The sequence below is a fragment of the Pacificoceanicola algae genome, from assembly GCF_049341065.1.
In the GTDB taxonomy this organism is placed as follows: Bacteria; Pseudomonadota; Alphaproteobacteria; order Rhodobacterales; family Rhodobacteraceae; genus Pacificoceanicola.
Genome location: NZ_JBMPIX010000009.1, coordinates 1 through 57156 on the forward strand (window position 1 = coordinate 1; position 57156 = coordinate 57156).

Consider the following 57156-nt stretch of genomic DNA (forward strand, 5'->3'; position numbering starts at 1 on the left):
AGGAGGTCCACTGCCTGTCTCGCCGGGATCTAAGCGGCGTTTAGTTTTTCTGTTTCCTTGCTTTCGGGATCCAGCTTTGCAGCCTGAACTGACAGATCGTGTCCGGTCTTGTGACAGCTTGTGGCGAGTTTCCGAGTTCCAGCAAAGCTGTTCTGGAACTCGCCGACGATTGTGGATGCCTGCTGCACGGCTTCCGTTTGGCGGTTGGAGGAGTGGCCAACCTTGTCCAGATGGTCTTCCAAGCTCGCAATCGCGGTACAGATCAACTCAAATTGCCGTTTCGCACTATCCACCGACTCCCGTCCTGATCGAATGTAGGTGTTGGTCGCAGCCATGAGATCCGCAATGCTGGAGGCCGCCCCCGCTGTGCGCTGAGAAAGATCACGTACCTCGTGGGCGACGATAGAGAACCCCTTGCCCGCCTCTCCGGCGCGCGCGGCTTCGACGGCAGCGTTCAGTGCCAGAAGGTTCGTTTGAAACGAAATCTCTTCGATCGTGGTGACATAGCCTGCCACCTCCTGCCCGCTTTGCGTGATCTTCTCCACCTCTTCCACGAGGCGGCTCACAAGATCATTGCCTTCCTGAATCAGGCCTGTGGCCTGTTTGACGATGGAAATTGCGTCACGCACCACTTGCGTATTGTCCATGGCAGAACATTTGACGCCGTCTATGAGCTGAACGATGTCGTGCAAAAGATCTGCCTGTTGCTCTTGTCGTTCCGACAATTGCCTTGATATTTCAATTAACTGGACGGATTTCTCCCCGACCAACTGACCTACTTCCGCCAGATGTGCATTGGCTTCGGCGCTGTGGCGCGCCGCTTTTTCCGCCTTTTCCCCTTGGGCTTCTGCGCGCGCCATGGCCTGACGCGCCTCTTCCTCGAGCTTCTGTTGCTGAAGTAGGACCTGCTGAAACGTCCCAATGGCCGCTTTCAATCGCCCAAGTTCATCCTGGGTAGTCCATTCAGGCAGGGCTGCCTCAAACTCGCCCTCGGATACCCGCTCGATGATGCTCGTCAATTCCGTGACACGCGCGATGACACGTTTGGACAAGAGGCGGTACGCAACACCGCACAGCCCCAATAAGACCACGGCGGCGAAAGCGAAGACGAGACTGCCGAGCCATCTCAGCCGATCCATATTTGCCAACTCGGCGGCAATGAAAGACTGAACCATGCTTTCAGCCTCGTCGGCTTTCTCAAGAAAAGCGTCAAAAGCCGCATCATAGGTGGCGTCCCCTTCCGCAGCGGCCTTTGCTCGTGCCAACGTGCGTTCATATCGTGTTACGGCCAGCGACGACAGATCATCAATCCGTGCGATGATGCCATCGAACAGATCGTCCTGGTTCAGGGCGACAAGAGCGGAACCAGCCGCTTTGAAACTGTCAGTAACTTCGGCGAAATCCTCACCGAAATCACCGCCGAGTATTTCCGCGGTGATCAGGTGCCCGTGTGCCAATCGGTATCGTGCTTCTCCGACAGCCACTTGCAGGTCGATATCCCCGGCGCGCCCGGGGGCGCGGGCAATCCGGGCCAGATCGGCAACGATGGCGTCATACAGCGCATCAAAGCGCTCGTCAGCGTCGCTATCGACGCCCTGCTGATCGGCGAGCGACGCAAAACGCTCCTCCGTCAGCGTCCAGACGGTTTCGAACTGGGTCAGCGCTTCGGTGATGCGGGCCCGCACCTCGGGCGAATCCGACGGATAGAACACGCCCTCCGGCGTTTCGCCGCCTTCGAGCAATGTCATGGCAAATTCCCGTGCGGCTTCAAGGTGGTGCCAAACGTCGTCTGTCGACTCAGCTCCGTCACCGCCCATGATCTCTTCGGTCAGTACATGGGCATGCAAGGCTTCCAGCTTGATTTCCATGGCCGCATCGACCTGTGGTGCAAGTTCGACACCAAGGCGTTTGGTATCCGCCCCAAGCCGAACCAAGAGAACAACGGCCAGAACCAGAACGGCAAGTGTCAGGCCTCCTATTCCGAGGACACCAATGAATACCTGACGGGCAACCGAACGTTCAGACATTGCAGCACCTTTTAAGAAGGACGCCTTCAGAAAGTCTGTTGCGCACTAACATTCAATGAAAGGTCAAAAACCGAAAGCTTGGCCTTTTCGACAACTTGTGCACAGTTGCGCCGGTGGGCATCACGCATGTTTCCCATTGATCAGCCGATGATTGTGCAGTTGTCTCAGGCGACCCAGACCGGGAAGGCAACCCATCATGCGCAGCTTCATGGCACCGAAAGGCAGACGTCTTTTTCAGCCCGGGCAGGATTGCCCGGGGTTTCTGCTACTTGCGCGCGGCAGTATTCGAGTAACCTTGACGGGGCAGACCGGCCGCACCGTAGTGCTCTATCGCGTCGCGCCGGGGGATGTCTGCCTCCAGACTTTTTCTTGTCTGGTCAACGATACGCCATATGGTGCCGAAGGGATTGCCGAGACCGATTTGGAGGGCGAGCTGGTGCCGCCAGGCGCATTTCGCGCGCGCATGGCCCAGGATGCCGTTTTTCGTGACCGCATCATGGCCTCGGTAGCATTGCGGTTCGCCGAATATCAGCAGTTGGTCGAAGACGTTGCCCTGACCGGCTTTGATGCGCGCCTGGCCAAGGCCTTGTTGCGCCTGCGCGACGATGCAGGTCTCGTCACTGCAACCCACAACGATCTGGCCACCGAAACGGCGTCTGGCCGAGCCTATGTCAGTCGCCGACTGGCAGAATTCGCGCGTCGGGGTCTGGTTCGGCAAGATGCTCACGGCGTGCAAGTCCTGAACCTACGTGGCCTTGAGGAGATTTCCAGCGACATGCGGTGACTCTGTCACCGTCAAGACAGCGCCACCGGGGTATCTTCGGCACAGGATATCAAATCGGAGGATAATCCCATGTCGAAGAATGAAGGAACCCTGGATCGTATCTTGCGCGTGATCGTCGGGCTTGGATTGCTGGCGATGGTGTTTGTCGGGCCGCAGACAGCCTGGGGCTGGATCGGTCTTGTACCATTATTGACCGGGCTCGTGGGCTATTGCCCCCTGTATGCGGTCCTTGGAATCAAGACCTGCCCGCTAAAGCCCTGACCCCGGGCTGGGGCATATGCCCCATCAGCCGCGTTCGAGCCAGTCGATTGATCGGTCCTTGCGGGGCAATCCTTGTCCGACCACAGAAAAGGACAAGACAAGGTGACCGACGCCGCATCACCCGGACATATCGGCTTTTTCGCGTCAGCGCGGTCCGGGCTGGGGCATCTGCAGCGTGTTGGCAACATCGCCTCGGCGCTGCGGCGCCAAGGCTTTGCCGGGCGTTTGAGCCTGTTGTGCAACGCCGATGTACAAGGATTGTCGACCATCGCAGCGCGCGCATTGGACAATATCCTCGTTCTGGAACGCGATGACATGGCAACCGAGGCGCGTCGCATCTGCGTCTCGCTGGCCGTTTCCGACATGATGGTGGTGCCGGGGCTTGCCAAGGTCGGGTCGCGGCAAGTCCTGATCCTGCGGGAAACGCCTGACGACCGGCTTGGAGCATTCGCACTGGGACCTGCGGCGTGGGACATGGTTCTGGTTCCGAACCCCGCCAGCCATTGGGCGCCTGACCTGCCAGCCGACTTTGCGAAAGAGGTCGTGCGAGTCGGCTGGATCGTGCGGCAGACAGGCCGCCGCGGCCCGCTGGACAAATCGGCAGGGATCATCCTTGCGACGGGCGGAGGAGGCACCCGGGACACGCGTGATCGGCTCTATCCGGTACTCTCGCGCATTCTGGATCGGGCGCGCAAGCAGGTCACGATGGCCGTGACACAGGCTTTGGGGCCGCGCGCGGTCGGTCAGGCTTTGTCCGAGGTCGACAGGGTGATCGACCCTGGCAGTGGATTGAATGACGTCTTTCGGTGCGCCGATATCGTGATCTCCACGGCTGGTTACAACTCGGTGCTGGAACTGGCCGGGACGGACACGCCGACACTTCTGACAGCCATCCCGCGCAGCTACGACGACCAGCAGGCCCGCGTGCGCCATTGGGGGCCGCTCTTGGGGCACGGGCTGGATCCGGAAGGCGAGGACGCGGCGGCGGACTGGCTGATCGACCAGGTCAGGCACCCGCGACGCCGGTCACCCGTCGATCTGGGGGCAGATGGCGCCGCTGGGGCAGCAGCCATTCTGGCGCGCCTCAAATGAGCAGCTTCATCAAGACCTTTGCGGATGCGGCGCAGGCGACCGAGGCAGCCCGCCGCTCCATGGACTTACGGCAGCAATCGGTCATAACGCCGCCCGCATACGCCAACGGCCAGACCGTCGTATTCGCGGGGATCGCGGGCTGTTCCGGATTGCCGCTGACGCAGCGCCCAATTGACGATTGGCTTGCACCATTGATCCCGCTGCACACCAGTGTGCTGGACGGCCTCTCCCCGTTCGATCCGATGCTGCGGATCTCGCCACGGTTAGACCTTTTGACCAATCCGTCCCTTCGCGCGGCTTTGCATCGCCTCGCACAGGCCTCGCCCCGAGGTGGCTCAGTGATCCATGGAGACTTCCACCTGGGCCAGGTCATCGCCGCCCAGGATGGCGTCGCGTGGCTGATCGACCTCGACGATCTGGCCATCGGTCCGGTCGAAGCGGATATTGGGAACCTGATCGCCAACCTGGCCACGCAAGACGATCTTCCGGGGCCATTCGCAGTCCGTTTGGAACACTGGCGGCAGGCGGTTCAAGGCGAATGGTTCCGGCTGGACCAGACCGCCAACCCAACGTGGGTCGAACATTTCGCCGCGCTGGCCCTGATCCGGCGTCATCTGAAACTACGGGAACAAGCACGTCGCGATTTCGAGGCAGACATCGCAGCGTGGATCACTCCCGATGCATGTCGAACTTCTCCATTCGGTAACGCAGCGTATCCCGACTGATCCCGAGCATCTGTGCCGCGCGCGAGACATTGCCCCCGGTGCGATGCAGCGCCTTTCGGATCGCACCCTGTTCGAGCTCGCTCAGTGTTGGCAGCGGCGTGTCTTCCAGCGCCCCCAAAGCTGAGGCGGGGCGGATATGTGCCGCGTCGATCAGGTCGTCATCGCGCATCAGCATGGCGCGTTCGACGCAGTTGACCAATTCAGCGACATTCCCAGGCCAGTCATGTTCCAGCAAGGCGGCGCGCGCATTGGCGGCAAAACGTGGGCGGGCCTGTCCAGCGGCGCGGGCAAGGCGCCGTGCGACGACCTCGGCAATAGGCAGAATGTCGGCCGTGCGCTCGATCAAGGCAGGGACGTCGATCCAGCCGACCTGCAGACGGAGCAGAAGGTCCGGCAGGAAAGCATCGCCCCCGGCAAGATGGTTTTCCGTCGTGGCGATCAGCGACGGCGGGTTCGACGAACGGTCCAGCAGGCGCAACAGGCTGGCCTGTGCCACCCCGTCAAGCTGGCAGACCCGACGCAAGAGCAAGCTGCCACCCTCGGCCTGACGGACAGCCTCGGTCAGATGCGCGGTTGCGCCATCATCCAACAGGAAACAATCCACGCGTATCATTGGGCCCGGCTCTGGCACGCTTTCGTGCAAAGCCGTGGCCACCAGCCCCTTGCCGCAGCCCCGTGGTCCGACGATCAACACACCCGGTCGGGTTGCGCCCGTGGCCGCGGCCGCCAGCCGCGTGACCTGCTTGCGCAGCGAATTGGCCGCAGAGGAGCGCCCGACGATCCGATCGACGCCCGTAGCATCCAGACCCGGTGCCATATCCGCCAACATCAGCTCTGATGCGATGGCCGCGATCGAGGCCAGCGGCGCGGGCTTTGTCAGGAAATCGCGCGCGCCCGCCTTCATTGCCTGAACCGCGACCGAAACATCGCCATGGCCCGTCATCATCACGACCTGCGCCCGGTCGCCGACCCTGCGCATCCAGCGCAGAAGATCCAGCCCGTCATCTTCGTTCAGCTTGTAATCGAGGATCACCAACCGAGGCGTCTGTCGCTCGAACATCGTCTTTGCCGAAGCCGCATCGACGGTAAAAGCGCGCGGAAAATCCACGCCGTTCCAGAAACGCGACGATGGATTTCGCCAGCACGGTTTCGTCTTCGACAACCAGAATATCGCTCATCTCTCAGGCCCTCGCTGGCAAGATCAAAGTTGCTTCGACACCGCGCTCGGCACCGTTGCGCAGATCGAGCGAGCCTCCCAGCCGCTCGGCGATGCGACGGCCAAGGGCCAAGCCGACTCCAAGCCCGGCAGCCTTGGACGTCTGGAAGGGTTTGAAAAGGGTCTGCAATTGCGCTTCGCTCAGGCCAGGACCGCTGTCGGCCACGGTCAGCGCGATGCGACGACCCGGCGCCGGCGCCCATCCGATCCGGATCGTGCCGCCTTCCGTCATCGCCTCGATGGCATTCGACAGGATCGTGTTCAGAACTTGCTCGATTTCGTTCGACCCGCCTTTGGCCACCGAGTTGCCTTCGCTGCCGACTAATTCGACGGCAATCCTGCGCTTGCGCAGTTGCGCGTCGAAATTGCGCAGGCTGCGCTGAACGATGACGTCCACATGCGCCGTGTCACCCGCCCCGCCCGGATCGGACCGTGTCCGCACGAGGAACGATCTGATCCAGGCCTCCAGCCGGTCGACCTGATCTACGATATCCTGCACCGTGTCGCGGCTGTGATCCGGCAAGTCGTCCTCGTCCATCAACTCTGCACAGGACCGGATCGCCGCCAGCGGGTTGCGCAGGCCATGGGCCACGGCAGAAGCCATCTCGCCCACCACCGCCAGACGTTCGGCCTCGACCAGCCGCGCCTCTTGCCTGCGCAGAATGCGGGTCGCATAGAGCACGACCAAAAGCAGGCCGAGAAACAGGATGATCCCCGCGACGAACGCCCCGATGCGGGCAAGCCGCACGGTCCCGTGGATCGCCGCCAGCAAGCTTACGGGAGCCTTATAGACCTCGACCGCGCCGACGACGAAACTGCCGTCGGCTGACCAGATGGGAATGTAATATTCGATGAATTCCTCTACATCGTCGGGCAAACCGACATGTTCCTCTTTTTCACCACGGTCGACCACGACGACTTCGGGATGCAATTCGCCGCGCATCGCAGCTTCGAGTTCGTGATTGTCATCGAAGGTCCGCCCCACCAGTTCCTTGTCGCTGGACCACAGCACTTCTCCATCAAAGCTATAGACATTGGCGCGGAACACATCGGGCAGGCGTGAGACATGTACGATGAGTTCCTTGGTGTCGGCGACGTTGTCGCCTTCGGCCGGTTCCCCGAGGAAATAGCCGTTGGCGTTTTCGACCCGGACGATGGAGTTCAGGAACTCCATCGAGACCTGTGCGTCGCGCAGCATCATCTGGCTGGTCATGTAGCTGGCCAGGTAGGTCGACAGGATCGCCGTCGTGGCAAAGATCGCCGTCAGGCTCGTGACCACGAACATGACGAGAACCCGAAAGTAGTGCGGGGAATCGCGAAGCGACAATGTGCCGGGCATATGGGTCTCTCATGCTAACAACTTTGCCGAGCCTATGCCGCCGGGGACCTGCGCGGCAATCCGCCTGCGCGTGGAATCGGTGGGGGATATCCCCCAAACTTGCTGCGGCAAATCCCCCAAGCTTCGCAGTCCGCCTCGTCGCCATGAATGTTGCCATGCGCCAGACTGGCAGCAACCAAGGAGGCCCCCATGCAGCGTATCCTGCTTTGCGAAGACGAGCCCGTTCTTGCGCGCAACATCGTCAAGGCGCTGGCCCGCGGCCCTGTCGAGGTGACGCATGCATCTTCGGCCCGGACGATGCGCGATGCTTTGCGGTCCCAAGCCTTCGATCTGGTCATCGCCGATATTTCACTGGGAGACGGAGACGGGCTGAGCACCCTGTCGGACGTGACGGACCATCTGCGCGACACGCCAGTCATCGTGATGACCGGACAGGACAGCGTCAAGAACCGCAGCCGCGCCGAGGGGTTGGCTGTTGCGGCCTTTCTTGCGAAGCCCTTTGCCCTGTCGCGTCTGCGCGAGTTGGTCGCGGCACTGACCCGTGGCCGGGTCGACGGTCCGCGCCCGCAGGGCTCGTCGGTGGTCATGTATTCGCATGACACCATCGGTCTGGGCCACATGCGACGCAATTCAGCCATCGCCAAGGCGCTGGTGTCGCGGATGCCCGATGCCTCGGTTTTGATGTTGGTTGGTTGTCCGGCGGGCATGGTCTTTGAAAGTGTGCCGGGGATCGACTACGTGAAGCTGCCTTCGCTGACCAAGCTGGGGCGCGGAGCCTTTGCCGCAGGCAGCCTGCGGCTGGAAACTGAGGCGATCAGGCGTCTGCGCCGGGGCGTGATCGAGGGCGTGCTGAGCAACCTTCGCCCGGATCTCTTGCTGGTAGATCACGAGCCGGGCGGGGTCATGGGCGAGCTGGAGGCAACCCTGCGCCGTATCCGGGTCGAGGGCGGCACACGCACCGTTCTTGGCCTGCGGGATATCCTCGATGCGCCCGACCGCGTGATGCAGGCTTGGGCATGCAGCGGCGCCAACCGGATCGTGCGCGACCTCTACGATCAAGTGTTGGTCTACGGTGATCCAGTCTTCTTCGACAGCATCTCCGCCTACGACCTGCCCGCCCAGACCCGGACCTGTGGCATCGTCACCGGGAAGCAGCTTGGCCCTGCCCTCGCGCGCCCGCGCAAGCGCCCGCGCCATGTGCTGGTGTCAGGCGGCGGAGGGCGCGATGCCTATCCGTTGATCGACGCTGTGATCTCAGCCTTTGCCGGCCTGCCCAAACCCAAGCGTCCAGCCATGACAATCGTCACCGGCCCTCTGATGGATGTCGAACTGCAGGCCGAAGCTGCGATCCGCGCCGCCACTCTGGGGATTGAGCTCAAGAGGCATGTCTCCGATCTCACGGAGGAGATGGCCCGGGCCGATCTGCTGATCACCATGACCGGCTACAACTCCATCAACGAGGCTCTGGCCATGGGTTGCCCGGTCGTGACCGTCCCACGCCTTGGTCCTTCCGCAGAGCAACGCCTGCGCGCGGACCGTCTGTCGGCGCTGGGGCTGGCCCGCATCCTCGACCGCGAGACGCTGACGCCAAAAACACTCGCGCGCGTGCTGACCGAGCCAGTGCCGTTTGTCCCGCCCAACGCTTTGAAGATGGACGGTGCCGAGCAAGCCGCACGCGTCCTTCAGGCCCTTATCGAGACCCAAGCCAACAAACAGGAGGCCATCCATGCCGCAGACTCCTGAAACCCCGAAAATCGCCTATGTGCTCAAACGTTTTCCGCGATTCTCCGAGACCTTCATCCTGAACGAGCTGCTCGCCCACGAGGCAGCCGGTGCCGAAGTTCATGTCTTTTCCCTGCGCCGCCCGCCAGACGAGCCACGGCATGCCCGTCTGGCCGATCTGAAGGCGCAAGTGACCTATCTCGATGGTCTCAAAGGTGCACAGGTTGCCGATCCGGGCGACAGCGCCCTATTTTCGGGGAAGACCGACGCGCAGCGGGCGCGGCTTTTGGCGCAAGCCAACGCCATTGCCGAGGCCGCACGGGGCCTTCGCGTGACGCATCTGCATGCCCATTTCGGATCCGACGCAACGACCGCTGCGCTGTTGGCCGCGCGCAAAATGTGCGGCACCTTCTCGTACACGGCCCATGCGCGTGACATCTGGCACACCTATGTCTCGCCTCAGGCAGATGCAGCCATGCGTCGCGCCAAGCTGGCCGCTGCCGCCTTTGTCGTGACGGTGTCCGACAGCAATGCGCGCCATCTGCGCCAGCTTTGCCCCCAAGCCGCCAGCCGTATCCTGAGGCTGTATAACGGTATTGATCTCACGGCCTTCCCGCCTGTGTCATGTGGCTCACAGCGCCCCGGTCACCTGCTCGCCGTTGGCCGCTTGGTCGAGAAGAAAGGCTTTGCCGACCTGATCGAGGCCTGCGCTCTGCTGCGAGATCGTGGCCAGAGTTTCAGCCTCGATATCGTCGGCGATGGCCCGTTGCGGCAACCATTGCAGGCGCAGATCGAAGGCTTGGGGTTGGAAACCCGGATCCTGCTTTGCGGGGCGATCCCGCAGGAGAAACTCGTCGCGCATATGGCACAGGCGCAGGCGGCCGTCCTACCGTGCGTGGTCACCGACACCGGCGACAGGGACGGGCTGCCGACCGTGTTGCTGGAGGCAATGGCACGCGGTCTGCCGGTCGTGACAACCACCGTCGCGGGTGGGCCTGAAATCGTCGAAGACGACGTGACCGGTTTGCTTTGTCCACCAGACAAGCCGCCGATGTTGGCAGCGGCTCTTGGTGATATCCTGTCCGACCCCGCCCGTGCGGCGCAGATGGGTGGGGCCGGACGGGCTCGGGCTGAACTGCTGTTCGACCTGACGACCAACGCGGCCCGGCTGCGCGCCTTGCTGATGCATCCCTCAACGGCCCCCCGCATCGGGGAGGCCGCGTGATGCGCATCGCCTATGTCTCGGCCGACCGGGGTATTCCGGTCTTTGGTGCCAAGGGTGCGTCGATCCACATTCAGGCGATGATCCACGCCTTCGAGGCGCTGGGGCATGATGTGGCCTGTGTCACCGCGCGCGCCGGGGGCGATGGCCCGTTGCATGTCGAAGAGATCCCCCAGACCCAGCCCGGCACGGACCGCGCCGCCAAGGAGCGCGCTGCCATGGCGCAGGCCCGCGCCATCGAGGACCGCCTCGTCGCCCTGCACGCCGAGGCGCCCTTTGACATGATCTACGAACGGTATTCGCTTTGGTCGGCGGCGGGCGTGCGCGCGGCCCGGCGTCTAGGTATTCCGGTAGCTATCGAAGTCAACGCGCCGCTGATCAACGAACAGCGCGCCTTTCGCGAGTTGACCTGTGAGGTCGAAGCACAAAAGATCGAAACCGAGGTGCTGCGAGGCGCAACCCTGCTGGCCGCCGTCTCGGATCAAGTTGGCGTCTGGCTGATGCGACAGGGCGCGCCGCGCGAGGCCGTCAAGGTCATCGGCAACGCCGTCGATACTGCGGCTTTCCATCCGGACATCAAGGCCAGCGCGCCCGTACCCGAAGGAGCTTTTTGCGTAGGATTCACCGGCTCGCTCAAGATGTGGCACGGGGTGGACTCCCTGCTGCGCGCCTTCCGCGTGCTGCGCCGCGATGTGCCCGAGGCTCATCTGCTTATTGTCGGGGACGGCCCGAAAAAGGGTTGGATCGAAGGGTTCGTCGCCGGCGCGGAATTGCAGGACGCGGTAACGCTGACCGGCTGGGTCGATCATCACGCCTTGCCGCCTCTCATCGCGCGGATGGACGTCGCCTCCGCGCCTTATCCTGCGACCGAGGATCACTATTTCTCGCCCCTGAAACTTTATGAATATCTCGCCATGGGGCGACCTGTCGTCGCCAGCGACATCGGCCAGACATCTGGCCTGCTGACCGGGTCCGACGCCGCCTGCCTGTTGCCGCCAGGCGATGCCAATGCCCTCGCGCACTGTCTCCGCGCGCTTTCCCGGGACCCGGCCCGCCTCGCCCGCATGGCCGCTGCCAGCGCAGTCGAAGGGCGGCGCCATGACTGGACGGACAATGCCCGCGCCGTGTTGCGCCACCTTGCCGCGAAAAGGGCCGCCGCATGAGCCGGGATCGGATCGAAGCCAAGACCCTGCGCCGCCTGTTCCGCCGCATGGGGCCGCATCTGCGCAAGTGGCGGGGGCGGCTGGCCCTGGCCGGTCTCGCGATGGTCGGTGTCGCGTTGGCCGAGGTCGCCCGCCCCTGGCCGCTCAAGATCGTCTTCGACGGTTTGCTGATCCCGCAGGACGACCCCGACGCCGTGACCGGATGGCTGACCGGCCTGTTCGGCTCGGGCGACGGGCTGCTGGCGGCAACCGCCATTGGCTTGCTTCTGATCGCGCTGGTCGGCGGCGCGGCAGGCTTTGTCCAAGCATACCTGATCGCCGCTGTCGGCCAAAAGGTCGTCGCTGCGATCCGGCTCGACCTCTATCGCCATATCCATCGGCTGTCGCATTCCTTCCACGATACCGCTTCGACCGGCGACATCATCGCGCGGCTCACCGGCGATGTGAGGATGATGCGGGACCTGCTGATCGATGCGGTCGTTTTCTTTGCCGCGCGTATCCTCGTGATCGGCGTGACCATCGGTGTGATGCTCTGGATGGACTGGCGTCTGACGCTGGCCGCGCTGACGATCCTGCCGCCGCTCTGGCTGCTGACGCGCCACTTCGGAACGCGCATCAAGGGCGCTGCACGCAAGCAACGCCGCAAGGAAGGCAAGATTGCCGTCGTCATGACCGAGGGCATATCGGCGATCAACGTGGTCAAGGGTTTTGCCCGCGAAGCCTTTGAGGAAGAGCGGTTTTCGCGCCAGAATGGTGCCTCGGCCGAGGCCGGCGTAAGGGCCACTCGACTGGCCGCCCATATGGACCGGATCACGCAAGTATTGCTTGCCGGTGGAACCGCGCTGGTGCTGTGGTATGGCGTCACGCGCGTGCGTGCGGGGGCAATCACGCCCGGTGATCTGCTCGTCTTTACGGCGTATTTGTCGACCCTTTACAAGCCGGTGCGCAAGATGGCCTCGATGACGGCCCGTGTCGCCAAGGCCAGCGCCAGCGGCGAACGATTGTTGGAAATCTTCGACCTCAAACCTGGTGTCGAAGACAGGCCGGGTGCCAGCACGGCCCCGCGTCTGACCGGCCAGATTGCCTTGCGTGACGTGTGCTTTGCCTATCCGGGCGACGGTGTCCCCGTCCTGAGTGATGCCGACCTGACAATACGCCCCGGCGAGACCGTCGCTCTGATCGGCGAAAGCGGTGCAGGAAAGTCGTCGGTCGCCAAGCTCTTGATGCGGTTCTACGACCCGGATCGCGGACGCGTGTCAATTGATGGACATGACATCCGAGATTTCACCTTGGAAAGCTTGCGCGGGAATATCGCGGTCGTGCTGCAAGAGGCCGTTCTGTTCGGATCGACCATCCGGGAGAACATCGCCTATGGTCGCGATGGGGCCAGCGAAGACCAGATCATAGAGGCCGCCCGTGCCGCCGGGGCCGAGCGTTTCATCGCCGCGCTGCCGCAAGGGTTTGACACCGTACTGGGCGAGCGGGGCGAGACCGTGTCCGGCGGACAACGTCAACGCATCGCCATCGCCCGCGCAATGTTGCGCGACGCCCCGATCCTGATCCTTGACGAACCGCTGACCGGCCTTGATCGGGCGACCGCGCAGGCCCTGATGGGGGAACTGCGCCGCGCCTCCGAGGGCCGCACAACCTTGCTGATCGCGCATGATCCGCTTTCGCTGCAATTGGCGGACCGGGTGGTTTGGCTGGAGAACGGCCGATTCACCGAACTGCAGTGTTCCGACATGGGAGTGCCCGCATGACCCGGCACACGAAATTCGTCAAGGACCCCGGCGCAGTGCTTGCTGCGCTACTGGCGGCCGGCCCGTCTGTCGATGCCGTGACCAAAGTCTCCGGCTTATCGGGTCGTCCACGTTTGCGGCGGGTGCTGATGTCGGATCGCCGCCCGCTTCAGTTGGTCTATGCGCAGGAGGATGCCGTGATCTTGGCTGAGCATCACGGTGCCGACTGCGAGGCAGAGGCAGAGCGCCTGCGCGCCAGTCTGGGCAAGTCGCGGCGCGGTCTGGGAGGAGCACTGGACAGTGGCTCGGTTCTGGCTGACCCGGCGTCGGGATTGGTGCTGCGGCGTCCGGGACTGGACGCACGGCTGCCGGGCTTGCGCCTGCTGCACGATCCGGCGGAGGCCCGTGCGCTGATTGCCACGATCGAAGGAAATGACCCGGGGCCCGTGACCGTGACGCTGATGGCGCACCGATTGGGCAAACGCGCCGTGCTGCGCTGCGAGGGTGCCGATGGACGCGTGCGCTATGCCCGTCTGCGCACGGACAAGAGCGGCTCGGGCACGCGCGCCTTTTCGAGGCATCAACATTTGTGGTCCGTGGTGAAGCAGGACAAGGCGCTGCGCATCCCGGAACCACTCGGGCAGATGCCCGAGATGGGAATTGCGTTGTTTGCCGAACTGCCGGGCACTGCCCCATCCTTCGAGGGCTGTGACGGGTTCCGGGCCTGCCACGCCGTTGGACGGGCGCTGAATCGCCTGCAAGACCTGCAACTGACCGAGATCCCGGAACATGGAGGCATGGCCGAGGCGGCGCTCTTGCGGGTTTGGCTCCTCCGTCTGGCCCAAGTCTTCCCCTCCCGCGCCGAAGCCATGGCCAAAGCCCTCGATGTCGTCTGCACTGCGCTTGAGACAACCTCGACACAGGCAGTGCCGTGTCATCGTGATCTGCACGAGAAACAGATCCTGCTGGACGGGCCGCGCGCGGGTTTGCTGGACTTCGACACGCTGTGTCTGGGCCATCCAGCGATGGATGCAGGCAACCTGATGGCCCACCTCTTCCTCATGGAGGTCACGGCAGGACGCCCGCGCGCCGCCTTCGAGACCGCGATAAGCAATGCCATGCGCCATGTTCCTGAGCGCGACTTGCGGCTATGGCGTCGCGCCGCGCTCCTGCGGCTGTGCATGATATACGCCTTCACGGACATGCCCATGCCCCAGCAGGGAGCCTTGCAGGCTGAGGCTCTGATCGCCCATGATTGACGACCCTGCCCTGCCCATCCTGAGCGACTTGTCGAGCGAGGCGCTGTCACAGATTACCGGTGTTCCGGACACGGGCCTGATGCGCCTGCGATACCGGCAAGGCAAGCGCGCGATCCTGCATGTCACAAGCCCGGCGGGCGAAGGCGCGCTTTGGGCCTTTGCCGGGGACAAGGGGCGGCGCATTGCGCGGCGCAATCGCGGATCGCGTCTGGATGATCGGACCGGCACGGTGTTCGACCCATTTCCGAACGATCATCGCCTTCCCGAGATCGCAGCCCTCTTGCGGTCATGGCAAGCAGTCGCCCCGGCCCTGATCGGAACAGACGCCGCAAGCGGGCTGCAGATGCTGCGCTATCGTCCGGGGCTTTCCTGCACTTTTCGAGCGAAGGGCCTTGATGGAAGCACCAGCTACATCAAGGTGATCGCCGACGAGGACGTCGAGGCGTTGGCGCTGGCCAATGCTGCATTTCGCCGGGCGCTGAACGGCACGGGCCTTGATATCGCAGGCACGCTCGGGACTCTGCCGGAACTCAAGACCATCGCCTATCAAGCCGCGCAGGGCAGCCCTCTTGACAGGTTCTTGCTGGGATCGGAACTGGAGCGTGCGATGCACGCGAGTTTGACCGCATTGGATACGCTCAATGCGCTGCCTGCTATGGCGGGGCGCCAGAAGGATGTCGATGCCCTGCTGGCGGTTGCCCATGCCGCACGAGATATGGTGGTGACGGTGTTTCCAGCCCTTGCCGATGCGTCCGAGCAAACCCTGCAGCGTTTGAGAGAGGTCCCGCATATGGACCTGCGCCAGATCCATGGTGACATGAAGCTGGAACATGTGTTTCTGAATGAAAGCCGCGTGACCCTGATCGACACCGAGACGATGTCAATCGGCCCCGCCGCCTATGACCGCGCCATGTTGGACGGACGGCTGGTGATGGCAGCGCAGGATGGCATGCCGCTTGAGGCGGTCAGGCGCGCGCGCGCGTTCGTTCTGCAATACAGGGACGCCGAGTTCGACTGGTGCCGTGCGGTGGTGGCCCTGCGGCTCGCCAAATTCCACGCCCAGCATCCCGCACCGGAGGCCGAGGCTCGGGCTGCCGAATTGCTGCGTGAGATGCCATGACATTACGGGTGGCCCATGTTCTCAACAGTCCCGGACGGGGCGGCGTACCACAGGTTGCACATGCCCTGATCCGCGCAGCGGATCGCACCCGGATCGCCCCACATCTGTTTCACCTCAAGGCTGGTGCGACCGACACCAGCCTCGATTGCTCTTGTGCCAGTGCCTCCGACCAAGGGGGCAAGACAGGGGCCATGACGGATTTGCTGGGCTGGCTGAGCGACAACCGCATTGACATCCTGCATTGCCACTCTTTCCGCCCAAACCTCTATGCCCGTCTGGCCGGGGCGGTCCTGCGCCCAAGGCTGAAGATCGTCGCGCATTACCACAACATCTATGACGACAAATGGCGTGATCCGCAGACCTTGGCGCTCGAACGGCAGCTGCGGTTTGCCCTCTATGCCAGTGTCATCGGCAACATCTTCAGCTGCGTCGTCCTGATGGCCCTGGCCGAGCCGCTGGCGCGGTTCGCGCTGGATTTCGGCCCGGCGGAGATAGCGATGCTGATGCTGTTTGCGTTGCTGGTGATCGTGCTGTTCGGCGGCGGATCGAAGCTCGACGCGCTGATCATGGTGCTGGTCGGGGCCTGCGCGGGCATCGTCGGTCTCGACCCGATCAGCGGCACGCCACGTTTCACTTTCGGCTCCTTCGCCTTTGAGAACGGGTTCCAGTTGATCCCGGTGCTGATCGGACTCTTCGCAATGTCCGACGTCCTTTTGCAGGCCTTTGACCGCGAACCGCTGGTGGGCGATGTCGGCGTGCCACCGCTGAAAAGCTCTGTCGTGCGGTAGATCGAACTTTGGCGGATGCGAGTAACGTTGCTCTTGTCCTCGGTCATCGGCACCTTCGTCGGCATTCTGCCGGGGATCGGGTCCACCGTGCCCGCCTTCATGAGCTACAACCTCGCGCGCTCGCGCTCCGCCGACGCAAGCCAGTTCGGCAAGGGCGCGCCCGAGGGCGTCGCAGCACCCGAGGCTGCCAACAACGCGGTCACCGGCGGCGCGCTGGTTCCGACGCTGGCGCTGGGGATTCCCGGCGATGCGGTGACGGCGATGATACTGGGCGCCTTCATGCTGCACGGGCTGGCGCCGGGGCCGTTTCTGTTCCGCGACCACGGGCTGGAGGTCTATGCCATCTTCGAGGCGCTTTTGCTGTCGTCGATCCCGACGGTGATCCTTGGCCTGCTGTTCTTCCGCATAGCAATCCACGTCACCCGCATCCAGCCGCGCCATCTGCTGCCCGCAATCGCGATCCTCGCCATCTTCGGTGCGTTTTCCGTGAACAACAGCCTGTTCGACGTCTGGGTGATGCTGGGCGCGGGCGTGCTGGGCTTTCTGTTCCGCCGCGCCAATTACCCCGTGCCGCCGCTGCTGATCGGCCTGATCCTCGGCGCGCCGTTCGAACAGAGCCTGAGGCAAGCGTTGCTGACCTCGGGCGGCGGCTATGGCATCTTCGTCGGATCCCCCATCACCATTGGCCTTTTGGCGCTTATCGGCCTTTCCCTGGCGATCAGCCTCGCCCTGAGCCTGCGAAAGGCGCGGACATGATCACCGACTGCCATCTGCATTCCTTCGCCAAGGACGCCGCACCGCAAACCGGAGCCTACGTCCCGCCCGCCCGCGATATCCGCGACTTCATGGCAGAGGCAGCGCCCTTGGGCGTGCGCCGCGCGGTGGTGGTGCAGGCTTCGGTCGACGGCACGGACAACACTCGATTGGTCGAGGTGCTGGGGGTCGAATGTCCCGTCGCCCTGCGCGGCGTCGCCGTGATCGACGTCCAGGCCGATCTGCGTGCGCTGCATGCGGCAGGGGTACGCGCGACCCGCATTCAGGACCGCGTAAGGCTCGGCGACAGCGCGCTCGGGCAGTTGGCGTAGCGCCACGCGCAAAGAGCTGTTCCAGCTTCTCGAGCTTGGCGCGGATGTCTTCGGATCGTTCCATGGTGCTCCCCAACTTTGCCTACCGACCTGCCGCGGGGCGCGGGTCGCGTCAAGGCCGCAGCCTCCAATCGGCGCGACAGGTTCCTTCTCGCGGAACAGATGGCGCCGCCCAGGCGTCTGTGGCAGCATCCGGCCATGATCGAATTTCGCACGCTCGCCGATGACCATCCCGACCTCGCGCAGTCGCCACTTCTGCGGGGCGCGCTTCTGACGCTTCAATACACGCGGGAACATGGCGCCATCGGCCTCACAAAGACCAAGGCGTTCAAGCGCGTCTTCGTCCATTGGGCCGTCGAGCATTTCGAATGGCCCGGCAAGTCCGCCGAGGAGATGTTCCGCTACCAAAAGGTCATCAACGAATATGAGTTTCCGCCACTGGAGCTTCTGCATTTCCTCCTGATCTCCCTGCGCTTGGGGCGCCATTACAAAGGGGAATTTCGGCTGACCAAGCGCGGTGCCGAGCTGGCCGACAGCCCCGGCCGCCTGTTTGCTGAGATGATCCCATTTTTCGTGCTGCAGATCGATCATCCGTCCTACGCGCGCTTCGACAACCGCCCGTTCGGCAGTTGGGATATCTGGATGAACGTGATCAACGTCGAGGCCGACCACGGCACGACCGAGGCCGCTTTGTTCGAGACCTTCTATGGCGAGGCCCAAGACTGGCACACGGCAGCCTGGCGCGAGATGGCCGCGTTTTCGTCCTGCGTGCTGAGACCGCTCGCATGGGCGGGGTTGATCAGCGAGATACATGAAGGCGACCTTGGCAGCCGGGTCTGCCACGTTTTCAAGACCCCGCTCTGGCGCAGTGCGATCCGCTTGGAGACGGACGCCCAGCTTGCTCCCATTAGCGTTCAATAGGCCGGACTTTCCTCAAAGTGAGCCGGTTCCGGTGATCCCCGGATTCATCATTGGTCCGCAGGAATGGAGCACTTTGATATCCATCCCCATGGCGGGTCCGCGCCCCAGCGGCCCTGTCTATTCCTGCAAAACAGTCCCTGACCCGTTCGACGAAGCGCTGGCATGGCGCCAGTAAAAAAACTTGAAAAAAGTGCTTCGTCGTTTTTGAAACCAGCCAATCTCCTCTTTGCCAAGGCGCTGTTGGGCACCGCGCCGAGGTCTTGATGTCGGTCAGAAAGTTGCCGGCCAAAACCCCAGGCAATAGAGGAGTCTGCCGCCATGCCCAAAGACGTTTTCTTTCCGTCCCCGTCTGCGGAATTCATAGTTGCTCATTGCAACGCACTCGACTGCGCCACACTTTTGCTCGGCGGCGCAGCGGCGCAAAAGCGCTTTCGCCGTCTGCTCGATGACGTGACGACCTCTCCGATGACGACGCGCCGCCAGGAGCGAGAACTGGACGCGCTCGAAGATCTTCTGTCCCTCCGCCACGTGCATGACGACGAGCGGATCGAGGCGGAATGCTTTGCCGCAATCGACCCAGCCAGCCCTATCGTTGAAGAAATCTGCGCCTTGCTCGACGGACTGCAAGCCGCGCGCGCACAGGAAATCCTGCTGGCCTGAAGATCTCACCGGTGTTCACCGCACCAAGAATTCCCAACCACACTTGTCCAGGAGACTGAAATGAAAAACCGTTTCAACATCGAAGACGCGGCCCTGAAAGCGTGCTGCGAATTGTCATACCTTCGGGATCTTGTTTCCGAGGCGCGCGGACGCATGACCGTTTCGCTGGGTTCCAGCTTCGATCGGATGCTGAAAGAGGCCCATTCGTCAGGCTTCTTCGAAAAACCCGTTCTGGAACATGCTCAAGAGCTGCGCCAACGGGTTCTGCGCGACCTCCCCAGCCTGGGCGGCGCGCCGATCCCCGCACGCAGCGATGAAGGCGATCTCATCTGGCTGGGCGGCACGGATGAAAGCCGCGAAATGTCGGAGATCGAGCGCAGCCTTGGGCGCTTCATCACGAATGCGAACTGGGTGAACTGGGCACTGGAAACAGAAGCCGCGCTTGATCGCCGTAGGGCGCAACTGGCGACCGGCTGAAGCACGTTTCTTCTGGCGATGAGGCTGCGAGTTGGCAGCCGCCGCAGAAATTCGTGAAACCTTTTTTGGGGGCTGCCGGTGGCGGCCCCTTTTTCTTGCCAACCACTTGCTCGGGTGCGTCGGAATTTATCACGCCATTTTTTACTGATGGCAGAATTTCGCCACTTCGCGCCCAGTATCGCCAAGGTCAGCCCGGACAGAAAACACCTACGGCATTGACTGGATTTTTTTGGGCACTGCGTCGGCGTCGATCATCCATTGATTCACGCTCGGCCAACATCCGAGCAGGAATTTTGCCCATGTCTGCACATGCACCGACATCCCTCACCCAGACATCTCCGCATCCTTTCACAACTTCGATATAGGTCGGGCAATTTCCCGTAAATCTGCCGAGTTCGAAAAGGAAAATGGGCTGCCCCCAGCAGGGAGCAGCCCGTTCACATGTCTTCTTTCCTTGGGCGCCAACGGGGAGCCCTGCGCCTTGAGCGATGATGGCCACGTTCGTGCGCCATCAACACCCAAAATCACGCTCGAAAAATCCGCCACATTTTCAGGCCCTTACAACCTTTGGCCAATTTAGCGCCAACTTTTGGCCGGCGATTTCCCGGATTTTGGCCTAACTACGCCAGTGCAGACATCTGGCTATTAGAACAGCCCACTCAACCGCATTTGCTATGGCCGCATGAGGCGCAAGTCATGCAGCCTTCGACCATGCGTAGGTCGTATTGGCCGCAGGACGGGCAAGCTTTGCCACGCGGGGCGTCGATATTCACGACCCGGGCGGTCGGGTCGGATTTCAGGCCCATTCCCTCACCCTCCAGAAAGCCTGTCGCGATCATGTGTTTCTCGATCACACCACCGATCGCCGCGAGGATCGAGGGGATGTATTTGCCCTGCACCCAAGCCCCACCGCGCGGGTCGAACACGGCCTTGAGCTCTTCGACCACAAAGGAAACATCCCCGCCGCGCCGGAACACTGCCGAGATCATCCGCGTCAGCGCCACAGTCCAGGCAAAGTGCTCCATGTTCTTGGAGTTTATGAAGACCTCGAAGGGGCGCCGGTGCCCGCCAACGACAATATCGTTGATGGTCAGGTAGATCGCGTGCTCGCTGTCAGGCCAGCGCAGTTTGTAGGTCGCGCCTTCAAGCTCCTGCGGGCGGTCCAGCGGTTCAGACATGTAGATGACGTCGCCGCCTGCGGCCTCGACGGCCAGTTCGGGCGTTTCGGCCGGGGTCTTTTCATCCTTTTCAGACACACTCAGGACGGATCCCGTCACATCGTTTGGACGGTAGGTAGTGCAGCCTTTGCACCCGGTTTCAAAAGCCTCCATGTAGACGTCTTTGAAGTCCTCAAAGGAGATATCTTCGGGGCAGTTGATCGTCTTGGAGATCGACGAATCCACCCATTTCTGCGCCGCCGCCTGCATCCTCACATGATCCAAGGGCGCCAGTGTCTGGGCATTCACGAAATACTCGGGCAGTTCGGCCTCTTCGCCGTAAATGTCTCGATACATCTGCACGGCGTAGTCCACGACTTCCTCTTCGGTGCGGGTGCCGTCCTTCTGCAGGACTTTGCGGGTGTAGGCATAGGCAAAGACGGGCTCGATCCCCGAGGAGACGTTCCCGGCATAAAGGGAGATCGTCCCGGTGGGCGCGATCGAGGTGACCAGAGCGTTACGGATGCCATGCTTGCGCACGGCCTCGCGCACGTCCTCGTCCATCTGCATCATGTTGCCCGAGGCAAGGTATTTGTCCGCGTCGAACAGCGGGAAGGCGCCCTTTTCCTTGGCCAGATCGACCGAGGCCAGATAGGCCGCCCGCGCGATCCGTTTAAGCCATTTCTCGGTCTGCTCCGCCGCCTCGGGCGAGCCATAGCGCAGCCCCTTCATTAACAGGGCATCGGCAAGACCGGTGACGCCAAGACCAATGCGCCGCTTGTTCTGAGCTTCAACGCGCTGCGCCTCAAGCGGGAAGCGCGAGGCATCGACCACGTTGTCCATCATGCGCACGGCATTGGCGACCAGCTCATCAAGGTGGCCGTCGTCGATATGGGCCGCTTCGGTAAATGGCATCGAGACCAACCGCGCCATGTTGATCGACCCAAGCAGGCAGGCGCCATAGGGCGGCAGGGGTTGTTCACCGCAGGGGTTGGTGGCGGCAATCGTTTCGATATAATTCAGGTTGTTGGCCTGATTGATCCGGTCGATGAAGATCACGCCAGGCTCGGCGTAATCATAGGTCGCCTTCATGATCTTGTTCCACAGATCGCGCGCCTGAAGCGTGTGATAGACTACACCGTCGAATTGCAGCTGCCATGGACCGTCGGCCTTGACCGCTTCCATAAAGTCGTCGGTGACCAGAACCGACAGGTTGAACATGCGCAGACGGGCGCTGTCGGCCTTGGCGCTGATGAAGCCTTCGATGTCCGGATGATCGCAGCGCATGGTGGCCATCATCGCGCCACGGCGGCTGCCCGCGCTCATGATGGTGCGGCACATGGCATCCCAGACGTCCATGAAGGACAGCGGGCCACTGGCGTCAGCCGCCACGCCCTGCACCGGCGCGCCCTTGGGGCGGATGGTGCTGAAGTCATAACCGATGCCGCCGCCCTGCTGCATGGTCAGCGCGGCCTCTTTCAGCATATCAAAGATACCGCCCATGGTGTCGGGGATCGTGCCCATCACAAAGCAGTTGAACAGGGTCACGCTGCGGTCCGTGCCCGCCCCTGCGGTGATGCGGCCTGCGGGCAGGTATTTGAAGTTTTCGAGCGCGCCGTAAAACCGGTCTTCCCAGCTCGCCCTGTCGGTTTCGACCGCTGCAAGGGCGCGGGCGATCCGGCGCCAACTGTCCTCAACGCTCTTGTCGATCGGAGTTCCATCGGCCTCTTTGAGGCGATACTTCATATCCCAGATCTGTTCGGCGATGGGGGCGGCAAAGCGGGTCATGGCAAGTGATTCCCTTCGATTCGGGGGGCGGTTCAGAATATAGGACCGGGTTTGACACCTCAACAGCTTGAAGGCGAGACCCAAAGGTATACCATATCCTGCGCAACTTGGGGAAGATTCTGTGGATAACTGCACCCACCTGATAAAACTGAGCGTCGGCACCGAAAGCGTCGAGGGGCTGGAAGACTGGCAACAGACCTACAAGCAACGCTTTGCTGACGGTCTGCCGCGCCACGTGACGCGGATGTGGCCGAAACGCGAAAAGGAAATCCTGAACGGCGGCTCGATCTTTTGGGTCATCAAGGGCCTGATCCAGTGCCGTCAGAAAATCCTGCGGCTGGACCGGGTCACCGGGGATGATGGCATCGACCGTTGCGCGATTGTGCTGGACCCCAAGGTGATCCGCACCTCGACCGCGCCCAAGCGGCCCTTTCAGGGATGGCGCTATCTCTCCCCCGCCGACGCACTGGTGGACCTGACCGCATCCCGCCAAAGCGAAGACAGCTTGCCTCCGGAACTGGCCGGGGCCCTGGCCGAAATCGGCGTGCTTTGAACCCCGGACAGGCGGCGCTTTCCCCTACCCTTTGCGCAACCAGTACCAGGCATAGGCGGGCACTTCGCGCAGGTATTGCCGCAGAACCCGCCGCCGCTTGGTGCCGCGCAACTCCGGGCAATCGCAGTGTACGCTTAGCCCCAGTCGCCGTGCCACCAGCCGCGCCCGGGCTGCATGATAACGGTCGGTCACGATGACCACCTCTTTGGCCCGCAACCGCTGTAAGATCGGCAGGACAAAGCGCAGGTTCTCTTCGGTGGTGGTTGAAGCATCCTCAAGCTTAATCGCCGCCTCGTGCACTCCGGCGCCAAGGCACAGGGCCTTGATCACCGCCGCCTCGCTGGGCGGGAAACGCCCGACACCGCCACAGGCCACGATGGCCCGCACCTCACCGGCCAGCCACAAGCCAGCCGCGTGCAGCGCCCGTCGCCGTAGCGTTGGCGAAGGGCGTCCGCCCTCCCAGACCGCGGCGCCCAGAACCACGGCGACCGGGCGCTGATCTGCCTCGTCTTTCATATGTGCATCAAAGCACACCCGCCCCGCACATCCCAGCCTCTGGTAATCCCGCCCGATGCCTTTAACTTGTGGCCAAAGGAAAAGAGGACGCGCTAAATGACTCAGGAATATACGCCCCCCAAGGTCTGGACATGGGAAAAGGAGAACGGCGGCCAATGGGCCTCGCTCAACCGTCCGATCGCCGGAGCCACCCATGACAAGGACTTGCCCGTCGGCAAACACCCCTACCAGCTGTATTCTCTGGCCACACCGAACGGTCAGAAGGTCACGATCCTGCTGGAAGAGCTGCTGGCCAAAGGATTTGACGCCGAATACGACGCATGGCTGATCAAGATCGGCGATGGCGATCAGTTCGGCTCGGGCTTTGTCGAGGCGAACCCCAATTCCAAGATCCCCGCATTGATCGACCGCTCGGGTGACAGCCCGGTGCGCGTGTTTGAATCCGGGGCGATCCTGCTGCATCTGGCGGAAAAGTTTGACGCCTTCCTCAGCAAGGACAAGCGCCCGGAAATGCTGTCGTGGTTGATGTGGCAGATGGGCAGCGCGCCTTATTTGGGTGGCGGCTTTGGCCATTTCTACGCTTATGCACCCTACCCGATGGAATATCCGATTGACCGCTTCGCGATGGAGGTCAAACGCCAGATGGACGTGCTGGACCGCCACCTGGCCGACAACCGCTATATGGTGGGCGACGAGTACACGATTGCCGATATCGCGATCTGGCCTTGGTACGGGCGTACCGTGCATGGCGAATCCTACAACGCGGGCGAGTTTCTGGACGTCAAAAGCTACAAGAACCTTCTGCGTTGGGCCGATGAGATCGCAGAACGCCCCGCCGTCAAACGTGGGCGGATCGTCAACAAGACGTCTGGCGCGCCGGACCAGCAACTGCACGAACGCCACGACGCCTCGGATTTCGAAACCAAGACGCAGGACAAGATTAGCGAAAACGCCTAATCACCAAAGCGCGGGCGGTCACGATTAAATCTGGCTTGGCCGCCCGCATTCATGACCTGCGGCGCGAGGACCTAGCCACCCTGACCCGCAGCGCTATCTGGCGGGTATGAGCACCGAAAAACGCCCCCTCGCCGTCCCCTCATCACGTTTGTCACGGGCGGCCCGCATGGGCGGCCTGACCGCGCAGATGCTGGCGGCGATGGCGGGCGGCGCCACACGCGATCTGGCCAGCGGGCGGCGGCCCAACCCGCGTGATCTGTTGCTGACGCCTGCCAATGCGCGGCGCCTGACCGCCGAGTTGTCGCGGATGCGCGGGGCCGCGATGAAGATGGGGCAGCTTTTGTCGATGGAAAGCGGAGATTTTCTGCCGCCAGAGCTGGCACAGATCCTGTCCGGCCTGCGCGCCGATGCCCATCACATGCCCCCCAGCCAGCTCAAACAGGTGCTGATCGCGCAATACGGCAAGGATTTTCTCAAACGCTTCAAACGGTTCGACGTGCACCCCATCGCGTCGGCCTCGATCGGGCAGGTGCACCGCGCGACAACGCTGGACGGGGGCGAGATTGCGCTGAAAATCCAATACCCAGGCATTCGCGCCGCGATTGATGCCGACATTGCCAACCTCGGATCGTTGATCCGTCTGTCCGGCCTTGTACCCAAAGAGATCGACCTGAAACCCCTGCTGGAAGAAGCCCGTCAGCAATTGCACGAAGAGGCAGATTATGCCCGCGAGGCGGCGCAACTGACCGAATTTGCGCAGCGCCTTGAGGGTCATGCGGATTTCGCGGTTCCCAAGCCCCACGCGGATTATTCCACCGGCGACATCCTCGCGATGGATTTCATGCCCGGGCGTCCAATCGAAACGCTGGCCAACTCCGATCAGACGATCACCGACACGGCCCTCACCGCCTTGTTTCAACTGTTCCTGACCGAGCTGTTTGACTGGAGACACGTTCAGACCGACCCGAACTTTGCCAACTACCTTTTTGACCCTGACACGGGCAGGATCGTGCTGTTGGACTTTGGCGCCGCGCGGAAGTTTTCCAAAGACACAAGCGACCAATTCCAAGCCCTTCTTCGGCCCGGCGATCCGTCGGCGGCGCTGACGGATCTGGGCTATCTGCGCCCTCAGACCCCTGTGGGCCAAAAAGAAACCGTGCTGGAGATTGCCGCGCTGCTTCAGCCCGCCCTGTCCGCCGAGATCTTCGATTTTGGCGACACGCGGTTGTTGGAACAGCTCCGGCGCATCGGGCAGCATCTGGGCATCGATCAAGGCTATGCCGAGGTGCCCCGGATCGAAGCCCTGTTCATCCAGCGCAAACTGGCAGGGCTGGTCTTGCTTGCAACGCGACTGAGCGCACAGGTGCCCATGCGACGCTTGCTGGCCCCGTATCTGTAGGCTCAGACCGCCAGTTGTTCGCAAAGCCCGCGCAGGACCTCGCGCTCGGCATTGCTCAGGTCCGCCACGCGGCTGCGGAACAAGGTCGCCTGCGAGCGCAGGACTGGTTCTTCGGCCAGCACCTTCAGGTGGTTTGCGCGCAGCGTCTCCCCGGTCGAGGTGATGTCAGCCACGGCCTCGGCGGTCAGATTGCGCACGGTGCCTTCGGTCGCGCCCTGACTGTCGACCAATTGGTAATCGGCCACGCCGCCGTCATGCAGATAGCCACGCACCAGTCGGTGGTATTTCGTGGCGATCCGCATCCGGAACCCATGCCGCGCGCGAAATGCGCTGGCGGCGGCGTCCAGATCGTCCAGCGTGTCGACATCGACCCAACAGGCCGGAACCGCGATGATCAGGTCAGCATGGCCAAAGCCCAGTTCGGCCAACGGCTCGACCTTCTGATCCCATTGAACCAGCTTTTCCTGAATAAGATCTGTGCCCGTCACGCCCAGATGGATGCGGCCAGCCGCCAGTTCGCGCGGGATCTCACCCGCGCTCAGCAGCACCAGTTCCACGCCGTCAACGCCGGTGACTTCGCCTGAATACTCGCGGTCAGACCCTGTCCGCGCCAGTCCGACGCCGCGGGCACCGAACCAGTCAAAGGTCTTTTCCATCAACCGCCCCTTCGAGGGCACGCCCAGCTTGATGCTCATTGTGCCGCCTCCAGTTCCACCAGAAGGCCGGGGCGCAACACGCCGCCCACCGCCGGGATTTCCCGCCCGCGGCCCAATTGCCGGGTCAGGGCGTCATAGCGCCCGCCCGAAGACACCGCAGGCCAGTCAGGGCGTCGGGTTTCGAGGAAACCAAAGACAAACCCGTCGTAGTATTCCATGGAACTGCGGCCATAACCCGCATCGAAGGCCAGATTAGAGACATCGACCTGACGCTTGTCCAGCGCCTCGCAGCGGCGGCCAAACCGTTCGACCGCGCCAGAAATCGCGGGCAGGTCCACTGCCATGTCCCGCAAATGCTCCAGTGCGTGCGGGCAGGTTTCCGAAACCTGCAGCAATGCCTCGATCAACGCGACCTGTTCCTCGCTCAGATAGGGCTCGGCGGCGTCAGCCTGCAGCGCAGCGATCCGGTCTTGAATTTCCCGCTCAGAGCGCAGACCGATCATCGGTCCGGCCTCGGCCATGGGATCATCACAGGACAAAAGCGCGGCACGGCTGGGGGGCACTTCACTTCGGCCGGAAAACCGATCCAGCAAAGCGCGGAACCGGCGCGGGCGCCAGATATGCCGCATCAAAGCCGTGCGCCGCGCTTCGGAGGTTTGCAGTCCGGAAACCGCCGCCGTCAAAATACCCAAATCGCCCGTGACCGCGCGCAGCCCGTAAGGCGCCAGCACCCTCGAAAACAGCGCAAAAACTTCAGCGTCAGCCGCGTCCGGATCGTCGCGATCAAAAACCTCGTACCCGACCTGAAAATATTCGGAGGCGCGTTGCGGGTGCTCTTCCTGCCGTCGGAACACTTCGCCGGCATAGGTGTAGCGGGCAGGTTCAGCGCCATCGGCCATGTGCATCTGAACCACCGGCACGGTAAAATCCGGGCGCAGCATGACTTCGCCGTGCACCGGATCGGACGAGACATAGGCCCGCGTGCGGATATCTTCGCCATAGAGGTCCAGCAGGGTTTCGGCCGGTTGCAGAATAGCGCAGTCCACGGGCTGCGCACCCGCATCCCGAAACTGCCCCTGCAAGGCAGCGGCCTTGGCTTTCACGTCAGAAAGGCTCATTCGTGCAGGTCCAGAATTTCGCGCACCTTGGCCACCAGATCGCCGCGCGGCACTTCGTATTGGCTTGGGCGTTCTTTCCACTCCTCAAGGCTGGCGTTCTCGGCCAGTTTGGCGCCAAGGATCAGGTCCTTGATCTGCACCACGCCCTTTTCAAGTTCGTCGCCGCCTTCGATTACCGCCACCGGGCTTTCACGCTTGTCCGCATACTTCAACTGATTGCCAAAGTTCTTGGGGTTGCCCAGATACACCTCGGCGCGGATCCCGGCGTTGCGCAATTCCGCAACCATGGCCTGATAATCGGCCATGCGGGCCTTATCCATGACGGTCACGACAACCGGGCCTTGGATTTTGCCGCCTATGCGCCCCTTTTCACGAAGCGCCGCAAGCAAGCGGTCGACGCCGATGCTGACACCCGTGGCAGGGACTTCCTGCCCGGTGAAGCGTTTGACCAGATCGTCATAGCGTCCGCCGCCCGCAACGCTTCCGAATTGCCGCTTGCGGCCCTTTTCGTCAAAGATTTCAAAGGTTAGTTCCGCTTCGAACACCGGCCCGGTGTAATAGCCAAGGCCGCGCACCACCGAAGGGTCAATCATGATGCGCTGAGCGCCGTAGCCCTGTGCATCCAGCAACTCGGCGATTTGCTCAAGCTCGGCCACGCCTGCGAGGCCCACCGTTGATCCGCCGATTGCGTCACGTAGATTGGCCAAGGTTTCAGACGCTTCCAACCGACCCGATGTCAAAAAGGCCAGAACCGGCTCGGCCTGATCCGCGCTCAGCCCGACGCCATCGATATAAGCGCCCGAGGCATCCAGCCGCCCCTTACCCAGCAGTTCGCGCACACCCGCTTCGCCAACCTTGTCGAACTTGTCGATGGTGCGCAGGACCGCGTCGCGCTGGTCGTCGTCGGACAGGCCCATCGCCTCAAGCACGCCGTTCAGAACCTTGCGGTTGTTGACCCGGATCAGGTAATCGCCGCGCGGAATGCCGACCTTTTCAAGCGTATCAGACAGCATGGCGCAAATCTCGGCATCCGCCGCAACGCTTGCCGCGCCGACCGTGTCCGCATCACATTGGTAAAACTGACGATAGCGCCCCGGACCCGGCTTTTCATTGCGCCAGACCGGTCCCATGGCATAGCGCCGATAGGGCAAGGGCAGATCGTTGCGGTGCTGCGCGTAGACCCGTGCCAAGGGCGCTGTCAGATCATAGCGCAGGGCCATCCATGCGTCGTCTTCATCCTGCCACGCAAAGACGCCTTCGTTCGGGCGATCCACGTCGGGCAGGAACTTGCCCAATGCCTCGACCGTCTCGACCGCGCTGCTTTCGAGCGCGTCAAAGCCGTATTGATGATAAACCTCCGCGATGGTGCGCAGCATCTCGGTGCGCTCGAGCACTTCGGTGCCAAAGTAATCGCGAAACCCCTTGGGCGTCTGCGCCTTGGGGCGGGGGGCTTTCTTCTGCTTGGCCATGGGTCTTGTCCAACTGGGAAATCCGTCGCGCCCCCTCTACCCATTTGAGGGGGTGGGGGCAAGCAAGCACACTCTTGCTGCCGCGTCTCTTTGCAAATACTCCAATCCTATAACACCGGGTAGGAGAGGCGACATGACCGAAAGCATCGAACACCTTGAAGAACGCGTCGCCCACCTGCAAAGGGCGGTCGACGATTTGTCCGATGTGATCGCCCGTCAGGATCAGGAATTGAGCAAGCTCAAGACCCAGGTCGAGGTCTTGGTGCGCCGCGAAGCTTCTAGGGAACAGGATGGCACGGGCGGGGCCTATTTCGCTGACGAACGCCCGCCACATTATTAAGCCCTATTGGCCGCCTTCGCCCATTTTCAGCCTTTGGTGTCGATGGCCAGAACCTCGCCGTCATGGACCAAAAGCGTGGTCCAGCGGGCGTTGTCCTCAAAGCGTTCGTAGATGCTGACAAAGGCGGTATTGCGGGCCAACCGGTTCGACCGTCCGCCGCAGGGCTTGCCCTTGCCGACACGGCAGACGCGCGATTTCAGCGATTCATAGGCCCGATCTGTCTCGGATCGCGTCAGCGTCGCGCCAGGCATGCCATAGTGGATCTGATCATAGGTCTCGACCGAAGCAAACATCACCAGCGCCGCCGTAAATTGCCGCGCGCAGCCATCATCGAAGCCCGTCATATAGAAATTGCGCGGCGCGGTGCTGCCGGGTGCGCTGTCATACAGCGTGAAGGGACCGCTCCGACCCGGGAAACTTTCAGCCTTTTTGCCAAGACTCGCGGCGGACACGCCGCAAAGCCGCGCAACCTTGCCATGCGGCAGCGTCACGCCCGGTCCGACCTTTTCATAATCTGGCGCGCCTGGCTTGGGACCATTGGCCGCGCTGCTGCCGCCATCCGTTGCCCCGCCACCTAGAAGACCACCGAAAAGGCCCTTCTTGCGCGGCTCAGCTTCGGGTTGGGGGGCCAAGGCGGCAAGCTGCACCTCTTCAGTCGCGGATTGTTCGGGCGCGGTTTGATCGTCCGAAGCGGCGGATTCGGCCAGCGCGTCACCCTCGACTGCAGCGTCCCCTTCCGCCTTGCCGCTATCGGCCTTTTTGCGCAAGAACCCCAGAAGCCCGCCGCGCGGCTTGTCCTGATCCGAGGCAATCGCCACAGGTTCCGCTTCGCTCAGGTTGTCTTCGGTTGGGTCGGAAAGCGCCGCAGCCTGACCGGCATCTTCTGCCATCTCGACGTCTGCCAGCCGGGGCAGCTTGGCCATAGGATCGCCGCAGGCGCCAAGGGCCAGCATGGTCACGCTCAGAATGACGAGGCGCATGAATTTCCCCCAAGAGACGCGCGGTTTTGAAGGCCCTTCTAACGCGACACGCGCCCCAAGGTCCACATATACGGACGGATTGCGCGGATTACCGCAAGGGAATCGCTTTAGAAATCCTCAACCGCGAGCACCCCATCGAGGGATTTGATGGCGCCCTTTATCTCGGGCGTGACCGGGAAAACCTGCTTGAGGTCCATCTCGACCTCGCCCGGCAAACCGGCGTCGTTCAGGCACAACAGCACCGGGCCGCGCGCCGCTTTTGGCATCTGTTCGGCCGCCCGCCCAAGAACCGAGGCGATATGCGGCATGCAAATCGCGTCCTCGACAAAGATCCGCAGCCCCATGACCCCGCCGCCAGCGGCCACGGCATCCACCGGCGCCACGCCCCGCGCCAACAATTTGAGTTGATCGCTTTCCATCGTCGCCTCGACGGTGACGACCACCTTGGATCCGGTCTCAAGATATTCACGCGATTTTTCCAGCGTCTCGGAAAACAACGTCACCTCGTAGGCGCCGGTCGGATCAGAGAGCTGCGCAAAGGCAAATCGGTTACCACGCGCTGATTTTCGTTCCTGCCGCCCGGCCACGACGCCCGCCAGCTTGGCCACCAAGGCGCCGCGCTCGGCGCGGGCTGTGATCTCGTCCAACGTTACGACGTCCTGCCGTTTCAGCGCCGCCATGTAATCGTCGAGCGGGTGGCCGGACAGGTAGAAGCCGACGGCCTTGAACTCTTCGGCCAGACGTTCTGCGGGCAACCAGTCAGACACCGGGGACATGCGGGGCTCGGGCAGATCATCGCCCGCTTCGCCAAACAGCGATACCTGCGCGCTGGCCTTTTGTTCGTGTACCGCAGCAGAATAGGCGACCAGCGCGTCGAGGCTGTCAAACACCCGGCGACGGTTCGAATCGAGCTGATCAAAGGCCCCTGCCCGCGCCAGCATCTCCATCGGGCGCTTGCCCACACGTTTCAGATCAACCCGCCGCGCCAGATCGAACAGCGTGGCAAAGGCACGGTCCCCCCGCCCCGCGACGATCAGGTTCATCGCATCGACGCCAACGTTTTTCAACGCGCCCAAGGCATAGACCAATTCGCCGTTCACCACGTCAAAGGTTGCCAAAGACCGGTTCACGCAGGGCGGCACCCAAGGCAGTTTCAGCCCCTTGCGGACCTCTTCGAAATAGATCGCCAGCTTGTCGGTCAGGTGGATATCGCAATTCATGACGCCAGCCATGAATTCCACCGGGTGGTTCGCTTTCAGCCATGCCGTCTGGTAGGACACCACCGCGTAGGCCGCTGCGTGCGATTTGTTGAAGCCGTAGTTGGCGAATTTTTCCAGAAGGTCGAAAACCTGGGTCGCCTTTTTCTTGTCGACGCCGTTGGCCATGGCTCCGGCTTCGAACTTGGGCCGTTCCTTGGCCATTTCCTCGGCGATCTTCTTACCCATCGCGCGGCGCAGCAGGTCGGCGCCGCCAAGGCTGTATCCGGCCATGACCTGCGCGATCTGCATCACCTGTTCCTGATAAACGATGATGCCCTGGGTTTCGGCAAGGATGTGGTCAATCGACGGATGGACCGAGGTGATCTCCTTGAGGCCATTCTTGACCTCACAATAGGTCGGGATGTTCTCCATCGGGCCGGGACGATACAACGCCACAAGCGCCACGATGTCCTCGATACAGGTGGGTTTCATGCGCTTGAGCGCATCCATCATCCCCGAGCTTTCCACCTGGAACACGGCAACGGTCTTGGCCGCCGCATACAGCTTATAGGTCGCCTCATCATCCAGCGGGATGAGGTTCATCTGGTTCTCGGCGCCCTCGGCAGGCTGATAAAGCTCGGTGCCATCGGCAGCGATATGGATCGGGCGGCCGGATTTCAGGATCAGGTTGACTGCGTTCTGAATGACGGTCAGCGTTTTCAGACCGAGAAAGTCAAATTTGACCAGCCCCGCCTGCTCCACCCATTTCATGTTGAATTGCGTCGCCGGCATGTCCGAGCGCGGATCGCGGTAGAGCGGAACCAACTGGTCCGTGGGACGGTCCGCGATCACCACTCCTGCCGCGTGCGTCCCTGCCGAGCGCAACAGCCCTTCGACCTGCTGGCCATAGGTCAACAGCCGGTCCACAACCTCTTCGTTGCGGGCCTCTTCGGCAAGGCGCGGCTCGTCCCGCAGGGCTTGCTCGATGCTGACGGGTTTGACCCCCTCGACCGGGATCATCTTGGACAGACGGTCAACCTGCCCGTAGGGCATTTGCAGAACGCGGCCCATGTCGCGCACCGCCGCCTTGGACAAAAGCGCGCCAAAGGTGATGATCTGCCCCACCTTGTCGTGGCCGTATTTCTCCTGGACATAGCGGATGACTTCTTCGCGCCGGTCCATGCAAAAGTCGATGTCGAAGTCGGGCATCGACACCCGTTCGGGGTTCAGGAACCGTTCGAACAGCAGCGAATAGCGCAACGGGTCAAGGTCGGTGATGGTCAGCGCATAGGCCACAAGACTGCCCGCGCCCGAGCCCCGCCCCGGCCCCACCGGAATATCATGGTCCTTGGCCCATTGGATGAAATCGGCCACGATCAGAAAGTAGCCGGGAAAGCCCATGCCCTCGATGATCCCAAGCTCAAAATCCAGCCGTTCCTGATATTCTTCGACCGTGACCGCATGCGGGATCACCGCCAGTCGCGCCTGCAACCCTTCGTTCGCCATGCGGCGCAGTTCGGCCACCTCGTCATCGGCGAATTTCGGCAGGATCGGATCGCGTTTGTAGGCCATGAAGGCGCAGCGCCGCGCGATCTCGACCGTGTTTTCCAAGGCCTCGGGCAGATCGGCAAAAAGGGTCGCCATTTCCTCGGGAGATTTCATGTAGTGCTGCGGGGTCAACCGGCGGCGCGGTTCCTGCTGGTCGACATAGGCGCCCTCGGCAATACAGATGAGCGCATCGTGCGCCTCGTACATTTCGGACTTGGGGAAATAGACATCATTCGTCGCTACCAGCGGCAGGCCCATGTCATAGGCCATTTCGACAAAGCCGCGTTCGGTCAGCTTTTCTGCTTCGGGCGCGCCGTCCTCTCCGGGGTGACGTTGGAGTTCCACGTAAAGGCGGTCGCCAAAGACACCCGCCAACCGCTCCATCAACGCCTGCGCCGCCGGGCGCTGCCCTGCCCGCAACAGCCGCCCCAGCGGCCCATCCGGACCGCCGGTCAGGCAGATGACATCCGCAGAATGCTGCGCCAGTTCCTCGATCGACACGAATGGCAACTCGCTGCCCTCGCGCAGATAGAGGCAGGAATTGAGCTTCATCAGGTGTTCATAACCCGTCTCGGTCTGCGCCAGCAGCACCACAGGCGCGGGCGGTTTCGGACGTTCGCCCTGCGCCGGTTCAAGATAGCGCAGATCGACCTGGCAGCCGATGATCGGCTGAATGCCCGCGCCGCTGGCCGAAACTGAAAACTCCAGTGCCGAGAACAGGTTGTTGGTGTCCGTCACGGCGACGGCGGGCATGCCCATCGCCTCGCACATTCCGGGAAGTTTCTTGAGACGAACCGCGCCTTCCAGCAAGGAATACTCGGTGTGCACACGCAGGTGAATGAATCGGGGATCAGCCATGGCGCTACGATATGTTGTGGCCGCGGTCAGGGAAACCCCTCTGTGCAGCAGAATAAACCCACTTGCATTACCCGACTGTTTTTATCAGAATACGGAAAAGCTCAAAACGAAAGGCTCTTCCACATGCGTATACTTCCCGCTCTCGTCCTGACACTCGCTCCGTTGGCGGCCCATGCCTCGGGCCCCGGCGAAAGCCACCCCTCCGGCCCAGCCTATCTTGAAGGTGGTACGCTCACTTACGAAGTATTCGAAGCCTCCGTGGCCCACGTCGACATCGAATCCTGCCCAGCCGAGTTCGACCCCGAAGCCGTGTTCTGCCGCATGACGCTGGTCAACGATGCCGCCCACGTCTTTGTCTTTTCCTTCGAGGGCGATCAGCCCCTGTTGGCCGTCAAATCCTACGAGTTGAACGATGGATTTTTGCCGTTCTAAGCGCCTCAGCTGCGCGACAAAGGCAACTCCCGCAACAGCATTGAGGCAAGGCAGGCCATAGTCGCCGCGCCCGCCGCGATCCAGAAAACCGGGTGCAGGGCCTCGCTGAAGCCCTGCATCACCAGTGTCTGGGTCTCTGGTGGCAGGGCGCGCACCATATCAGCGCCAAGCGAGCGCAGCCCGCCTTCGGCCGCGTCCGGCATGACCTGTGACACGTTCCGCGCAAGACCCGCACTGAATACCGCACCGAAACCTGCCGTTCCCAACGCGCCACCAATCAGCCGGAACATATTGGCACTGGCCGTGCCCACGCCCATCATCGATATTGGAACCGCGTTCTGGATCGCCGCAACGCCGACCGAAAAGACCGGCCCAAGACCCAGCCCCACGAGCACCATCACTCCGGCAATCAGCCACAGCGGGCTTTGCGCCGTGATCATCGCCATCGCCACCATCGCAACAGCCAAAAGCCCGGTCGACAGCGTCGGCATCAGTTTGTAGCGCCCGGTATTTGACATAATCTTGCCCGCGCCCATCGAGGCCGTCAGCAGCCCCCCCATCATTGGCACAAGGAACAGCCCCGAGTTGGTCGGCGAAACGCCCTTCACCACCTGAAGGAACAGCGGCAGAAAGGTGATCGTCCCAAACATCGCCATACCGACAAGAAAGCCGACAAAGTTGACCACGACAAAGGTGTTGTTGATGAAAAGGCTCATCGGCAGGATCGGCTCATCGGCGCGCAGCTCGGCCCAGACAAAGCCAGCCAGCGCCAGTGCCCCGGTCGCCAGCAGAGCCGCAGTCTGCTGCGCATCTGCCGCATTCGGCACCAGCACGATCGAAGCCAGCAACGTCGTCAAAAGCGCAGCACCGACGTAGTCGACCTTGCGTTTGGGCCGCTCGGCCCGGCGCGGCAGAGCGTAGCCCAGAACCACAAAGGCCAGCAGCCCCACCGGCAGGTTGACGAAAAAGATCCAGTGCCATCCGACGTTTTCAACGATGAAGCCGCCCAAAAGCGGCCCGATCACGGTGGAAATCCCAAAGGCGGCGCCCAAAAGCCCCTGCGCCATCCCCCTGTCGCGTGCCGGAAGCAGATCACCCACCGTCGCCATCGAGGTCACGATCAGCGCTCCGGCCCCAGCGCCCTGAATCGCGCGCCCCACAATGACAACCGTCATGGATTGCGCAACGCCGCAGACCACGGCTCCGATCATGAAGACGATGATGCCATTCTGCAAAACCGCCTTGCGGCCGTACATGTCGCCCAGCTTTCCCGCCATCGGCGCCGCGATCGTCGAGGCCAGCAAATAGGCCGTGATCACCCATGTCAGATGATCCATCCCCCCCAGATCGGCCACCATGATCGGCAGCGCCGTCGAAACGATGGTCTGCCCCAGAGAGGCAAACAGCAAGGTCGCGGCGATCGCGCCCAGAATGACCTTGATCATGGTTGGATCAGGTGGGTCGACGTAGGTCGAAGAAGCATCGGCAAGTGGCATCAGAAGCCCTCAAAAGCAGAAATCGCCCCGCCCGGCGCGTCTTGGACTGGCCAGATGGGGGCGATTGAATCATAACGTGTTTGAGGTTAAATATGTGCTGATGGCAAATACATGTCAACAGCATGTATTATTTGCACCACCGAAGGATCGATATGGGCGAACGCGACGAAATCCTGAAAGGCAGACTGGCAAGGGCCGGAATCGATGAAGATACCGGGCAGGCGGCGCTGGACGTTGATGCCGTTTTGCAGGTCTGGCGGCGCAAGGTTGTCAAACGCGAATTGGGGCACCGCGCGCTGCACGATCTTGGCCTACCGATCGATCTTGCGCAGTTGGATGTGCTCATGGCCGTCTGGGCGCCCGCCAATGAATTTGGCGATGACGCTGGCGCGGAAACCATGGTCTCGACCGTGGCGACCCGCCTGAATATTGACCCCTCGCGCGCCAGCCGCGTCACCTCGGAACTGATCAAGCAGGGCCACCTGCGCCGCGCCGTCAGTCAGGCCGACGCCCGCCGCGCCGTGTTGGAGTTGACCCCGTCCGGAATCCAGATGGTCGAGGCGGTGCGAACCTACAAATTCCTCGTGCTCGGATCCTACCTCAAGGATTGGACCAAAGAGGAAATAACCACGTTCCTGCCTTTGCTCGCCCGATTCAGCGCTTGGTCCGAACGTGCCGCCACGCCCAGCGGCCCAGTCTCTGACCAAGTCGCCAAGTTGCGAAATACGCTCACGGAATTGCACGCGGACAGCGGAAAATCGACGCCCAAATAACGGGCATCCAGCTCTCCTTGCCCAATCACCGAGCAAGTTTTTCCTTGCCAAGTTCGTTCCCGCGCGCCTAGCCTGACTTTAACAGGGACAATTCGCGCGCTTTCTACGCCGCATCGAGGGCGCGCACCCCAACGGGGAAATTCAAGTAAGGCGGCAGGCTTTTCACCATGAACATCACCTTTCTTCTGAACGGAGAGAGCGTAGACCTGAGCGACGTGGACCCCACGGTCACGCTGTTGGACTGGTTGCGCGAAACCCGCGGACTTAAGGGCACCAAGGAAGGGTGCAACGAAGGCGACTGCGGCGCCTGTACAGTCATGGTACAGGACGAAGGTGGCGCGCGCTCTCTGAACGCCTGCATCCTTTTCCTGCCGCAACTGCAAGGCAAGGCGATCCGCACGGTCGAGGGCCTTGCCGCCCCCGATGGCACACTGCATCCAGTGCAACAGGCCATGATCGAGCATCACGGCTCGCAATGCGGGTTCTGCACACCGGGCTTCGTCGTCTCCATGGCCACCGCCCATCTGAACGGCGCGACGAATTTCGATGATGCCCTCGCAGGAAACCTGTGCCGGTGCACCGGCTACGCGCCGATCATCCGCGCCGCCAAGGCTGCCAAGGATCACCCTGTTCCCGACCATTTGAAAGCCGACCAGTCTTTCACTGGTCAGAAAATATCCTCGGGGGGTCCGGGGGGCGGAAAGCCCCCCGGGTTCCACACACCCGAAACCTCGGAAGAACTTGCCGAGCTCACAGCCCGCCACCCCGACGCCACCCTGATCGCTGGGGCGACGGATGTCGGCCTCTGGGTCACCAAACAATTGCGCGATCTGGGCGAAGTCATCTTCCTGAACCGCTGCAAAGACCTGCAACAAATCGACGAGACCGATGACGCCTTCCGCATTGGCGCAGGTGTCACGATGGACCGCGTTCATGCCCTGATACAGGATGCCTACCCGTCTTACGCCGAAATGATCCGCCGCTATGGCTCGACCCAGGTGCGCAACGCGGCGACCCTCGGTGGCAATATCGCGAACGGCTCGCCCATCGGGGACAACCCGCCAGCCCTGATCGCCCTTGGCGCCACCTTGCACCTGCGCTACCGCGAAACCCGGCGCGAAATGCCGCTTGAGGATTTCTTTATCGACTACGGCAAACAAGACCGCCACCCCGGCGAGTTCGTAGAGGCCGTGACCATCCCAAAGGGGCTGGACCGGTTGAAAGTCTACAAGCTGTCAAAACGCTTCGATCAAGACATCTCGGCGGTTTGTGGCGCCTTCAATGTCACCGTCGTTGACGGGAAGGTGGCCGCTGCTCGTATCGCCTTTGGCGGTATGGCCGGCACTCCCAAGCGGGCACGCGCGGTGGAAACCGCCATCACCGGAAAGCCTTGGAACGACGACACTCTGGTCGCCGCATGGGACGCATGGGAAGACGATTTCATGCCGCTTTCAGACATGCGCGCCAGCGCGCAGTATCGGCTGAGCGCGGCCCGCAATATGTTGTCTCGCGCTCTACTTGAAGACCTCGGCGCCGCGACCTCGGTTCTACAGGTGCAGCCATGAGTGTTTCCAAACCCCTGCCCCACGACGCCGCGCGCCTGCATGTTACCGGCGCGGCCCGCTATATCGACGATATCCCTGCCCCGGCGGACGCCCTGCACCTGGCCTTTGGTCTGGCACAGATCGCAGCGGGCCGGATCACCTCGATCGACCTTGACCCGGTGCGCAACGCACCCGGCGTGCTGAAGGTCTGGGAGGCCGCCGATCTGCCATCAGAGTGCGACTGCTCACCCTCTGCGCATGATGAGCCGATGTTGTCTGGCCATACGATCAAATACCTCGGTCAGCCGGTCTTTTTGGTGGCAGCCACCAGCCACCTCGCCGCCCGCCGCGCCGCGCGGCTGGCCAAGATCGACTACCAGACCCGCGACGCCATCCTGACCATCGACGAAGCCATGGATGCCGGCAGCAGCTTTGGCGCACCGCGCATCTGGAAACGCGGCGATGCTGGCGAGGCGATCGACACCGCGCCCAATGTGGTCGAAGGGCAGATCACCATGGGCGGGCAAGAGCATTTCTACCTCGAAGGCCAATGCGCCATGGCCCTGCCGCAAGAAGGCGGGGACATGCTGGTGCACAGCTCGACCCAGCACCCGACCGAGATCCAGCACAAGGTCGCCCATGCGCTGCACATCCCGATGCACGCGGTGCGGGTGGAAACCCGCCGCATGGGCGGCGGCTTTGGCGGAAAGGAAAGTCAGGGTAACGCTCTGGCCATCGCCTGCGCCGTGGTCGCGGCACAAACTGGGTGCCCGGCGCGCATGCGCTATGATCGCGACGACGATTTCATGATCACCGGCAAACGCCATGATTTCCGCATCGAATACCGCGCGGGCTATGATGACGAAGGCCGCGTGACTGGTATCGAGTTCGTGCAACTGGCACGCTGCGGCTGGGCCCAGGATCTATCCCATCCGGTTGCCGACCGCGCCATGCTGCATGCAGACAACGCCTATTGGCTGCCGCATGTACGGATCGAAAGCCACCGTTTGAAAACCAACACCCAAAGCGCCACGGCCTATCGCGGCTTTGGCGGCCCTCAGGGCATGCTGGGGATCGAACGGGTGATGGATCACATTGCCTTTGAACTGGGCCGCGACCCGTTGGAGGTTCGGCGGGCGAATTACTATGCCGCTGCCGGTGAAGGGGGGCCAGCCCCCCGTCCTGCGGACTCCCCCCGGGATATTTCAGGACCAGTGAAGTTGGGCAGCGGTGCGGAAGATGCTGACCTGACCTCGCGCGGGGCACAGGGTGTGGTGCCAGAAGGCGTGGTCGAAACCGCGCCCGACGATGTGCAATCCACGCCTTATGGGCAACCTGTGACAGATTTCATTCTGCACGAGATGACTCAAACGCTGAGCGAGAGCGCCGAATATCAGGCCCGCCGCACGACTGTGGCCGAGTGGAACGCCGCCAACCCTGTGCTCAAACGAGGGATCGCTTTGACGCCGGTGAAGTTCGGGATTTCCTTTACGCTGACGCATCTCAATCAGGCCGGCGCCTTGGTGCATGTCTATCAGGACGGCTCGATCGCCATGAACCATGGCGGCACGGAGATGGGACAAGGGTTGTTTCAGAAAGTGGCGCAGGTTGCGGCATCCGAGTTCGGCGTTGCGATCGACGCCGTCAAGATCACTGCGACCGACACCGCGAAGGTCCCCAATACCTCTGCCACGGCGGCATCGTCCGGGTCGGACCTGAACGGCATGGCGGTCAAGGCGGCCTGCCAGACGATCCGAGGGCGAATGGCCGACCATCTGGCGCAGTGTTTCGGTGACGACCCGCAGGACGTTGAGTTCAAGGACGGGATCGTTCTGGTCGGCGGCAACAAGCTGCCCTTCGCCGAAGCCGCCAAGCTGTGTTACGAGAGCCGGATCAGCCTGTCGTCGACCGGCTTTTACAAAACGCCCAAGGTCGAGTGGAACTCTGAACTCGGACAAGGGCGCCCGTTTTTCTACTTTGCCTATGGTGTCAGTTGCTCGGAGGTGGTGATCGACACGCTGACCGGGGAATACCGCATCCTGCGCAGCGATATTCTGCATGATTGCGGCACCTCACTGAACCCGGCATTGGACAAGGGGCAGATCGAGGGCGGTTTTGTTCAGGGCGCAGGCTGGCTGACCACCGAGGAGTTGGTCTGGGACGCGGATGGACGCCTGCGCACCCACGCGCCTTCAACCTACAAGATCCCGGCCTGTTCCGACCGACCCGACGTTTTCAATGTGGACCTGTGGGAACAGCGCAATCGCGAAGAGACGATCTATCGCTCCAAGGCGGTGGGTGAGCCGCCGTTCATGCACGGCATTTCGGTGCTCATAGCCCTTTCCGATGCGGTTGCGGCCTGCGGTCCGGGTTACCCGTCGCTGGATGCGCCTGCGACGCCCGAGGCCATCCTACGGGCCGTGCGAAAGATGCGCAATGAGCTTTGATCTGGCCACCCTGCGCGACGCCATCGCGCGCCACGGGTGCGTGGCCCGTGTGGTGGTGGCCGGGGTTTCGGGCAGCGCCCCGCGCGAGGTTGGCGCCTCCATGCTGGTCTGGCGCGAGAGCCCCGGGGCCTATGGGCAAAGCGGCACCATTGGCGGCGGCGCCTTGGAGTTGGATGCCGCTATGCGCGCTTTTGAACGTGCGGGCGCCAGTCGCCATGCCTTGGGGCCGGATATGGGGCAATGCTGCGGCGGAGCGGTGACGCTGTGGACCGAGCAGTTTGATCGCGCTGCCTTGGAGCGGCTCGAAGGGCAGGCGATCATTGCGCGTGGCCCCGGCGACATGCCACTTGCGGTCCATCGTATGCTGTCCAAGGCGCGTGGACTGGGCGAAGGCCTTGCGCCGCAACTGGCAGGCGGCTGGATGGTTGAGCCGATCACCCGCCCCACCCGAGACTTGTGGATTTGGGGCGCGGGCCATGTCGGCCGGGCTTTGGTCGATACACTGTCGCCGTTGCCCGAGATCGCGATCACGTGGCTGGACACCGCCCCCGACCGCTTTCCTGATGAGACTCCGGCAAGCGTGACGGCGATCCCAGCCACGCAGCCGCAGGCCTTGGTTCCCCACGCTCCAGAAACCGCCGAGCACCTGATCCTGACCTATTCTCATGCGCTTGATCTGGAGCTTTGTCATGCCGTTCTGAACCATGGGTTCGGCTTTTGCGGGTTGATCGGGTCGAAGACGAAATGGGCACGCTTTCGCAACCGATTGGCCAAACTGGGCCACACAATTGATGAAATAGACCGCATCTGCTGCCCAATTGGGCAGAAATCTCTGGGCAAACACCCCTCGGCCATTGCCATCGGCGTCGCCGCACAGCTACTAAAACTGCAAAAAAGGAACGGGGACACGTGTCAGACATCCTTCTTGGCATCCGGGGCCTGACCAAGGCCTATCCCGGGGTGGTGGCGAATGACGACGTGTCCTTCGACATCCGCAAAGGCGAGATTCATGCTCTTTTGGGCGAAAACGGCGCGGGAAAATCCACGCTGGTCAAGATGATCTATGGCCTCGTTTCGCCCGACAAGGGCGGCATGGACTTGGACGGTGCAAGTTTCGCGCCCTCGAAACCTTCCGAAGCGCGGCAAAGCGGCGTGGCCATGGTCTTCCAGCACTTTTCGCTATTCGATGCCTTGGACGTGGCCGAAAACGTCGCGCTTGGTATGGAGAACCCGCCACCGATGCGGGATCTGTCCAAGCGCATCCGCGAGGTGTCGGAACTGTACGGCCTGCCGCTTGACCCGTCGCGCACCGTCGGCACGCTGTCAGCCGGAGAGCGGCAGAGGGTGGAGATCATCCGCTGCTTGCTGCAAAACCCGCGCCTTCTGATCATGGATGAGCCAACCAGCGTCTTGACGCCGCAAGAGGTGGATATCCTCTTTGAGACCCTGCTCAAGCTGAAGGCCGAAGGCACCTCGATCCTCTATATCTCGCACAAGCTCGAAGAAATCCGGGCGATCTGCGATCACGCCACGATCCTGCGGCTGGGGAAAAAGGTGGCCACCTGCACGCCGTCTGAAACCTCGGCGCGCGAGCTGGCCGAACTGATGGTCGGCAGCAGCTTTGCCTCGCCCGTGGCACGCAAAAGCGCCCTTGGCGACGTGCTGCTGCAAGCCAAGGGCCTGAGCCTGCCCGCCCCCGGCGCCTTTGGCACCCCCCTGCGGGACATCTCGTTCGAAGTGCGCGCGGGCGAAGTTCTGGGCATCGGCGGTGTCGCCGGGAACGGACAGGACGAACTGCTTGCCGCTCTTTCGGGCGAGCGGACCTCGGCCCCCGGGACCGTGCAACTCAGGGGACAAGACATCAGTCAAAGCGGCCCGATCGCGCGCCGCGAAGCAGGCCTTTTGTCTGCGCCCGAAGAACGCCTTGGCCACGCGGCCGCCCCCGACATGAGCCTGATCGAAAACGGCGTCCTGACGGCAGCCCGGCGTCGCAACCTACTGAACGGCGGCATGATCAACTGGGCCAAGGCGCGGGCCTTTTCCGAAGAGGTGATCGAACGTTTTGACGTACGCACCCCTAGCCCGCGCACCGCGGCGCGGGCGCTTTCGGGCGGCAACCTGCAAAAATACGTTGTTGGACGCGAGATCCTGCAAGACCCTGACGTGCTGATTGTGAACCAGCCGACATGGGGCGTGGACGCCGCCGCGGCGGCTGCGATCCGGCAGGCGCTTTTGGATCTTGCCGGAAAAGACGCGGCGATCATCGTGATCTCTCAGGACCTTGATGAACTTCTGGAAATATCGGACCGCTTTTGTGCCTTGAACGAAGGGCGCCTGTCGGCGGCGCGCGCGGTAACGGAGCTCGACATGGAGCAGATCGGCCTGATGATGGGCGGCGCGCATGACATGGAGGTGGCCCATGTGGATGCCTGATCCAAGCCCCATGTCAGGGGCGCTGAAAGGCGCAGACCGAGGTTCGAAGTCCTCTGGAAAGCGGCTGGGGCATCAGCACCGGGCAACTTCTGTCTTTGGCAATTGTTCAATTCCGACCACGGCGCGCGTATCGCAGGAGAGGCTATCATGATCCGGCTCGACAAGCGCCCGCAGCCGTCGCGGCTTTGGACGGCAATCACGCCTGTTTTCGCGGTCCTTCTGACCATGCTGGTCGGCGGGCTGATGTTCGCCTCGCTCGGCACCGATCCGTTCGAGGCGATCCGCACGATCTTTTGGGATCCGCTGTTTCATCCGCAATTCGCCGCCTTCTCGCGCCCGCAACTGTTGGTCAAGGCAGCGCCGCTGATCCTGATCGCCATTGGTTTGTCGATCGGCTTCAAGGCCGGGATCTGGAACATCGGCGCTGAAGGGCAGTACATCATGGGCGCGATTTGCGGCGCCGGGGCGGGGCTGGCCCTGTACCCCTCGGAAAGCGTGCTGATTTTCCCGCTGATGATCGTTGCGGGCGCTTTGGGTGGCTGGGCCTGGGCGATGATCCCGGCGCTGCTCAAGACACGGTTCAGGACCAACGAAATCCTTGTCTCGCTGATGCTGGTCTATGTAGCCGAGAATATTCTGGCCTCCGTTTCCTCGGGACTGTTGCGCAATCCCGAAGGCATGGGTTTTCCCGGATCGCGCAATTTCAAACAGTGGGACGCCGCCCATAACGCCGAGATTTTTGCCAATACGGGCATGCATTGGGGTGTGGTCTTTGCCCTCATGGCGGTGATTGCTGCCTATGTCCTGATGGCGCGGCACATTCAGGGGTTCAACATCCGATTGACCGGCGAAGCGCCGCGCGCCGCCCGGTTTTCCGGCGTAGACCCGGTGCGGATCGTGGTCCTGTGCCTTGGCATCTCGGGGACGCTGGCGGGAATGGCCGGGCTGTTCGAGGTGTCCGGACCCGCGGGCCAGATCAGTATCGACTTCAATTCCGGCTATGGGTTTACCGCTATTATCGTCGCCTTTCTTGGCCGGTTGCACCCGGTGGGCATCTTGCTGGCAGGGTTGCTCATGGCGCTGACGTATATCGGCGGCGAACTCGCCCAACTGATGCTCGGCCTGCCCGGAGCCTCGATCCAGTTGTTTCAGGGGATGCTGCTGTTCTTCCTGCTGGCGACGGACGTCTTTACCAATTACCGCCTGCGCATTGGGCACAGGGAGGCTGCGTAATGGATCTGAGCTCAATCAACCCTATCCTTCTGATCGCCTCGATCATGGTGTCTGCCACGCCGATCCTTCTGGCCGCCATCGGAGAGATGGTGGTGGAGAAATCCGGCGTGCTCAACCTTGGTGTCGAGGGCATGATGATCACCGGTGCGGTGGTCGGCTTTGCCGTGGCCGTCAACACCGGCAGCCCCGGTCTGGGCTTTGTGGCCGCCGCCCTCGCCTCGGCTTTGCTGAGCCTTTCGTTCGGCTTCCTGACCCAATACCTGCTGTCCAATCAGGTCGCCACCGGCCTGGGTCTGACGCTGGTCGGGCTGGGCCTGTCCAGCCTGATCGGCAAACCCTATGAAGGGATGAAATCCGTTACCCTGCCGAAACTGCACATTCCGCTGCTGTCGGATATCCCGGTGCTGGGGCGGATGCTCTTTTCGCATGACATCATGGTTTATCTGTCGCTGGCCCTGGTGGTCTGCGTCTGGGCCTTTCTCAAATACACCCGCGCAGGGCTGATCCTGCGCGCGGTTGGCGAAAGCCACGACAGCGCCCATGCGCTTGGCTACAAGGTTGTGTGGGTGCGCCTGATGGCAATCGTCTTTGGTGGTGCCTGCGCGGGCCTTGGCGGCGCGTATCTTTCGCTGGTGCGGGTCCCGCAGTGGACCGAGGGCATGACAGCCGGCGCTGGCTGGATCGCGCTGGCCATCGTGGTCTTTGCAAGCTGGCGCGCCGGGCGCGTGGCCGTCGGCGCTTACCTTTTCGGCGGCGTCACCGTGCTGCAACTCAACCTTCAGGCGGCCGGGGCAAATGTACCTGTCGCCCTCTTGTCCGCATCACCCTATCTGATAACGATCCTTGTGCTCGTCATCATCTCGGCCCGGGGGGCGCATGGTGCGCCTGCCTCCCTTGGTCGGGCTTTCCATGCCTCAAGCTGAGGCCAAACAAACCACCACCCAACTCAACAGGGGAACCTACATGCTCAGAAGAACACTGCTCACCACTGCCGCGATGGCGCTTGGCCTTGGCACCGCTGCCTTTGCCGAAAGCCATGGCGACCCCGTCACAGCCGGTTTCATTTATGTCGGCCCGGTCGGCGATGGCGGCTGGACCTACGAGCACAACCAGGGCCGTCTGGCCGTGGAAGAGCACTTTGGCGACAAGGTCAAAACCATTTATCAGGAAAGCGTCCCCGAAGGCGCTGACGCTGAACGCGCGATCACCCAGATGGCCCTTTCCGGTGCAGACATCATCTTTACCACCTCGTTCGGCTATATGGACCCGACGCTGGCCGTGGCCGAAAAGTTCCCGAACGTGAAGTTCGAGCACGCCACCGGGTTCAAGCGCGCTGAAAACGTCGGCACCTACAGCGCCCGTTTCTACGAAGGTCGCGCCATTCAGGGCCATATCGCAGGTTCGATGACCAAGACCAACAAGATCGGTTATATCGCCTCCTTCCCGATCCCCGAGGTCATCCGCGGTATCAACAGCGCCTATATCCACGCCAAAAAGGTCAACCCGGACGTCGAGTTCAAGATCATCTGGGCCTACACCTGGTTCGACCCCGCGAAAGAGGCCGACGCCGCCAAGGCGCTGATCGAACAGGGTTGTGACGTGGTGCTGCAGCACACCGACTCCACCGCGCCGCAGGCCGCTGCCGCCGAAGCAGGCAATGTGATCACCTTTGGGCAAGCATCGGACATGTCCGAATACGCCCCCAGCCCGCGCGTCTCGGCGATCATCGACAACTGGAAGCCGTACTACATCAAGCGCATTCAGGCGGTCATGGACGGCACCTGGGAAAGCGATGACACCTGGGATGGCATCGGCCCCGGCATGGTCGGCATCGGTGAAATCACCGACGCGGTTCCTGAAAACGTCAAGGCCGAGGCGCTGGCGTTGAAAGAGCAGATCGGCTCGGGCGCGTATCACCCCTTCACCGGGCCGCTCAACAAGGCCGATGGCTCGGTCTGGTTGGCCGAAGGTGAGACAGCCGATGACGGCACGCTGGCCGGGATGAACTTTTACGTCGAAGGCATCGACGCGGAAATCCCGAACTAAGCCGCGCGCATCACATCCTGTTGGGCCTCGCATCGACTTGGCCCAGTCAAAAGCCCCGCTTCGCGCGGGGCTTTTTCATATGCGTCATCACTTTGGCCGAGGCACCGAACCTGCATCCCCGGGGGTGTTGGACCAATCAGCCACTCTTTGCCGAACGCCAAGAAAGCCCCAAGGAATCAATCCAGTCTCTCTTGCTTAACCTGTATTCCGCATGCTTTATGCTGCCATAAGGGGTGTTTTACATCAGCGTATGGCAGCAAGGAAGATTTCATGTCCAAAGATGTTTTTTCATTAGATATCAACGATTCCGGCTTTTTCTGGAACGATGCCTACCTGAACCGCATGAACAATCGCGCGCAGCGGATATTTTCCTTTGATCCGGCCCTGATCCAAGACGCACGCGTGCTCGATATCGGCGCGCGCTATGGCTTTTGGTCGTGGGCCGCGCATCAGTTGGGTGCCGCGGAAACCGTTGGCATCGAGGGCCGTCAGGAAAGCGCCAATCGCGGTGACAAACTGATGGCGCCGTATAAACATGACTACCTGATCGGCAACGCCTTTGACATCATGCCCAAGCTCGCGGATCAAGGGCAGACCTTTGACGTGATGCTGAACCTTGGCTTCTATTACCACATCTACGACCACTACGGCATGCTCAAGCTTATGGACGCGCTCAAGCCCAAGGTGATTGTCATCGACAGCGAAATCGATGACAGCGACGAACCCGTGGTCCGCATCCGCAAGGAAAAGACCTGGGAGCCGAACAACGCCATCGCCGAGGTTGAAGGCCAGGAGTTTTCGGCTGTCGGCAATGCCAGCCGCGGCACGATCAAGCTCTTGGCAGAGTGTTTCAACTACAACGTGCAATGGTGCGATTGGTCCAATCTGAGCAACACCGAAGAATGCGCTGACTACGTCAACCGCCAGCGGTTCACCTGTCTTCTGACCAAGGACAGCAACGCCTGAAACCGTCAGGTCTGCTCTATTGCAGCTTGCGCGGCCGGACCGACATCTGCCCATAGATCTGGCACCCCAGCGTCACCTGAAGCGCGTCCACCAAATCCTCGACCGTTTCGGCGGACAGATATTGCCCGCCGGTCCTGTCAGCCAGACAACGTGCGACGCTGACCACCGTGCTTTCGGCTTTGTCTTCCCAACTGAAATGGGAACTTCTCACTTTGAAGCCTATGACGTGCACGGTCAGGTCCGCGCCGTCCGCCGCCAGTTCCGCAGCAAGCTGACAGGGCTCTCCGCCACAAGTTTCATCCCCGTCCGTGATCAGCACAATCGCCCCCGGCTCGCTGCGGTACTCAAGCGTTTCTGCGGCCAGTCGCACGCCTTCGGTCAGGGGGGTGCCGCCAACCGGAAGCAGGGCATCGACTTCGGCGGTGATACGCGGAGCCGCGTCCCATTGCGGGCCAAAACGCAATTCGGTGTTGCGGCAGGTGCGATCACCCCCCGGACCATAGATCACAAGGCCAAGCCGCCGTATCGAAGCAATCCGTGGCAGAACATCATGCAGGGCTTGGCGCGCCTCGGAAATCCGCGGGACGCCGATTTTGTTAAAGCCCATTTCCGCCATGCTGCCAGATCCGTCAAAGACGATCATGGCATCTTCGGTGCAGCTTTCTCCGGCTTGTCCAACCGGGGGCATAATCCCCAGCACGACAGCGGCGATCACGGTCAGGGCGCGCATGGATTTGCCTTTCCCAAGAACGGTGTCACAGATCGCCATTGCAATTTTCCCACCTCGTGCCACTCTGCCCAACATGACAAAGCTTAGCACAATTTCCGGCAATACGCCCCCGCCCTTCGCCTTTGGTGCCATGCAATTCGGCGGCAAAGCCGACGAAGCCCAAAGCCGCGCCATGTATGACGCCTGCCGCGGGGCGGGCATTGGCTTTTTCGACACGGCCCATGCCTATACCGAGGGCGCCTCCGAGACGCTCTTGGGCAAGTTCGCCGCCGCCGAGCGCAACGATCTGATCATCGCCACCAAAGCAAGTTACAGCGGCGGAGCATCGCGCAGCAACATTCTGGCCTCGTTCGATGAAAGCCGAAAGCGGCTGGGCATGGATGTGGTCGATTTGCTGTATATGCACCGTTGGGACGATGGCACGCCGCTTGAGGAAACCTTTGAAACGCTGGCCGAATTGCAGTCCAAGGGCGCGATCCGCTATATCGGGGTGTCCAACTATGCCGCCTGGCAGGTGATGAAGGCGCAGGCCGTGGCCGCCGGGTTCGGCACCCGGATAGACGTCATCCAGCCGATGTACAATTTGGTCAAGCGACAGGCCGAGGTCGAGATTTTGCCGATGTGCGCCAGCGAAGACATTCTGCCGGTGCCTTACTCGCCGCTTGGCGGAGGGCTTCTGACCGGGAAATACGCTGCCGGCGAGGCCGGGCGCCTGACCGAAAATGACATGTACTCCAAGCGCTACGGCGTGCCCGCGATGCACCAGACCGCCCGTGATCTGGCAGCTTTGGCGGCGGACCTTGGCACCGATCCGGCGACGCTGGCCGTGGCTTGGGTCGCACGCCATCCGGCGGGCCCTGTGCCGATCCTGTCAGCCAGCTCCGCGCCGCAGCTGGCCCCTTCGCTGGCCGGGATGGGCTATGCCCTGGACGACGCGCTTTATGCCCGTATCTCGGCACTCAGCCCTACACCGCCCCCGGCAACGGACCGGTTGGAAGAAGCATAACCTGCGGGCGTTCAGCGCCAGTTGACCACCTCGGGCAGCGCGGCCCGGTTCGTGCGGAAATTGTTGGCCGGGTGGTCCATGTCAGCATAGCCGAAGGATATCCCGACCAGCACGTCGTGGTCATCGGGGACGGCGAACCAGTCGCGCATGAAGGGTGAATAGCTGGCAACGGCAGCTTGCGGGACCGCGCCAATACCGCGCGCCTCGAACGCCAGAAGCACCGCCGTCAGAAAAGCGCCGCAATCCAGCACGCCATAGGTGCCAAGCTTCTTGGGCGTGGTGATCAGGATGAAATGCGGCGCTCCGAAAAAGCGAAAATTCTCGCGCATTTGCGCTGCCGAGGCTGCGCGGTCGCCCTTGGTCACGCCGACAGCATCATAAAGCTGCCAGCCGCATTCGCGGCGACGATCCTTGTAGGCGCCCTCATAGGCCTCGGGGAAGGGGATGTCGGGGCAGTGGCTGGCTTCGGTCACATGCTGAAACAGAGCGGCGCGCAAACGCTCGGTTTCCTCGGCGCCGCAGGCGTGCACCTGCCAGGGCTGCGAGTTGCACCACGACGGCACATGCTGAGCATCGGCCAAGGCGGCATCGACCACGTCGCGCGGGACAGGGCCCGGTAAAAACGCGCGACAGGAAAAGCGGCGGCGCAACAGCGCGCCGAATGCATCGGTTTCAGATTGGATCATAACAGGCCTTTGTCTTTCAAGTCTTGCAGGATCGCGGCGCTGTCCTGTCCCTTTGCGGGACTTGGGCGCGGGGTATGGGTGTAGTTGTCAAACCGTGGCGCCAAAGCAGGAGAGCGCGGGCCATCCGCCCAGATGCCACGGGCGGACAAATGCGGATCCTGTTGCGCCTCATCGGGCGACAGGACCGGTACAACACAAGCGTCGCTTTGCGCAAAAAGCCCGGCCCAGTGATCGCGGGGCTTTGCGGCAAAGATCCCGGCAAGGCGCGCGGTCAAAACCGACCAGTGCGCTGGGTCAAACTGATTTGCAAAGCCCTCGTCCTTGGACAGGCCCAACTGCTCCAGAAATAGTGCGTAGAACTTCGGCTCGAGGCATTGGACCGAGATGTGCCGCCCATCGGCACAGGTATAACAGCGCGACCAGTGCGGCCCATCCAGCAGCGACTGCCCCCGCACCGAGGTCGAGAATTGCCCCCCGATGGAAAGCAGGAGCGCCATCATATGGCTGGCGCCGTCGACAATGGCCGCATCAACCACGCAGCCTTGCCCGCTCTGGCGCGCCTTGAGCAATCCAGCCAGCATCCCGACCGCCAGATACATCGCACCTGCACCGATATCCCCCAGCATGGTAGGCGGCACGAAAGGCGGCTCGGCTTGCCCGGCATAGAACAGCGCACCGCTGAGGGCGAGGTAGTTCAAGTCATGACCTGCTTGCTTTGCGCGCGGGCCGTCCTGCCCCCAGCCGGTCATCCTGCCGTAGACCAAGGCCGGGTTCAGCGCGTGGGCCTGCGCTGGCCCAAGGCCAAGCCGCTCCATCACGCCGGGGCGCAGGCCTTCGGTCAGGCCATCAGCCGACCGGATCAGGGCCTGCGCTATCCCGAGATCTCTTGCGGATTTGAGATCCAGCGTGATCGAGCGTTTCCCACGGTCGAGCAGGTTATGGTCTTGTTTGGCAGGGTTTTCGCCGCCCGACTTGCGGTGCACCACGATGACTTCGGCGCCAAGGTCAGCCAGCAGCATACCCGCGAAAGGTGCGGGGCCAAGCGCTTCGAATTCGATGATGCGGGTGCCTTGCAGCATTGTCTCTCCTTTGGCGGCAGGAAAGCCCATGCGGGGCCGGAATGGAAGAGGTGTTGCGCCGCGTGCCGCGTCGCCCGGGGGCGCTGGCCTGACGGCCAGCGCGAGGGGCGTTGCCCCTCTGCCGCCCGCCGGGCGTCATTCACCCCAGGATATTTTCGGGACCAATGAACCTTGGACGTTTCCCTTTCGTTCCGGGATGGCTATGTCTTGGTCATGATTGAATTGCCGCGCTCTTTGCAAGATTGGTTCACCGCTCGTGGCTGGGCCATGCACCCACACCAAAAGGCGATGTTGCAACGGGCAAGTGCGCCCGCGCTATTGCTGATTGCACCGACGGGGGGCGGCAAGACGCTGGCAGGGTTTCTGCCAACTTTGAGCGAGTTGGCCGATGCGCCGAGATCCGGCTTGCACACGCTGTATGTCTCGCCGCTCAAGGCATTGGCGGCGGATATCCGGCGCAATCTGAGCATCCCGATCGAGGAGGCCAGATTGCCCATTCGCGTCGAAGACCGCACCGGCGACACTCCGTACAGCCGCAAGCGCCGCCAACGGGCGGATCCGCCGCATATCCTGCTGACGACGCCGGAGAGTCTGGCGCTTTTGACCAGCTACGAAGACGCGCCACGAATGTTCGCCGGGTTGAGCCGCGTGGTGGTGGACGAAATCCACGCCCTGAGTGAAAGCAAGCGGGGCGATCAGCTGATGCTGGCTTTGGCGCGGCTGAACCAGATCTGTCCCGGTTTGCGGCGGGTCGGATTGTCCGCCACTGTCGAAGACCCGGGCGCCGTCGCGTCCTTTCTGGCGCGTCACCCGGACAGTTGCGAGATTGTCGAGGCGGACCCGGGGCCGGATCCGGATATCTCGATGCTGACGGTGGATGCTGCGCCGCCATGGTCCGGCGGCGGGGCGGCCTATGCGATCCCTGCCGTTCTGGAACAGGTCAAACGCCACCGCACGACCCTGATCTTTCACAACACCCGCGCACAGGCTGAAATCTTTTTCCGAAACCTTTGGCTCGCCAATGACGAAGGCCTGCCGATTGGCATCCATCATGGCTCGCTCGATCGGGGGCAGCGTGAAAAGGTCGAAGCCGCGATGGTGGCGGGGCAATTGCGCGCCATCGTCTGCACCGGCAGCCTTGATTTGGGGATCGACTGGGGAGATGTCGATCTGGTCATTCAGGTTGGCGCGCCAAAGAACGTCAAGCGGTTGGTGCAGCGGATCGGGCGGGCGAACCATCGCTACAACGCGCCCTCCAAGGCGCTGCTGGTGCCTGCGAACCGTTTTGAAGTGGTTGAATGCCTTGCCGCGCTCGAGGCGGTTCGGGCACATGATCTGGATGGTGATCCACGTGGGCCGGGGCCGCGCGACGTGCTGTGCCAACATATACTGATTGCCGCCTGTTCGGGACCGTTCGACGCCAACGGCCTGTTCGAGGAGATGCGCAGCGCCGGCCCCTATGCTGCCCTGACCCGGGCACAGTTTGACGATTGCCTGTCGTTCTGCGCCACTGGCGGATACGCCCTGCGCGCCTATGATCAGTGGCAGCGGCTTTTGCAGCGCCCCGACGGGCTTTGGCAGCTGCGCGACCCGCGTTCAGCCGCGCGCATCCGGCAGAACATCGGCACAATCCAGGACACCGACACGCTCAAGGTGCGGTGGCGCGGGCGCGGCGGTGCGCCGTTGGGCGAGGTCGAGGAAGGCTTTGCCGCCTCGCTGACGCCGGGTGATACCTTTTTGATCGGCGGGCAGGTCGTGCGTTATGAAGGACTGCGCGAACTGGTGGTGCAGGTCAGCCGGGACCCCGGGCGCAAACCGAAGATCGCCACCTTCAATGGCACCAAATTCGCCACCTCCACGCAGTTGAGCCAGCGCATTCTGCGGATGTTCCAAAGCGGCGACTGGTCAGACCTGCCCGGACATACGGCGCAATGGCTGGAGTTGCAGCGCGGCATCTCTCGCCTGCCAGAACCGGGGCGGTTGTTGATCGAAACCTATCCGCATGATGGCCGCCAACAGATGGTGGTTTACGGCTTTGCCGGGCGCAACGCTCAGCAGACGCTCGGGCTGATCCTGACCAAACGCATGGAGGAGATGGGACTGGCGCCCATGGGCTTTGTCTCGACCGATTACGCGACTCTGATCTGGGGGCTCGACGCGGTGGGTAATCCGGCGGCCCTGTTCGATATCGCCGCGCTTGAGGCCGGTCTTGAGGGGTGGCTCGCGGGCAACGCCGTGATGAAACGCACGTTCCGCGCCTCGGCCACCATCGCAGGGCTGATCGAGCGTCAGTTGGGCGGGCAGCGCAAAAGCGGCCGACAGGCGACCATGTCGTCGGACATCCTTTATGACACGCTGCTCAAATACGACCCGGACCACCTGCTGATGCAGATCACCCGCGAAGAGGCAATGCGCGGGCTGGTGGATTTCGGACGCATCCGCGAAATGTGCCAACGCGTCGGCAACCGAATCGATCATGTTCGCCTGAACCGGATCACACCTTTGTCGGCCCCCTTGTTCCTTGAGCCGGGCCGTGTCCCGGTGCACGGCGGCGCGGATGAGCGGTTGCTCGAGGAAGAGGTGACACGGCTGTTGCAGGAAAGCGGGCTTGCCAATGTTCCGGCGTGATAACTCCAGCAAATATTCATTGGCGCCTGGGGTGGTCCGGACACTGTTGGGGAGATGGCCATGACAGCCCATGTCTTCCGCTTTCATGGTGCAGAACTGCGGGCCCTGCCCTCCGGTGCATTGCATTGGCCCGAGAAAGGGTTGCTGGTTGTCTCGGACCTGCATCTTGGCAAATCAGCACGTCTTTCCAGTCAGGGCGGCGCGCAATTGCCACCCTATGAAACCCGCGAAACGCTGCTGCGGCTCGACACAGTGCTGGAGGCCACGCAGGCGGCGCAGGTGATCTGCCTTGGCGACAGCTTTGATATGCCGGGCATTGACGCCGCCTTGCCCGAAGAGGACCGCCTCTGGCTTGCAAGACTACAAGCTGGGCGCAAATGGACATGGATCGAAGGCAACCACGACCCCGGTCCGGTGTCCCTTGGCGGCGCGCATCTGGCCGAGCTGACGCTGGACGGGCTGACCTTCCGGCACATCGCGACCACGGCTGGGGCGGAAATCTCGGGGCATTACCACCCAAAGGCGCGCATCGCCGCAAAGGGGCGCCGCCTTGCGCGCCGCTGTTTCCTGCTTGACCAATCCCGCCTGATCCTGCCGGCGTTCGGCGCTTACACAGGTGGTTTGTGGACGCATTCCCAAACGCTCAGCTCCCTGATGGCCCTCGACGCCAAAGCGATCCTGACCGGCACCCGCGCCATCGCCCTGCCGATGCCGCGCCACGATGGACGGCAGGCGCAAGGCTAGGTAACGTCACCGCTATGAGCATGGAAACCCGCATCCGCAACAGCTTTGCCAGACAGGGCATGATGACCACATTCGGCGCCAGTCTGGTGCTGATCGAAAAGGGCGCGGTGACAATCGCCGCCCCCATCGCCCCCGGAACCTCGCAGCAGCAAGGCTTTGCCCATGCTGCCCTGAGTTTTGGGCTCGGAGACAGCGCCGCAGGGTATTCGGCCCTCACTCTGCTCGACGACACCCAGGAAGTGGTAACCTCGGAAATGAAGATCCACCTGCTGTCCCCGGCAATCGGCGACAGCTTGATAGCCAAGGGCCGTATCATCAAACCCGGACGTCGCCTAATGGTCGTGCAGGCTGAGGTTTTTGCCCTGCACAACGGAAAAGAGCGCCAAGTGGCGCTCTTGACCGGGACGATGGTGCCCGTTTCAGCTTAGGCCGTAAGGCCCTCGGGCTCGGCTAGATCATTGGCCCGGCAGCAGGCGGTGACAGTGTTGGCCAGAAGACAAGCGATGGTCATTGGACCAACGCCGCCCGGCACCGGAGTGATCGCGGCGGCCCGTTCGGCGGCGGCTGCAAAATCAACGTCCCCGATCAGGCGGGTCTTTCCGGTCTTTTCGGGATGCGGAATACGGGTGATGCCCACGTCAATCACCGTGGCGCCCGGCTTGACCCAATCGCCCTTGACCATCTCTGCCCGCCCGACGGCAGCAATCAAAATATCGGCGCGGCGACAAACCTCCGGCAAATCTTTTGTGCGGGAATGCGCGATTGTCACTGTGCAATTGTCGCGCAGCAGCAGTTGCGCCATCGGCTTGCCAAAAAGGTTGGACCGGCCGACCACCACCGCCTCGAGACCGGTGAGATCACCCAGTTGATCGCGCAACAGCATCAGGCACCCAAGCGGCGTACAACTCACCAGCGCCTCGCCCCCGGTGGCCAGCAGACCAGCATTTGCAACACTGAGCCCATCGACATCCTTCGCGGGGTCGATCCGGGCCACGGTGCGGCGCTCATCAAGATGGTCGGGAACGGGGAACTGGCAAAGAATACCATGCACAGCCGGATCGGCGTTAAGCTTGTCGATCAGTGCGAACAGCTCCTCTTCCGAGGTGTCCGCAGCAAGCTTGTGTTCGAAAGAGGCCATGCCAACTTCGACCGCCTGCCTGTTCTTGGCATTGACATAGACCTCGCTCGCCGGGTCTTCGCCCACCAGAACAACCGCCAATCCAGGCGTGATCCCATGCGCATCCTTCAAACGCGCCACATGGCCCGCCACCTTTTCGCGAACCGCGGCCGCAAAGGCCTTTCCGTCGATGATCTTGGCGCTCATGCCCCGTCCTTCTTCGTTTTCCAATTACTTGATCCCGCACTAGCCAACCGAACACCACCAATCAAGGGCGCTATGGGACGGCGGGTGGGGCGAGGTCCCGGCATGAAGCCGGGACAAGCGCCCACCGGCCGGTCCGTCAGAACAGGCCTTCGATCAAGCCTTCTTCGTTCAGGCGGATGGTCTCCGAGGCCGGAACCCGCGGCAGACCCGGCATCGTCATGATCTCGCCGCAGATCACCACGACAAAGCCCGCCCCCGCCGAAAGCCGCACTTCGCGGATCGGAACCGAATGCCCGGTTGGCGCACCGCGACGGTTGGGATCGGTGGTAAAGGAGTACTGCGTCTTCGCCATGCAGACCGGCAGATTGCCGAACCCGGCATCTTCCCACTCTTTCAACTGGCTGCGGATCTTGCCATCGGCCAGAACTTCATCGGCGTGATAGATCGACTTGGCGACCCGCTCGATTTTCTGAAACAATGGCATCTCATCAGGATAAAGCGGGGCAAACTGGCTTGCACCGCTGTCCGCGATCTGCGCCACCCGCGTCGCCAGTTCGGCAGAGCCTTCCGAGCCAAGCTCCCAATGCCGCGACAGGATCGCTTCGGACCCCTGACTTTTCACAAAGTCCTTTACCGCCTGAATCTCGGCCTCGGTGTCCGTGACGAAATGGTTGATCGCCACGACCACCGGCACGCCGAACTGCTTGAGGTTGCCGATATGGCGCCCAAGGTTCGGACAGCCAGCCTTGACCGCATCGACGTTCTCGGCGCCCAGATCGGCCTTGGCCACGCCACCGTTCATCTTCATCGCGCGCACTGTGGCAACCAGCACCACGCAATCGGGCGCAAGACCAGCCTTGCGGCACTTGATGTTCATGAACTTTTCGGCGCCCAGATCGGCGCCAAAGCCCGCCTCGGTCACAACGTAATCCGCCAGCTTCAGCGCCGTCGTGGTGGCGATAACCGAGTTACAGCCATGCGCAATATTGGCAAACGGGCCGCCATGCACGAAGGCCGGGTTGTTTTCCAGCGTCTGCACAAGGTTCGGCTGCATCGCATCCTTGAGCAGCACGGTCATTGCACCATCGGCTTTGATGTCGCGGCAATAGATCGGCGAACGGTCGCGGCGGTACGCCACGATCATGTCGCCAAGACGCGCTTCCAGATCAGCCAGATCCTTGGACAGGCACAGGATCGCCATGACTTCAGAGGCCACGGTGATGTCAAAGCCCGTCTGGCGCGGGAACCCGTTTGCCACACCACCAAGCGAGGTCACGACATCGCGCAGGGCGCGGTCGTTCATGTCCAGAACGCGCCGCCATGTCACGCGGCGCTCGTCGATTTCCAACTCATTGCCCCAATAGATGTGGTTGTCGATCATCGCGCTCAGCAGGTTATGCGCCGAGGTGATCGCATGAAAATCACCGGTGAAGTGAAGGTTCATGTCCTCC

49 protein-coding genes and 1 pseudogene (1 of these 50 only partly in view) are annotated in these 57156 nt (G+C 62.3%); 33 read left to right on the forward strand and 17 right to left on the reverse strand.

The genetic code is table 11. The features are described 5' to 3' along the window. Positions 1–29 precede the first annotated feature (29 nt). The gene (locus ACOYQJ_RS14215; RefSeq protein ID WP_422906696.1) at positions 30–2027 is read right to left on the reverse strand and encodes a methyl-accepting chemotaxis protein; all 1998 of its coding nucleotides are present in this window, start codon (positions 2025–2027) and stop codon (positions 30–32) included. 208 nt (positions 2028–2235) lie between these two features. Here ACOYQJ_RS14215 and ACOYQJ_RS14220 point away from each other — a divergent pair, with 208 nt between their 5' ends. From ACOYQJ_RS14220 to ACOYQJ_RS14235, 4 genes are all read left to right on the forward strand, one after another. After that, positions 2236–2811: a Crp/Fnr family transcriptional regulator gene (locus ACOYQJ_RS14220; RefSeq protein WP_422906877.1), complete on the forward strand. Its 576-nt coding sequence runs from the start codon at positions 2236–2238 to the stop codon at positions 2809–2811. Positions 2812–2880: 69 nt separating this feature from the next. Then, positions 2881–3072: a YgaP family membrane protein gene (locus tag ACOYQJ_RS14225; RefSeq protein WP_121629059.1), complete on the forward strand. Its 192-nt coding sequence runs from the start codon at positions 2881–2883 to the stop codon at positions 3070–3072. Positions 3073–3174: 102 nt separating this feature from the next. Then, positions 3175–4164, forward strand: coding sequence for a hypothetical protein (locus tag ACOYQJ_RS14230; RefSeq protein ID WP_422906697.1), 990 nt, complete (start codon positions 3175–3177; stop codon positions 4162–4164). Continuing rightward, positions 4161–4889, forward strand: coding sequence for a phosphotransferase family protein (locus tag ACOYQJ_RS14235; protein WP_422906698.1), 729 nt, complete (start codon positions 4161–4163; stop codon positions 4887–4889). Before ACOYQJ_RS14230 ends, ACOYQJ_RS14235 begins: the two co-directional genes overlap by 4 nt. Here ACOYQJ_RS14235 and ACOYQJ_RS14240 read toward each other — a convergent pair. From ACOYQJ_RS14240 to ACOYQJ_RS14250, 3 genes are read right to left on the reverse strand one after another with little or no spacing between them, the layout of a single operon-like run. Beyond that, positions 4834–5949, reverse strand: coding sequence for a sigma-54-dependent transcriptional regulator (locus ACOYQJ_RS14240; protein ID WP_422906699.1), 1116 nt, complete (start codon positions 5947–5949; stop codon positions 4834–4836). The two genes, ACOYQJ_RS14235 and ACOYQJ_RS14240, sit on opposite strands and share 56 nt — an antisense overlap. Then, the gene (locus ACOYQJ_RS14245) at positions 5891–6067 is read right to left on the reverse strand and encodes a response regulator (protein ID WP_422906700.1); all 177 of its coding nucleotides are present in this window, start codon (positions 6065–6067) and stop codon (positions 5891–5893) included. Before ACOYQJ_RS14245 ends, ACOYQJ_RS14240 begins: the two co-directional genes overlap by 59 nt. Before the next feature lie 3 nt (positions 6068–6070). Continuing rightward, complete coding sequence (locus ACOYQJ_RS14250; RefSeq protein ID WP_422906701.1) at positions 6071–7444, reverse strand: sensor histidine kinase; 1374 nt, start codon at positions 7442–7444, stop codon at positions 6071–6073. A 189-nt stretch (positions 7445–7633) separates the two neighbouring features. On the opposite strand from ACOYQJ_RS14250, the gene ACOYQJ_RS14255 reads away from it, so the two are divergent. From ACOYQJ_RS14255 to ACOYQJ_RS14305, 11 genes and pseudogenes are all read left to right on the forward strand, one after another. Then, positions 7634–9187 (forward strand): response regulator, encoded by a 1554-nt coding sequence (locus ACOYQJ_RS14255; protein WP_422906702.1) that lies wholly within the window; start codon positions 7634–7636, stop codon positions 9185–9187. Further along, the gene (locus ACOYQJ_RS14260) at positions 9171–10391 is read left to right on the forward strand and encodes a glycosyltransferase family 4 protein (RefSeq protein WP_422906703.1); all 1221 of its coding nucleotides are present in this window, start codon (positions 9171–9173) and stop codon (positions 10389–10391) included. Before ACOYQJ_RS14255 ends, ACOYQJ_RS14260 begins: the two co-directional genes overlap by 17 nt. After that, positions 10391–11551 carry a glycosyltransferase family 4 protein gene (locus tag ACOYQJ_RS14265; protein ID WP_422906704.1) on the forward strand — a complete coding sequence of 387 codons (1161 nt, stop codon included), beginning with the start codon at positions 10391–10393 and terminating at the stop codon, positions 11549–11551. Before ACOYQJ_RS14260 ends, ACOYQJ_RS14265 begins: the two co-directional genes overlap by 1 nt. Beyond that, positions 11548–13311, forward strand: coding sequence for an ABC transporter ATP-binding protein (locus tag ACOYQJ_RS14270; RefSeq protein WP_422906705.1), 1764 nt, complete (start codon positions 11548–11550; stop codon positions 13309–13311). The genes ACOYQJ_RS14265 and ACOYQJ_RS14270 overlap by 4 nt, the downstream gene beginning before the upstream one ends. After that, positions 13308–14549 carry a phosphotransferase family protein gene (locus tag ACOYQJ_RS14275; RefSeq protein WP_422906706.1) on the forward strand — a complete coding sequence of 414 codons (1242 nt, stop codon included), beginning with the start codon at positions 13308–13310 and terminating at the stop codon, positions 14547–14549. The genes ACOYQJ_RS14270 and ACOYQJ_RS14275 overlap by 4 nt, the downstream gene beginning before the upstream one ends. Then, positions 14542–15669, forward strand: a complete 1128-nt coding sequence (locus ACOYQJ_RS14280) for an aminoglycoside phosphotransferase/kinase family protein (protein ID WP_422906707.1) — start codon at positions 14542–14544, stop codon at positions 15667–15669. Before ACOYQJ_RS14275 ends, ACOYQJ_RS14280 begins: the two co-directional genes overlap by 8 nt. Continuing rightward, positions 15666–17213: pseudogene (locus ACOYQJ_RS14285) on the forward strand (tripartite tricarboxylate transporter permease). The gene ACOYQJ_RS14280 and the pseudogene ACOYQJ_RS14285 overlap by 4 nt, the downstream one beginning before the upstream one ends. Next, positions 17210–17542 carry an amidohydrolase family protein gene (locus tag ACOYQJ_RS14290; RefSeq protein ID WP_422906708.1) on the forward strand — a complete coding sequence of 111 codons (333 nt, stop codon included), beginning with the start codon at positions 17210–17212 and terminating at the stop codon, positions 17540–17542. Before ACOYQJ_RS14285 ends, ACOYQJ_RS14290 begins: the two are co-directional and overlap by 4 nt. A gap of 198 nt (positions 17543–17740) precedes the next feature. Beyond that, the gene (locus ACOYQJ_RS14295) at positions 17741–18463 is read left to right on the forward strand and encodes a hypothetical protein (protein WP_422906878.1); all 723 of its coding nucleotides are present in this window, start codon (positions 17741–17743) and stop codon (positions 18461–18463) included. A 318-nt stretch (positions 18464–18781) separates the two neighbouring features. Beyond that, the gene (locus tag ACOYQJ_RS14300; protein ID WP_422906709.1) at positions 18782–19123 is read left to right on the forward strand and encodes a hypothetical protein; all 342 of its coding nucleotides are present in this window, start codon (positions 18782–18784) and stop codon (positions 19121–19123) included. Positions 19124–19183: 60 nt separating this feature from the next. Further along, positions 19184–19600, forward strand: coding sequence for a hypothetical protein (locus tag ACOYQJ_RS14305; RefSeq protein ID WP_422906710.1), 417 nt, complete (start codon positions 19184–19186; stop codon positions 19598–19600). A 659-nt stretch (positions 19601–20259) separates the two neighbouring features. On the opposite strand, the gene ACOYQJ_RS14310 is transcribed toward ACOYQJ_RS14305, so the two are convergent. Further along, the gene (locus ACOYQJ_RS14310; RefSeq protein ID WP_422906711.1) at positions 20260–22545 is read right to left on the reverse strand and encodes an adenosylcobalamin-dependent ribonucleoside-diphosphate reductase; all 2286 of its coding nucleotides are present in this window, start codon (positions 22543–22545) and stop codon (positions 20260–20262) included. Positions 22546–22666: 121 nt separating this feature from the next. Between ACOYQJ_RS14310 and ACOYQJ_RS14315 the strand changes: the two genes are divergently transcribed. Continuing rightward, positions 22667–23098: a DUF1489 family protein gene (locus tag ACOYQJ_RS14315; protein ID WP_422906712.1), complete on the forward strand. Its 432-nt coding sequence runs from the start codon at positions 22667–22669 to the stop codon at positions 23096–23098. Between the two features lie 24 nt (positions 23099–23122). Here ACOYQJ_RS14315 and ACOYQJ_RS14320 read toward each other — a convergent pair whose 3' ends face one another. Next, entirely contained in the window at positions 23123–23614 is a 492-nt protein-coding gene (locus ACOYQJ_RS14320) for a YdcF family protein (RefSeq protein ID WP_422906713.1), read from the reverse strand. Between the two features lie 96 nt (positions 23615–23710). Between ACOYQJ_RS14320 and yghU the strand changes: the two genes are divergently transcribed. Both yghU and ACOYQJ_RS14330 read left to right on the forward strand, forming a co-directional pair. Next, the gene (gene yghU / locus ACOYQJ_RS14325; protein WP_422906714.1) at positions 23711–24571 is read left to right on the forward strand and encodes a glutathione-dependent disulfide-bond oxidoreductase; all 861 of its coding nucleotides are present in this window, start codon (positions 23711–23713) and stop codon (positions 24569–24571) included. A 166-nt stretch (positions 24572–24737) separates the two neighbouring features. Continuing rightward, positions 24738–25970: an ABC1 kinase family protein gene (locus tag ACOYQJ_RS14330; protein WP_422906715.1), complete on the forward strand. Its 1233-nt coding sequence runs from the start codon at positions 24738–24740 to the stop codon at positions 25968–25970. 2 nt (positions 25971–25972) lie between these two features. On the opposite strand, the gene hisG is transcribed toward ACOYQJ_RS14330, so the two are convergent. The 3 genes from hisG to hisS are packed head-to-tail and all read right to left on the reverse strand — an operon-like array spanning position 25973 to position 29213. Beyond that, on the reverse strand, positions 25973–26665 hold the full coding sequence (gene hisG / locus ACOYQJ_RS14335; protein ID WP_422906716.1) for an ATP phosphoribosyltransferase: 693 nt from the start codon (positions 26663–26665) through the stop codon (positions 25973–25975). Further along, on the reverse strand, positions 26662–27744 hold the full coding sequence (locus ACOYQJ_RS14340) for an ATP phosphoribosyltransferase regulatory subunit (protein ID WP_422906717.1): 1083 nt from the start codon (positions 27742–27744) through the stop codon (positions 26662–26664). Before ACOYQJ_RS14340 ends, hisG begins: the two co-directional genes overlap by 4 nt. Then, on the reverse strand, positions 27741–29213 hold the full coding sequence (gene hisS, locus ACOYQJ_RS14345) for a histidine--tRNA ligase (protein WP_422906718.1): 1473 nt from the start codon (positions 29211–29213) through the stop codon (positions 27741–27743). Before hisS ends, ACOYQJ_RS14340 begins: the two co-directional genes overlap by 4 nt. 145 nt (positions 29214–29358) lie before the next feature. Between hisS and ACOYQJ_RS14350 the strand changes: the two genes are divergently transcribed. After that, a complete protein-coding gene (locus tag ACOYQJ_RS14350; RefSeq protein ID WP_422906879.1) occupies positions 29359–29553 on the forward strand; it encodes a SlyX family protein in 195 nt (64 codons plus the stop codon). Positions 29554–29579: 26 nt separating this feature from the next. On the opposite strand, the gene ACOYQJ_RS14355 is transcribed toward ACOYQJ_RS14350, so the two are convergent. After that, complete coding sequence (locus ACOYQJ_RS14355) at positions 29580–30533, reverse strand: NADH-quinone oxidoreductase subunit E (protein WP_422906719.1); 954 nt, start codon at positions 30531–30533, stop codon at positions 29580–29582. 107 nt (positions 30534–30640) lie between these two features. After that, positions 30641–34138, reverse strand: a complete 3498-nt coding sequence (dnaE, locus tag ACOYQJ_RS14360; protein WP_422906720.1) for a DNA polymerase III subunit alpha — start codon at positions 34136–34138, stop codon at positions 30641–30643. A gap of 123 nt (positions 34139–34261) precedes the next feature. Here dnaE and ACOYQJ_RS14365 point away from each other — a divergent pair, with 123 nt between their 5' ends. Then, positions 34262–34570: a hypothetical protein gene (locus tag ACOYQJ_RS14365; protein WP_422906721.1), complete on the forward strand. Its 309-nt coding sequence runs from the start codon at positions 34262–34264 to the stop codon at positions 34568–34570. A 5-nt stretch (positions 34571–34575) separates the two neighbouring features. Here the strand turns inward: ACOYQJ_RS14365 and ACOYQJ_RS14370 are convergent, their stop codons facing one another. After that, positions 34576–36066 carry an MDR family MFS transporter gene (locus ACOYQJ_RS14370; RefSeq protein ID WP_422906722.1) on the reverse strand — a complete coding sequence of 497 codons (1491 nt, stop codon included), beginning with the start codon at positions 36064–36066 and terminating at the stop codon, positions 34576–34578. Positions 36067–36218: 152 nt separating this feature from the next. Here ACOYQJ_RS14370 and ACOYQJ_RS14375 point away from each other — a divergent pair, with 152 nt between their 5' ends. The 9 genes from ACOYQJ_RS14375 (at position 36219) to ACOYQJ_RS14415 (ending at position 47508) form a co-directional block, all read left to right on the forward strand. Further along, positions 36219–36839 carry a MarR family winged helix-turn-helix transcriptional regulator gene (locus tag ACOYQJ_RS14375; RefSeq protein WP_422906723.1) on the forward strand — a complete coding sequence of 207 codons (621 nt, stop codon included), beginning with the start codon at positions 36219–36221 and terminating at the stop codon, positions 36837–36839. Between the two features lie 167 nt (positions 36840–37006). Next, positions 37007–38404 (forward strand): xanthine dehydrogenase small subunit, encoded by a 1398-nt coding sequence (gene xdhA / locus ACOYQJ_RS14380; protein WP_422906724.1) that lies wholly within the window; start codon positions 37007–37009, stop codon positions 38402–38404. Then, a complete protein-coding gene (gene xdhB, locus ACOYQJ_RS14385; RefSeq protein WP_422906725.1) occupies positions 38401–40830 on the forward strand; it encodes a xanthine dehydrogenase molybdopterin binding subunit in 2430 nt (809 codons plus the stop codon). Before xdhA ends, xdhB begins: the two co-directional genes overlap by 4 nt. Next, the gene (gene xdhC / locus ACOYQJ_RS14390; protein ID WP_422906726.1) at positions 40820–41773 is read left to right on the forward strand and encodes a xanthine dehydrogenase accessory protein XdhC; all 954 of its coding nucleotides are present in this window, start codon (positions 40820–40822) and stop codon (positions 41771–41773) included. Before xdhB ends, xdhC begins: the two co-directional genes overlap by 11 nt. Next, a complete protein-coding gene (locus ACOYQJ_RS14395) occupies positions 41740–43263 on the forward strand; it encodes an ABC transporter ATP-binding protein (RefSeq protein ID WP_422906727.1) in 1524 nt (507 codons plus the stop codon). Before xdhC ends, ACOYQJ_RS14395 begins: the two co-directional genes overlap by 34 nt. A gap of 147 nt (positions 43264–43410) precedes the next feature. Further along, positions 43411–44496, forward strand: a complete 1086-nt coding sequence (locus ACOYQJ_RS14400; RefSeq protein WP_422906728.1) for an ABC transporter permease — start codon at positions 43411–43413, stop codon at positions 44494–44496. After that, a complete protein-coding gene (locus ACOYQJ_RS14405; RefSeq protein WP_422906729.1) occupies positions 44496–45419 on the forward strand; it encodes an ABC transporter permease in 924 nt (307 codons plus the stop codon). The genes ACOYQJ_RS14400 and ACOYQJ_RS14405 overlap by 1 nt, the downstream gene beginning before the upstream one ends. Before the next feature lie 40 nt (positions 45420–45459). Continuing rightward, positions 45460–46542, forward strand: a complete 1083-nt coding sequence (locus ACOYQJ_RS14410) for a BMP family ABC transporter substrate-binding protein (protein ID WP_422906730.1) — start codon at positions 45460–45462, stop codon at positions 46540–46542. A 270-nt stretch (positions 46543–46812) separates the two neighbouring features. Continuing rightward, the gene (locus ACOYQJ_RS14415; protein ID WP_422906731.1) at positions 46813–47508 is read left to right on the forward strand and encodes a class I SAM-dependent methyltransferase; all 696 of its coding nucleotides are present in this window, start codon (positions 46813–46815) and stop codon (positions 47506–47508) included. A 16-nt stretch (positions 47509–47524) separates the two neighbouring features. Here the strand turns inward: ACOYQJ_RS14415 and ACOYQJ_RS14420 are convergent, their stop codons facing one another. Then, positions 47525–48277, reverse strand: a complete 753-nt coding sequence (locus tag ACOYQJ_RS14420; protein ID WP_422906732.1) for a vWA domain-containing protein — start codon at positions 48275–48277, stop codon at positions 47525–47527. Positions 48278–48311: 34 nt separating this feature from the next. Between ACOYQJ_RS14420 and ACOYQJ_RS14425 the strand changes: the two genes are divergently transcribed. Continuing rightward, positions 48312–49244, forward strand: a complete 933-nt coding sequence (locus ACOYQJ_RS14425; protein WP_422906733.1) for an aldo/keto reductase — start codon at positions 48312–48314, stop codon at positions 49242–49244. Between the two features lie 11 nt (positions 49245–49255). Here the strand turns inward: ACOYQJ_RS14425 and ACOYQJ_RS14430 are convergent, their stop codons facing one another. Together ACOYQJ_RS14430 and ACOYQJ_RS14435 are read right to left on the reverse strand one after the other, a co-directional pair. Next, positions 49256–49930 carry a nitroreductase gene (locus ACOYQJ_RS14430; protein ID WP_422906734.1) on the reverse strand — a complete coding sequence of 225 codons (675 nt, stop codon included), beginning with the start codon at positions 49928–49930 and terminating at the stop codon, positions 49256–49258. Further along, the gene (locus tag ACOYQJ_RS14435) at positions 49927–51009 is read right to left on the reverse strand and encodes a CaiB/BaiF CoA transferase family protein (protein WP_422906735.1); all 1083 of its coding nucleotides are present in this window, start codon (positions 51007–51009) and stop codon (positions 49927–49929) included. The genes ACOYQJ_RS14430 and ACOYQJ_RS14435 overlap by 4 nt, the downstream gene beginning before the upstream one ends. A 213-nt stretch (positions 51010–51222) precedes the next feature. Between ACOYQJ_RS14435 and ACOYQJ_RS14440 the strand changes: the two genes are divergently transcribed. From ACOYQJ_RS14440 to ACOYQJ_RS14450, 3 genes are read left to right on the forward strand one after another with little or no spacing between them, the layout of a single operon-like run. Beyond that, positions 51223–53637, forward strand: a complete 2415-nt coding sequence (locus ACOYQJ_RS14440) for a ligase-associated DNA damage response DEXH box helicase (protein WP_422906880.1) — start codon at positions 51223–51225, stop codon at positions 53635–53637. Positions 53638–53697: 60 nt separating this feature from the next. Beyond that, the gene (gene pdeM / locus ACOYQJ_RS14445) at positions 53698–54381 is read left to right on the forward strand and encodes a ligase-associated DNA damage response endonuclease PdeM (RefSeq protein ID WP_422906736.1); all 684 of its coding nucleotides are present in this window, start codon (positions 53698–53700) and stop codon (positions 54379–54381) included. A gap of 14 nt (positions 54382–54395) precedes the next feature. Then, positions 54396–54809, forward strand: a complete 414-nt coding sequence (locus ACOYQJ_RS14450) for a PaaI family thioesterase (RefSeq protein WP_422906737.1) — start codon at positions 54396–54398, stop codon at positions 54807–54809. Here ACOYQJ_RS14450 and folD read toward each other — a convergent pair. Both folD and ACOYQJ_RS14460 read right to left on the reverse strand, forming a co-directional pair. Beyond that, a complete protein-coding gene (gene folD / locus ACOYQJ_RS14455) occupies positions 54806–55705 on the reverse strand; it encodes a bifunctional methylenetetrahydrofolate dehydrogenase/methenyltetrahydrofolate cyclohydrolase FolD (RefSeq protein ID WP_422906738.1) in 900 nt (299 codons plus the stop codon). The two genes, ACOYQJ_RS14450 and folD, sit on opposite strands and share 4 nt — an antisense overlap. Positions 55706–55841: 136 nt before the next feature. Then, on the reverse strand, positions 55842–57156 hold the 3' portion of the coding sequence (locus ACOYQJ_RS14460) for a formate--tetrahydrofolate ligase (protein WP_422906739.1). It continues 362 nt past the right edge of the window; only the last 1315 of its 1677 coding nucleotides appear in the window; the start codon falls outside the window, past its right edge — the gene reads right to left on this strand; its stop codon occupies positions 55842–55844.

Excerpts from the sequence above, each read along its gene's own strand:
- ACOYQJ_RS14215 (WP_422906696.1), bottom strand. The coding sequence starts at position 2,027 with ATGTCTGAACGTTCGGTTGCCCGTCAGGTATTCATTGGTGTCCTCGGA.
- ACOYQJ_RS14220 (WP_422906877.1), top strand. The coding sequence starts at position 2,236 with ATGGCACCGAAAGGCAGACGTCTTTTTCAGCCCGGGCAGGATTGCCCG.
- ACOYQJ_RS14225 (WP_121629059.1), top strand. The coding sequence starts at position 2,881 with ATGTCGAAGAATGAAGGAACCCTGGATCGTATCTTGCGCGTGATCGTC.
- ACOYQJ_RS14235 (WP_422906698.1), top strand. The coding sequence starts at position 4,161 with ATGAGCAGCTTCATCAAGACCTTTGCGGATGCGGCGCAGGCGACCGAG.
- ACOYQJ_RS14240 (WP_422906699.1), bottom strand. The coding sequence starts at position 5,949 with ATGTTCGAGCGACAGACGCCTCGGTTGGTGATCCTCGATTACAAGCTG.
- ACOYQJ_RS14245 (WP_422906700.1), bottom strand. The coding sequence starts at position 6,067 with ATGAGCGATATTCTGGTTGTCGAAGACGAAACCGTGCTGGCGAAATCC.
- ACOYQJ_RS14250 (WP_422906701.1), bottom strand. The coding sequence starts at position 7,444 with ATGCCCGGCACATTGTCGCTTCGCGATTCCCCGCACTACTTTCGGGTT.
- ACOYQJ_RS14255 (WP_422906702.1), top strand. The coding sequence starts at position 7,634 with ATGCAGCGTATCCTGCTTTGCGAAGACGAGCCCGTTCTTGCGCGCAAC.
- ACOYQJ_RS14260 (WP_422906703.1), top strand. The coding sequence starts at position 9,171 with ATGCCGCAGACTCCTGAAACCCCGAAAATCGCCTATGTGCTCAAACGT.
- ACOYQJ_RS14265 (WP_422906704.1), top strand. The coding sequence starts at position 10,391 with ATGCGCATCGCCTATGTCTCGGCCGACCGGGGTATTCCGGTCTTTGGT.
- ACOYQJ_RS14270 (WP_422906705.1), top strand. The coding sequence starts at position 11,548 with ATGAGCCGGGATCGGATCGAAGCCAAGACCCTGCGCCGCCTGTTCCGC.
- ACOYQJ_RS14275 (WP_422906706.1), top strand. The coding sequence starts at position 13,308 with ATGACCCGGCACACGAAATTCGTCAAGGACCCCGGCGCAGTGCTTGCT.
- ACOYQJ_RS14280 (WP_422906707.1), top strand. The coding sequence starts at position 14,542 with ATGATTGACGACCCTGCCCTGCCCATCCTGAGCGACTTGTCGAGCGAG.
- ACOYQJ_RS14290 (WP_422906708.1), top strand. The coding sequence starts at position 17,210 with ATGATCACCGACTGCCATCTGCATTCCTTCGCCAAGGACGCCGCACCG.
- ACOYQJ_RS14295 (WP_422906878.1), top strand. The coding sequence starts at position 17,741 with ATGATCGAATTTCGCACGCTCGCCGATGACCATCCCGACCTCGCGCAG.
- ACOYQJ_RS14300 (WP_422906709.1), top strand. The coding sequence starts at position 18,782 with ATGCCCAAAGACGTTTTCTTTCCGTCCCCGTCTGCGGAATTCATAGTT.
- ACOYQJ_RS14305 (WP_422906710.1), top strand. The coding sequence starts at position 19,184 with ATGAAAAACCGTTTCAACATCGAAGACGCGGCCCTGAAAGCGTGCTGC.
- ACOYQJ_RS14310 (WP_422906711.1), bottom strand. The coding sequence starts at position 22,545 with ATGACCCGCTTTGCCGCCCCCATCGCCGAACAGATCTGGGATATGAAG.
- ACOYQJ_RS14320 (WP_422906713.1), bottom strand. The coding sequence starts at position 23,614 with ATGAAAGACGAGGCAGATCAGCGCCCGGTCGCCGTGGTTCTGGGCGCC.
- yghU (WP_422906714.1), top strand. The coding sequence starts at position 23,711 with ATGACTCAGGAATATACGCCCCCCAAGGTCTGGACATGGGAAAAGGAG.
- ACOYQJ_RS14330 (WP_422906715.1), top strand. The coding sequence starts at position 24,738 with ATGGGCGGCCTGACCGCGCAGATGCTGGCGGCGATGGCGGGCGGCGCC.
- hisG (WP_422906716.1), bottom strand. The coding sequence starts at position 26,665 with ATGAGCATCAAGCTGGGCGTGCCCTCGAAGGGGCGGTTGATGGAAAAG.
- ACOYQJ_RS14340 (WP_422906717.1), bottom strand. The coding sequence starts at position 27,744 with ATGAGCCTTTCTGACGTGAAAGCCAAGGCCGCTGCCTTGCAGGGGCAG.
- hisS (WP_422906718.1), bottom strand. The coding sequence starts at position 29,213 with ATGGCCAAGCAGAAGAAAGCCCCCCGCCCCAAGGCGCAGACGCCCAAG.
- ACOYQJ_RS14355 (WP_422906719.1), bottom strand. The coding sequence starts at position 30,533 with ATGCGCCTCGTCATTCTGAGCGTGACCATGCTGGCCCTTGGCGCCTGC.
- dnaE (WP_422906720.1), bottom strand. The coding sequence starts at position 34,138 with ATGGCTGATCCCCGATTCATTCACCTGCGTGTGCACACCGAGTATTCC.
- ACOYQJ_RS14365 (WP_422906721.1), top strand. The coding sequence starts at position 34,262 with ATGCGTATACTTCCCGCTCTCGTCCTGACACTCGCTCCGTTGGCGGCC.
- ACOYQJ_RS14370 (WP_422906722.1), bottom strand. The coding sequence starts at position 36,066 with ATGCCACTTGCCGATGCTTCTTCGACCTACGTCGACCCACCTGATCCA.
- ACOYQJ_RS14375 (WP_422906723.1), top strand. The coding sequence starts at position 36,219 with ATGGGCGAACGCGACGAAATCCTGAAAGGCAGACTGGCAAGGGCCGGA.
- xdhA (WP_422906724.1), top strand. The coding sequence starts at position 37,007 with ATGAACATCACCTTTCTTCTGAACGGAGAGAGCGTAGACCTGAGCGAC.
- xdhB (WP_422906725.1), top strand. The coding sequence starts at position 38,401 with ATGAGTGTTTCCAAACCCCTGCCCCACGACGCCGCGCGCCTGCATGTT.
- xdhC (WP_422906726.1), top strand. The coding sequence starts at position 40,820 with ATGAGCTTTGATCTGGCCACCCTGCGCGACGCCATCGCGCGCCACGGG.
- ACOYQJ_RS14400 (WP_422906728.1), top strand. The coding sequence starts at position 43,411 with ATGATCCGGCTCGACAAGCGCCCGCAGCCGTCGCGGCTTTGGACGGCA.
- ACOYQJ_RS14405 (WP_422906729.1), top strand. The coding sequence starts at position 44,496 with ATGGATCTGAGCTCAATCAACCCTATCCTTCTGATCGCCTCGATCATG.
- ACOYQJ_RS14410 (WP_422906730.1), top strand. The coding sequence starts at position 45,460 with ATGCTCAGAAGAACACTGCTCACCACTGCCGCGATGGCGCTTGGCCTT.
- ACOYQJ_RS14415 (WP_422906731.1), top strand. The coding sequence starts at position 46,813 with ATGTCCAAAGATGTTTTTTCATTAGATATCAACGATTCCGGCTTTTTC.
- ACOYQJ_RS14420 (WP_422906732.1), bottom strand. The coding sequence starts at position 48,277 with ATGGCGATCTGTGACACCGTTCTTGGGAAAGGCAAATCCATGCGCGCC.
- ACOYQJ_RS14425 (WP_422906733.1), top strand. The coding sequence starts at position 48,312 with ATGACAAAGCTTAGCACAATTTCCGGCAATACGCCCCCGCCCTTCGCC.
- ACOYQJ_RS14430 (WP_422906734.1), bottom strand. The coding sequence starts at position 49,930 with ATGATCCAATCTGAAACCGATGCATTCGGCGCGCTGTTGCGCCGCCGC.
- ACOYQJ_RS14435 (WP_422906735.1), bottom strand. The coding sequence starts at position 51,009 with ATGCTGCAAGGCACCCGCATCATCGAATTCGAAGCGCTTGGCCCCGCA.
- ACOYQJ_RS14440 (WP_422906880.1), top strand. The coding sequence starts at position 51,223 with ATGATTGAATTGCCGCGCTCTTTGCAAGATTGGTTCACCGCTCGTGGC.
- pdeM (WP_422906736.1), top strand. The coding sequence starts at position 53,698 with ATGACAGCCCATGTCTTCCGCTTTCATGGTGCAGAACTGCGGGCCCTG.
- ACOYQJ_RS14450 (WP_422906737.1), top strand. The coding sequence starts at position 54,396 with ATGAGCATGGAAACCCGCATCCGCAACAGCTTTGCCAGACAGGGCATG.
- folD (WP_422906738.1), bottom strand. The coding sequence starts at position 55,705 with ATGAGCGCCAAGATCATCGACGGAAAGGCCTTTGCGGCCGCGGTTCGC.